At 67.1% G+C, this 56,116-nt stretch carries 50 protein-coding genes (1 of these 50 cut by a window edge); 25 read left to right on the top strand and 25 right to left on the bottom strand.

From position 1 onward, the window contains the following. The 3 genes in view from QPK32_RS18945 to mpl are tightly spaced (each overlapping or abutting the next) and all read right to left on the bottom strand, a layout consistent with a single transcriptional unit that may run on beyond the window. On the bottom strand, window positions 1-160 hold the 5' portion of the coding sequence (locus QPK32_RS18945; RefSeq protein WP_290414354.1) for a chorismate lyase. Its footprint begins 431 nt before the window's first position; the window shows 160 of its 591 coding nt (coding positions 1-160); its start codon is at window positions 158-160; its stop codon lies off the left edge, out of view. Then, entirely contained in the window at window positions 157-798 is a 642-nt protein-coding gene (locus QPK32_RS18940; protein WP_290414353.1) for a YqiA/YcfP family alpha/beta fold hydrolase, read from the bottom strand. The genes QPK32_RS18945 and QPK32_RS18940 overlap by 4 nt, the downstream gene beginning before the upstream one ends. Further along, a complete protein-coding gene (mpl, locus tag QPK32_RS18935; protein ID WP_374046769.1) occupies window positions 795-2,135 on the bottom strand; it encodes a UDP-N-acetylmuramate:L-alanyl-gamma-D-glutamyl-meso-diaminopimelate ligase in 1,341 nt (446 codons plus the stop codon). The genes QPK32_RS18940 and mpl overlap by 4 nt, the downstream gene beginning before the upstream one ends. Before the next feature lie 134 nt (window positions 2,136-2,269). Between mpl and QPK32_RS18930 the strand changes: the two genes are divergently transcribed. The 8 genes from QPK32_RS18930 (at window position 2,270) to QPK32_RS18895 (ending at window position 9,669) form a co-directional block, all read left to right on the top strand. Continuing rightward, window positions 2,270-2,893, top strand: a complete 624-nt coding sequence (locus QPK32_RS18930; protein ID WP_290414351.1) for a hypothetical protein — start codon at window positions 2,270-2,272, stop codon at window positions 2,891-2,893. Between the two features lie 4 nt (window positions 2,894-2,897). After that, entirely contained in the window at window positions 2,898-3,452 is a 555-nt protein-coding gene (locus QPK32_RS18925; protein ID WP_290414350.1) for a TlpA disulfide reductase family protein, read from the top strand. A 108-nt stretch (window positions 3,453-3,560) separates the two neighbouring features. Then, window positions 3,561-3,998 carry a type II 3-dehydroquinate dehydratase gene (gene aroQ / locus QPK32_RS18920; RefSeq protein WP_290414349.1) on the top strand — a complete coding sequence of 146 codons (438 nt, stop codon included), beginning with the start codon at window positions 3,561-3,563 and terminating at the stop codon, window positions 3,996-3,998. Window positions 3,999-4,082: 84 nt separating this feature from the next. Beyond that, window positions 4,083-4,553: an acetyl-CoA carboxylase biotin carboxyl carrier protein gene (gene accB, locus QPK32_RS18915; protein ID WP_290414348.1), complete on the top strand. Its 471-nt coding sequence runs from the start codon at window positions 4,083-4,085 to the stop codon at window positions 4,551-4,553. 133 nt (window positions 4,554-4,686) lie between these two features. After that, window positions 4,687-6,102, top strand: a complete 1,416-nt coding sequence (accC, locus tag QPK32_RS18910) for an acetyl-CoA carboxylase biotin carboxylase subunit (protein ID WP_290414347.1) — start codon at window positions 4,687-4,689, stop codon at window positions 6,100-6,102. Further along, window positions 6,099-7,061 (top strand): 50S ribosomal protein L11 methyltransferase, encoded by a 963-nt coding sequence (gene prmA / locus QPK32_RS18905; RefSeq protein WP_290414346.1) that lies wholly within the window; start codon window positions 6,099-6,101, stop codon window positions 7,059-7,061. The genes accC and prmA overlap by 4 nt, the downstream gene beginning before the upstream one ends. A gap of 3 nt (window positions 7,062-7,064) precedes the next feature. Continuing rightward, window positions 7,065-8,720 carry a DUF3426 domain-containing protein gene (locus QPK32_RS18900; RefSeq protein WP_290414345.1) on the top strand — a complete coding sequence of 552 codons (1,656 nt, stop codon included), beginning with the start codon at window positions 7,065-7,067 and terminating at the stop codon, window positions 8,718-8,720. 10 nt (window positions 8,721-8,730) lie between these two features. Next, the gene (locus QPK32_RS18895) at window positions 8,731-9,669 is read left to right on the top strand and encodes a carbohydrate kinase family protein (RefSeq protein ID WP_290414344.1); all 939 of its coding nucleotides are present in this window, start codon (window positions 8,731-8,733) and stop codon (window positions 9,667-9,669) included. An 81-nt stretch (window positions 9,670-9,750) separates the two neighbouring features. Here the strand turns inward: QPK32_RS18895 and QPK32_RS18890 are convergent, their stop codons facing one another. Together QPK32_RS18890 and QPK32_RS18885 are read right to left on the bottom strand one after the other, a co-directional pair. After that, complete coding sequence (locus tag QPK32_RS18890) at window positions 9,751-10,281, bottom strand: YggT family protein (RefSeq protein ID WP_290414343.1); 531 nt, start codon at window positions 10,279-10,281, stop codon at window positions 9,751-9,753. A 111-nt stretch (window positions 10,282-10,392) separates the two neighbouring features. Continuing rightward, window positions 10,393-10,548: a hypothetical protein gene (locus tag QPK32_RS18885; RefSeq protein ID WP_290414342.1), complete on the bottom strand. Its 156-nt coding sequence runs from the start codon at window positions 10,546-10,548 to the stop codon at window positions 10,393-10,395. On the opposite strand from QPK32_RS18885, the gene QPK32_RS18880 reads away from it, so the two are divergent. Then, a complete protein-coding gene (locus tag QPK32_RS18880) occupies window positions 10,532-10,966 on the top strand; it encodes a hypothetical protein (RefSeq protein WP_290414341.1) in 435 nt (144 codons plus the stop codon). The two genes, QPK32_RS18885 and QPK32_RS18880, sit on opposite strands and share 17 nt — an antisense overlap. A gap of 104 nt (window positions 10,967-11,070) precedes the next feature. On the opposite strand, the gene QPK32_RS18875 is transcribed toward QPK32_RS18880, so the two are convergent. The 13 genes from QPK32_RS18875 to QPK32_RS18815 all read right to left on the bottom strand — a co-directional run bounded on the left by QPK32_RS18875 (window position 11,071) and on the right by QPK32_RS18815 (window position 30,614). Beyond that, on the bottom strand, window positions 11,071-12,246 hold the full coding sequence (locus tag QPK32_RS18875) for a hypothetical protein (protein WP_290414340.1): 1,176 nt from the start codon (window positions 12,244-12,246) through the stop codon (window positions 11,071-11,073). A gap of 690 nt (window positions 12,247-12,936) precedes the next feature. Beyond that, window positions 12,937-14,637: a glycosyltransferase family 4 protein gene (locus QPK32_RS18870; RefSeq protein ID WP_290414339.1), complete on the bottom strand. Its 1,701-nt coding sequence runs from the start codon at window positions 14,635-14,637 to the stop codon at window positions 12,937-12,939. A gap of 223 nt (window positions 14,638-14,860) precedes the next feature. Then, the gene (locus QPK32_RS18865; protein ID WP_290414338.1) at window positions 14,861-15,559 is read right to left on the bottom strand and encodes a polyphenol oxidase family protein; all 699 of its coding nucleotides are present in this window, start codon (window positions 15,557-15,559) and stop codon (window positions 14,861-14,863) included. A 298-nt stretch (window positions 15,560-15,857) separates the two neighbouring features. Continuing rightward, a complete protein-coding gene (locus QPK32_RS18860; RefSeq protein WP_290414337.1) occupies window positions 15,858-16,955 on the bottom strand; it encodes a ribonucleotide-diphosphate reductase subunit beta in 1,098 nt (365 codons plus the stop codon). A 127-nt stretch (window positions 16,956-17,082) separates the two neighbouring features. Continuing rightward, window positions 17,083-20,013 (bottom strand): ribonucleoside-diphosphate reductase subunit alpha, encoded by a 2,931-nt coding sequence (locus tag QPK32_RS18855; RefSeq protein ID WP_290414336.1) that lies wholly within the window; start codon window positions 20,011-20,013, stop codon window positions 17,083-17,085. A 464-nt stretch (window positions 20,014-20,477) separates the two neighbouring features. Next, window positions 20,478-21,944, bottom strand: coding sequence for a sigma-54 dependent transcriptional regulator (locus QPK32_RS18850; protein ID WP_290414335.1), 1,467 nt, complete (start codon window positions 21,942-21,944; stop codon window positions 20,478-20,480). Between the two features lie 53 nt (window positions 21,945-21,997). Then, complete coding sequence (locus QPK32_RS18845; protein WP_290414334.1) at window positions 21,998-23,695, bottom strand: PAS domain-containing sensor histidine kinase; 1,698 nt, start codon at window positions 23,693-23,695, stop codon at window positions 21,998-22,000. Between the two features lie 61 nt (window positions 23,696-23,756). Then, on the bottom strand, window positions 23,757-24,056 hold the full coding sequence (locus tag QPK32_RS18840) for a PP0621 family protein (RefSeq protein WP_290414333.1): 300 nt from the start codon (window positions 24,054-24,056) through the stop codon (window positions 23,757-23,759). Then, the gene (locus QPK32_RS18835; protein WP_290414332.1) at window positions 24,053-24,856 is read right to left on the bottom strand and encodes an inner membrane protein YpjD; all 804 of its coding nucleotides are present in this window, start codon (window positions 24,854-24,856) and stop codon (window positions 24,053-24,055) included. The genes QPK32_RS18840 and QPK32_RS18835 overlap by 4 nt, the downstream gene beginning before the upstream one ends. Window positions 24,857-24,937: 81 nt before the next feature. Continuing rightward, the gene (locus QPK32_RS18830) at window positions 24,938-27,949 is read right to left on the bottom strand and encodes a sensor histidine kinase (RefSeq protein ID WP_290414331.1); all 3,012 of its coding nucleotides are present in this window, start codon (window positions 27,947-27,949) and stop codon (window positions 24,938-24,940) included. Window positions 27,950-28,011: 62 nt separating this feature from the next. After that, complete coding sequence (locus tag QPK32_RS18825; protein ID WP_290414330.1) at window positions 28,012-28,806, bottom strand: ABC transporter ATP-binding protein; 795 nt, start codon at window positions 28,804-28,806, stop codon at window positions 28,012-28,014. Continuing rightward, a complete protein-coding gene (locus tag QPK32_RS18820) occupies window positions 28,807-29,640 on the bottom strand; it encodes an ABC transporter permease (RefSeq protein WP_290414329.1) in 834 nt (277 codons plus the stop codon). A gap of 8 nt (window positions 29,641-29,648) precedes the next feature. Further along, window positions 29,649-30,614 carry an ABC transporter substrate-binding protein gene (locus QPK32_RS18815; protein ID WP_290414328.1) on the bottom strand — a complete coding sequence of 322 codons (966 nt, stop codon included), beginning with the start codon at window positions 30,612-30,614 and terminating at the stop codon, window positions 29,649-29,651. A gap of 214 nt (window positions 30,615-30,828) precedes the next feature. Here QPK32_RS18815 and QPK32_RS18810 point away from each other — a divergent pair, with 214 nt between their 5' ends. The 4 genes from QPK32_RS18810 to QPK32_RS18795 all read left to right on the top strand — a co-directional run bounded on the left by QPK32_RS18810 (window position 30,829) and on the right by QPK32_RS18795 (window position 35,671). Next, window positions 30,829-32,088 carry a hypothetical protein gene (locus QPK32_RS18810; protein ID WP_290414327.1) on the top strand — a complete coding sequence of 420 codons (1,260 nt, stop codon included), beginning with the start codon at window positions 30,829-30,831 and terminating at the stop codon, window positions 32,086-32,088. A 119-nt stretch (window positions 32,089-32,207) separates the two neighbouring features. After that, window positions 32,208-33,527 (top strand): hypothetical protein, encoded by a 1,320-nt coding sequence (locus QPK32_RS18805; RefSeq protein WP_290414326.1) that lies wholly within the window; start codon window positions 32,208-32,210, stop codon window positions 33,525-33,527. Between the two features lie 119 nt (window positions 33,528-33,646). Continuing rightward, window positions 33,647-35,011, top strand: coding sequence for a signal recognition particle protein (ffh, locus tag QPK32_RS18800; protein ID WP_290414325.1), 1,365 nt, complete (start codon window positions 33,647-33,649; stop codon window positions 35,009-35,011). Between the two features lie 252 nt (window positions 35,012-35,263). Then, window positions 35,264-35,671: an SWIB/MDM2 domain-containing protein gene (locus QPK32_RS18795; RefSeq protein WP_290414324.1), complete on the top strand. Its 408-nt coding sequence runs from the start codon at window positions 35,264-35,266 to the stop codon at window positions 35,669-35,671. A gap of 188 nt (window positions 35,672-35,859) precedes the next feature. On the opposite strand, the gene QPK32_RS18790 is transcribed toward QPK32_RS18795, so the two are convergent. Together QPK32_RS18790 and QPK32_RS18785 are read right to left on the bottom strand one after the other, a co-directional pair. Next, entirely contained in the window at window positions 35,860-36,522 is a 663-nt protein-coding gene (locus QPK32_RS18790; protein ID WP_290414323.1) for a lytic transglycosylase domain-containing protein, read from the bottom strand. Continuing rightward, window positions 36,522-38,255 carry a proline--tRNA ligase gene (locus tag QPK32_RS18785; RefSeq protein ID WP_290414322.1) on the bottom strand — a complete coding sequence of 578 codons (1,734 nt, stop codon included), beginning with the start codon at window positions 38,253-38,255 and terminating at the stop codon, window positions 36,522-36,524. Before QPK32_RS18785 ends, QPK32_RS18790 begins: the two co-directional genes overlap by 1 nt. 212 nt (window positions 38,256-38,467) lie before the next feature. Between QPK32_RS18785 and QPK32_RS18780 the strand changes: the two genes are divergently transcribed. The 5 genes from QPK32_RS18780 to QPK32_RS18760 all read left to right on the top strand — a co-directional run bounded on the left by QPK32_RS18780 (window position 38,468) and on the right by QPK32_RS18760 (window position 42,879). Then, window positions 38,468-39,151 (top strand): RNA pyrophosphohydrolase, encoded by a 684-nt coding sequence (locus QPK32_RS18780; protein ID WP_290414321.1) that lies wholly within the window; start codon window positions 38,468-38,470, stop codon window positions 39,149-39,151. Window positions 39,152-39,295: 144 nt separating this feature from the next. After that, a complete protein-coding gene (locus QPK32_RS18775) occupies window positions 39,296-40,885 on the top strand; it encodes a retroviral-like aspartic protease family protein (RefSeq protein ID WP_290414320.1) in 1,590 nt (529 codons plus the stop codon). Beyond that, entirely contained in the window at window positions 40,882-41,370 is a 489-nt protein-coding gene (locus tag QPK32_RS18770; RefSeq protein WP_290414319.1) for a hypothetical protein, read from the top strand. Before QPK32_RS18775 ends, QPK32_RS18770 begins: the two co-directional genes overlap by 4 nt. A 26-nt stretch (window positions 41,371-41,396) precedes the next feature. Beyond that, the gene (locus QPK32_RS18765) at window positions 41,397-42,362 is read left to right on the top strand and encodes a retroviral-like aspartic protease family protein (RefSeq protein ID WP_290414318.1); all 966 of its coding nucleotides are present in this window, start codon (window positions 41,397-41,399) and stop codon (window positions 42,360-42,362) included. 91 nt (window positions 42,363-42,453) lie between these two features. After that, window positions 42,454-42,879, top strand: coding sequence for a DUF1841 family protein (locus QPK32_RS18760; protein WP_290414317.1), 426 nt, complete (start codon window positions 42,454-42,456; stop codon window positions 42,877-42,879). Between the two features lie 21 nt (window positions 42,880-42,900). Here QPK32_RS18760 and QPK32_RS18755 read toward each other — a convergent pair whose 3' ends face one another. Next, entirely contained in the window at window positions 42,901-43,248 is a 348-nt protein-coding gene (locus QPK32_RS18755; protein ID WP_290414316.1) for a cytochrome c, read from the bottom strand. A gap of 18 nt (window positions 43,249-43,266) precedes the next feature. Then, entirely contained in the window at window positions 43,267-43,599 is a 333-nt protein-coding gene (locus QPK32_RS18750) for a c-type cytochrome (RefSeq protein WP_290414315.1), read from the bottom strand. A 175-nt stretch (window positions 43,600-43,774) separates the two neighbouring features. Here QPK32_RS18750 and QPK32_RS18745 point away from each other — a divergent pair, with 175 nt between their 5' ends. From QPK32_RS18745 to QPK32_RS18735, 3 genes are read left to right on the top strand one after another with little or no spacing between them, the layout of a single operon-like run. Next, a complete protein-coding gene (locus QPK32_RS18745) occupies window positions 43,775-44,629 on the top strand; it encodes a MoxR family ATPase (RefSeq protein ID WP_290414314.1) in 855 nt (284 codons plus the stop codon). Next, window positions 44,626-45,222, top strand: coding sequence for a GNAT family N-acetyltransferase (locus QPK32_RS18740; RefSeq protein ID WP_290414313.1), 597 nt, complete (start codon window positions 44,626-44,628; stop codon window positions 45,220-45,222). Before QPK32_RS18745 ends, QPK32_RS18740 begins: the two co-directional genes overlap by 4 nt. A 1-nt stretch (window position 45,223) precedes the next feature. Beyond that, window positions 45,224-46,393 carry a VWA domain-containing protein gene (locus QPK32_RS18735; protein ID WP_290414312.1) on the top strand — a complete coding sequence of 390 codons (1,170 nt, stop codon included), beginning with the start codon at window positions 45,224-45,226 and terminating at the stop codon, window positions 46,391-46,393. A 109-nt stretch (window positions 46,394-46,502) separates the two neighbouring features. Here the strand turns inward: QPK32_RS18735 and QPK32_RS18730 are convergent, their stop codons facing one another. Next, window positions 46,503-47,108, bottom strand: a complete 606-nt coding sequence (locus QPK32_RS18730) for a CPBP family intramembrane glutamic endopeptidase (protein ID WP_290414311.1) — start codon at window positions 47,106-47,108, stop codon at window positions 46,503-46,505. Window positions 47,109-47,281: 173 nt separating this feature from the next. Between QPK32_RS18730 and QPK32_RS18725 the strand changes: the two genes are divergently transcribed. Both QPK32_RS18725 and QPK32_RS18720 read left to right on the top strand, forming a co-directional pair. After that, the gene (locus tag QPK32_RS18725; RefSeq protein WP_290414310.1) at window positions 47,282-48,481 is read left to right on the top strand and encodes a cation:proton antiporter; all 1,200 of its coding nucleotides are present in this window, start codon (window positions 47,282-47,284) and stop codon (window positions 48,479-48,481) included. Then, on the top strand, window positions 48,471-49,610 hold the full coding sequence (locus tag QPK32_RS18720; protein WP_290414309.1) for a YbdK family carboxylate-amine ligase: 1,140 nt from the start codon (window positions 48,471-48,473) through the stop codon (window positions 49,608-49,610). The genes QPK32_RS18725 and QPK32_RS18720 overlap by 11 nt, the downstream gene beginning before the upstream one ends. 6 nt (window positions 49,611-49,616) lie before the next feature. Here QPK32_RS18720 and QPK32_RS18715 read toward each other — a convergent pair whose 3' ends face one another. Continuing rightward, window positions 49,617-49,979 carry a hypothetical protein gene (locus QPK32_RS18715; RefSeq protein ID WP_290414308.1) on the bottom strand — a complete coding sequence of 121 codons (363 nt, stop codon included), beginning with the start codon at window positions 49,977-49,979 and terminating at the stop codon, window positions 49,617-49,619. A gap of 248 nt (window positions 49,980-50,227) precedes the next feature. Next, on the bottom strand, window positions 50,228-51,217 hold the full coding sequence (locus QPK32_RS18710) for a gamma-glutamyl-gamma-aminobutyrate hydrolase family protein (protein ID WP_290414307.1): 990 nt from the start codon (window positions 51,215-51,217) through the stop codon (window positions 50,228-50,230). A 347-nt stretch (window positions 51,218-51,564) separates the two neighbouring features. On the opposite strand from QPK32_RS18710, the gene QPK32_RS18705 reads away from it, so the two are divergent. Then, entirely contained in the window at window positions 51,565-53,565 is a 2,001-nt protein-coding gene (locus QPK32_RS18705; RefSeq protein WP_290414306.1) for a DNA topoisomerase IV subunit B, read from the top strand. Window positions 53,566-53,692: 127 nt separating this feature from the next. Further along, complete coding sequence (parC, locus tag QPK32_RS18700; protein WP_290414305.1) at window positions 53,693-56,032, top strand: DNA topoisomerase IV subunit A; 2,340 nt, start codon at window positions 53,693-53,695, stop codon at window positions 56,030-56,032. Window positions 56,033-56,116 lie beyond the last annotated feature (84 nt).

Below are 56,116 nucleotides of genomic sequence, written 5' to 3'. Positions count from 1 at the left end.
CGGCCTGGCGCAGCTTCTGCACGCGGAAACTGTCGCTGCTCGCCACCAGGCGCGCCGTCAGCGAACCTTCCGTCGTCAGCCAGTCGCGCATCGGCGCCGGCGCATGCACGCCGTCCGGATGCGCGAGCCAGCGGGCCCGGCGCAGCGATGCCGGCCTCAACTTGCCTGTTCCGATCCGGCCGTGCCTTCGTTCCGTTCCTTCTGTTCGATACCGCAGAATGCCAGCACTTCGTCGACATGGCGCTCGAATTCGGAAATCGCATGGTCGCCGCCGTCGATGACGTGCTGATGGGCGCCCGCGTAGTGCGCGACCATGTCGCGGTAATCGAGCACCTCGTCACCGGTAGCGGCCAACAGGAAATAGCGCTGAGGATCGGTAATGTGCGCGATTTTCAGCGCCGCCAGTTCTTCGATGTATTCCTGCTTGAACTCGAACGGCTCGTCCGAATGCCAGGCCGTCGTCGTGCCCACGTGCTGTTCCAGCCGCGACAGCGGGTCGACGGCCGGGTTCAGCAGCGCCGCGCGGCAATGAAACCGTTCGGCCAGCCAGGTCGCATAGAAGCCGCCCAGCGAGGAGCCGATGATCGCCAGGTTGTCCCGGTGGCGTTCGACCAGGCCCAGCACGAGGTCCATCGCCGCCTTCGGCGACGCCGGCAATTGCGGACAGGTCAGGTCGTGGGCGCGGCCGGCGCGTTCCATGCGCTGCTGCACGACGCGCGCCTTGTAGGAACGCGGCGACGAGCGGAAGCCGTGCAGATACAGGACATGCCCGTCCGGGATGTGCGGATTCGAATTCATGCCTTCGCAGCCAGCGCGTCCAGCAGCTTCTGGTGCACGCCGCCGAAGCCGCCATTGCTCATCACGAGGATGTGGTCGCCCGGCTGGGCCGCCTGGACGACGGCCTGCACCAGGTAGTCGAGCTGGTCGAAGCTGTGGGCGATGGCGCCCAGCGGCTTGAGGGCGTCGCCCAGCGACCAGCCCAGCGCCTGCTGGCTGCCGAAGCCGAACACGAGGTCGGCATCCTTCAGGCTGCCCGGCAGCGCATCCTTCATCGCGCCCAGCTTCATGGTGTTCGAGCGCGGTTCCAGCACGGCCAGGATGCGGCCCGTGGTACCGATCTTCTGGCGCAATCCGCCGACCGTGGTGGCGATCGCCGTCGGATGATGGGCGAAGTCGTCGTAGACGGTGACGTTGTCGACCGTACCGCGCACTTCCATGCGCCGCTTGACGCTCTGGAAGCGCGCCAGCGAGTCGATCGCCTGCGCGGGCGGCACGCCCACGTGGCGGGCGGCGGCGATGGCGGCCAGCGCATTGCTGCGGTTGTGCTTGCCGGTCAGGTCCCAGTGCACGGTGCCCTGCTTGTCGCCCTTGAACAGCACCTCGAAGCTGGCGCCGCCCGGATGCTCGACCAGGCTCCAGTCGGTGCCGTCGGACGCGCCGAAGGTTTCCTTGTCGCTCCAGCAGCCGCGCTTGAGCACGCGGCCCAGCGAGGCTTCGTCGCCGTTCACGACCAGGCGGCCCACGCCCGGCACGGTGCGCACCAGGTGGTGGAATTGGGTCTCGATGGCGCCGATATCGGGGAAGATGTCGGCGTGATCGTATTCCAGGTTGTTCAGTACGGCGGTCTTGGCGTGGTAGTGCACGAACTTCGAACGCTTGTCGAAGAAGGCCGTGTCGTACTCGTCGGCCTCGATGACGAAGAAGTCGCTGTCCTTGTCGCCCTGCAGCCTGGCCGAGACGCCGAAGTTCATCGGCACGCCGCCGATCAGGAAGCCGGGCGCGTAACCCGCGTCTTCCAGGATCCAGGCCAGCATCGACGTGGTCGTCGTCTTGCCGTGCGTGCCGGCCACGGCCAATACCCATTTGTCGCGCAGGATATGATCGCCGATCCATTGTGGGCCCGACACGTAGCGCAGGCCGCGGTTCAGGATCTCCTCGACCAGCGGATTACCGCGCGTCATCACATTGCCGATCACGTACAAATCGGGATTCAGGCTCACCTGTTCCGGCCCATAGCCCTGGATCAGCTCGATGCCCTGGGCTTCGAGCTGGGTGCTCATCGGGGGATAGACGTTGGCGTCGCAACCGGTGACACGGTGGCCGGCCTCCTTCGCCAGGACAGCGAGTCCGCCCATGAAGGTGCCGCAGATGCCGAGGATATGGATGTGCATTGTTCTGGAATCGCTCAGTGAGTAGCGCTGTAAAGCAAATGAATACGCGATTCTACCCGACGCGATGCCATTTTCCGTTCAAGAGTATGATCTCGGACATGATGCCTAATCCAAATGATGACCTCCAGACTTTGCGCTCACGCATAGCCGCAACGGCGGCCCGCATGATCGCCCAGGATGGGGCCGACTATCACACCGCCAAGGCCAAGGCGGCGCGCCAGGTGCTCGGCGTGGATCGGCCTTCCCCGAATTGTCTACCAGACAACATCCAGGTCGAGGACGAGGTGCGCCGCTACCAGGCGCTGTTCGACAATCCGGCCCGCACCGCGCGCCTGCGGCGCCTGCGCCAGGCCGCGCTCGAGGTCATGGAACAGCTGGCCGAGTTCCGGCCTTACCTGACGGGAGCGGTACTGAACGGCACGGCCGGCGAGCACGACGACATCCACCTGCAACTGTTCGCGGACAGCGCCAAGGAAGTCGAGATCTACCTGCTCAACCGCAACGTCGACCTCGACATCTCGGAAGTCCCCCACTTCAAGGGCGGACGCCACGATCCGGTGGAGGTGGTCAGCTTTACCTGGCAGAAGGAAACCGTGCACGCCGAGCTGTACGAGATGAACGACTTGCGCGGCGCCCTGAAGCCGCGCGCCGACGGACGCGCGCAACGGGTCGATGCGGCCGGCTTGCGCACCCTGATGAACAACGAAGAAAAACAGGCTTGAACCCATGAACAAGAAAAAACTGGCGGGCTACGCGATCCTCGCCGCCGCCTTCACCGTGCTGGGCGCCATCGCCGGCGTCAAGCAGGACGCCAAGGGGCCGGTGACGACCACCTATGCGCCGACCGACGGCCGCGCCCACACGGCGGTGACGAACCTGTATGCGCAATCGCTGAACGACCTGTCCGGCAAGCCGCAGGCCTTGTCCCAGTGGAAGGGCAAGCCGCTGCTGGTGAACTTCTGGGCCTCGTGGTGCGCGCCGTGCGTGTCCGAGATGCCGGAACTGTCCGAGCTGGCCGCCAAGGATGGCGGCAAGCGCTTCAACGTCATCGGCATCGGCATCGATTCGCCGACGAACCTCGCCGAATTCGCGAAGAAGATCAAGATTTCCTATCCGCTGTACGTGGGCGGCATGGGCGCCACCGACCTGGCGCGCGGCCTGGGCAACGCCAACGGCGGCCTGCCTTATACGGTGCTGATCGGCGCGGATGGGCAGGTGAAGAAGACCTACCTGGGCAGGTTGAAATTCGATCAACTGCGCGCCGACCTCGCCAAGCTGTGAGGTTGACGAACGGTCGTTCACTTCCCTTTACACTGCTTTTTATCGCTTGCCAACCCGTAATGTTGGCGGCAAAATGCCTGTCTTTCGGGCAAAACAGACGGTTACAACATGGCGAACAAGCTCCTGCTGCTCAACGGCCCCAACCTGAATTTATTGGGGACGCGCGAGCCTGCAGTGTATGGCTCGACGACGCTGGCCGACATCGAGCAGGCAGCCCAGGCCCAGGCCGCCGCCGCAGGCGCCAGCCTCGCCTGCTTCCAGAGCAACCATGAAGGCGCCTTGATCGACCGTATCCACGCAGCAAAGACGGAGGGTGTGGATGCGATCGTGATCAACCCGGGTGGGCTGGCCCATACGAGCGTGTCGCTGCGCGATGCGTTCTCGAGCGTGGACATTCCGTTCGTGGAAGTCCACATCTCTAATATACATAAGCGTGAGGAGTTCCGGCACCACTCGTTTTTGTCCGACAAGGCGCAAGGCGTGATCTGCGGACTGGGAGCTGATGGATATCGCTTTGCCATCGACTTTGCGCTGAAACAGCGTTAATCTACGTCAACTTCACGCATCCTTGCGGATTGTGCATCACCTCACGCCGCATACTCACAAACAAATAATTCCAAGGGGTTTCACATGGATCTAAGAAAACTCAAGACATTGATCGACCTCGTCGCCGAATCGGACATCGCTGAACTCGAAGTCACCGAAGGCGAAAGCAAGGTACGTATCGTCAAGTCCTCGGCAATCCCGCAAAACCAGGTGATGATGGTGCCGCAGCAAGGCGTGCAGCAATTCTCGGCACCGGCCGTGACCGCCGCCGCGCCGGCACCGGCCGCAGCCGCCGCCCCGGCGGCACCGGCCGAACCGACCGGCCACGTCGTCAAGTCGCCGATGGTCGGCACCTTCTACCGCTCGTCGGCCCCGGGCGCCCCGGCCTTCATCGAAGTCGGCTCCACCGTCAAGGAAGGCGACACCCTGTGCATCATCGAAGCGATGAAGCTCCTGAACGAAATCGATGCCGACATCTCCGGCACCGTCACCAAGATCCTGGTGGAAAACGGCCAGCCTGTCGAATTCGGCCAGCCGCTGTTCGTGATCGGTTAATTCACTCCTCGCTACGGACAGAAGTCCGGAGACTTCCGGATGGATGTCTCCGGACTTCTGTCCTTCGGCTCCACCGATCCATGTCGTTCCCCGGCCGACCCGGCCGGGCACTCACAGAAACACCGAACTTACCATGTTTGAAAAAATCCTCATCGCCAACCGTGGTGAAATCGCGTTGCGTATCCAGCGCGCATGCCGCGAAATGGGCATCAAGACGGTCGTCGTGCACTCCGAAGCCGACAAGGACGCCAAGTACGTGAAACTGGCCGACGAATCCGTCTGCATCGGCCCGGCGCAATCGGCGCAAAGCTACCTGAGCATGCCGGCGATCATCAGCGCCGCCGAAGTGACCGACGCCGAAGCGATCCACCCGGGCTACGGCTTCCTGTCGGAAAACGCCGACTTCGCCGAGCGTGTCGAGAAATCGGGATTCGTGTTCATCGGCCCGCGCCCGGATTCGATCCGCATGATGGGCGACAAGGTCTCGGCCAAGCAGGCCATGATCCGTGCCGGCGTGCCCTGCGTGCCGGGTTCGGACGGCGCCCTGTCCGACGATCCGAAGGAAATCATCCAGACCGCCCGCAAGATCGGCTATCCGGTCATCATCAAGGCGGCCGGCGGCGGCGGCGGTCGCGGCATGCGCGTCGTGCACACCGAGGCCGCGCTGCTCAACGCCGTGGCCATGACCAAGACGGAAGCCGGCACCGCGTTCGGCAATCCGGAAGTCTATATGGAGAAGTACCTGGAGAATCCGCGCCACGTGGAAATCCAGGTGCTGGCCGACGAGCACAAGCAGGCCGTCTGGCTGGGCGAGCGCGACTGCTCGATGCAGCGCCGCCACCAGAAAGTGATCGAGGAAGCGCCGGCGCCGGGCATCCCGCGCAAGCTGATCGAGAAGATCGGCGACCGCTGCGCCGAAGCCTGCCGCAAGATCGGCTACCGCGGCGCCGGCACCTTCGAATTCCTGTACGAGAACGGCGAGTTCTACTTCATCGAGATGAACACCCGCGTGCAGGTCGAACACCCGGTCACCGAAATGATCACCGGCATCGACATCGTGCAGGAACAGATCCGCATCGCCTGCGGCGAGAAGCTGCGCTTCCGCCAGCGCGACATCATGCTGTCGGGCCACGCGATCGAGTGCCGCATCAACGCCGAGGATCCGTTCAAGTTCACCCCGTCGCCGGGCCGCATCACCGGCTGGCACCCGCCGGGCGGCCCCGGCATCCGCGTCGATTCGCACGCCTACGCCGGCTACTACGTGCCGCCGCACTACGACTCGATGGTCGGCAAGGTCATCGCCTACGGCGCCACCCGCGAGCAGGCGATCCGCCGCATGCAGATCGCGTTGTCGGAAATGGTGGTCGAGGGTATCCTCACCAATATCCCGCTGCACCGCGAACTGATGGTCGACGCCCGCTTCATCGAAGGCGGCACCAACATCCACTACCTGGAGCAGAAGCTGGCCCACAAGCCGGACCTGCCGAAGGACGGCGCGCTGGGCGCCAAATCCGACACCAAGTCGGCAGACGCAAAGGCAGATCAATGAGCTGGACCGAAGTCGTCATCGAGATCGCACGCGAGCACGCCGAGGCGCTGTCGGACGCCCTGATGGAAGCGGGCGCGCTGTCGGTCTCGGTGGAAGACGCGGACGAAGGCACGGCCGACGAGAAGCCCCTGTTCGGCGAGCCGGGCATGGTGCCCGAGCAGGCCGCCTGGGACCATAGCCGCGTCGTCGCCCTGACCGACGAAGGCGACGACCAGGCCGCCATCGTGGCCCAGGCCGCCGCCATCGCCGGCCTCGCGCAGACCCCGAAGTTCGCCACCCGCGCCGTCGCGGATGCCGACTGGGTGCGCCTGACGCAATCGCAGTTCGAGCCCATCCACATCGGCAAGAACATCTGGGTCGTGCCGAGCTGGCACGAGGCGCCGGATCCGGACGCCCTGATCCTCGAAGTCGATCCCGGCCTGGCCTTCGGCACCGGCAGCCACCCGACCACGCGCCTGTGCATGGAATGGCTGGAAGCCCATCCGAAGCCGGGCAAGACGGTGCTGGACTACGGCTGCGGCTCGGGCATCCTGGCCATGGTCGCCAAGAAGCTGGACGCCGGCAGCGTCGTCGGCGTGGACATCGACGAGCAGGCGATCGAATCGGCCAAGCTGAACGCCGAGCGCAACGGTTGCGAGATCGACTTCTACGTGCCGGACGACTTCGTCGCCTCGCCGCACGGCGGCGTGCAGTTCGACACGGTGGTGGCCAACATCCTGTCCAGCCCCCTGAAGCTGATGGCGCCGATGCTCTCGGGCCGCGTGGCCGAAGGCGGCTCCCTGATCCTGTCGGGCGTGCTGGCGCGCCAGGCCGAGGAAGTGGCGGCCGCCTACGCGCCGTTCATCAAGCTGGGCGTCTGGGCCGAACACGACGGCTGGGTTGCCCTGCACGGCCAGCGCGGCGCCGCCAGCGCCCCGCCGGCACGCGACGGCAACGGTAGCAACAGCGGCAGCAAATAAGGCATGGCGCTCGCCACCCGGTGCCCCCATTGCCACACCACGTTCCGGGTCGCCTCGGACCAGTTGAAGCTCCGCGGCGGCATCGTCCGCTGCGGCGCCTGCCAGCGCATCTTCGACGGCAGCGCCCACCTGGTCGACCTGCAGGCGCAGGCCCCCGCGCCGGCGCCTGCAGCTCCCCCGCCCGCAGCTCCCCCGCCCGCTGAAGACCCCGTCCATACGGTCGACCTCAGCCACACCTTCGATCCGCTCGGCATCCTGCCCGAGCCGGAACCATCGCCCGCACCTCCCGCTCCGTCCGAGCACGAGACCGCACCCGACAGCCATCCCGTCAGCTCCCAGCCGATGCAGGCCCCGGCCGCGCCGTTCGCGCCCGGCCGGCCGCAGGTATGGCGCACCGCGTCCCGCCCGCAGACTGAGGACGAGCGCGAGGACGAGCGCGAGAACGAGCCCGACCCTGCCGCCGCCGCGGTCGCCGAAGCGCCGCCGCCGACCGCATCGCTGGCGCCGGAACAGACTCCCCCTGCCGCCGTTGCCGCCGGCACCGACGCCGACGCCGCTGCGCCGACGTATGCGCCGGCCGACCGCGTCGAGCCGCACCTGGAACCGCTCTACGAGCCGCTGCAGGACGTGGTGACGCAGCCCGCGGCGGCACCCGATTCGGCAATTGAGCCGGCACTTGAGCCGGAATCCGCGCAAGTGCCCGAACAAGGGCTGGAGGACGAGCCGCAAGCCCCGCCGGCACCGGCCCCGGGATCCGCGCCGGTGCACGGCTACGCGCCCATGAACCGCATCGAACCGAGCTTTGGGCTGCCGGTGGACGAAGAGATCGTCGCGCAGGCGCTGCCGGACGACGACGAGCACGCGCCGGAAGCGGACGCCGAAGCGGAGCCGGAAGCTGAGCCGGAAGCGGGCGCCAAACCCGCATCCGCGCCGCTGCCGCCCCCGCTCCCCGGCATCCCCCCGGCCGCCCTGCCGCTGCGCGCCTCGGCCGTCGACGACGCGCCCGCCGCCGCCGTCGCCACGCCGGCCGCGCCGCGCTCGGCCCGCGGCAAGGCCGTGGAAGCGCGCACGCGCCGCTCCAGGCTGACGCCCACGAAGATCGAGCCGCCGCGCCTGCGCGTGCCGCACGACGACGTGGACGAACCCGAATTCGTCAAGCGCAGCCGGCGCCAGGAACGCACCGGCAAGCTGCGCCGCATGCTGCTGGGCGCGGGCAGCGCCGTGCTGCTGCTCGCGCTGCTGGCCCAGGCCGTGACGACCTGGCGCAACGTGCTGGCGGCGCGCAGCCCCGCGCTCAAGCCGGCGCTGGAAACGGCCTGCGCGCTGCTCGGCTGCCGTGTCGCGCTGCCGGCCCAGGTCGACAACCTGGCCATCGAGACGGGGGAACTGGCCACGCTGGGCCCGGGCACCTATTCGCTCCACACCCTGCTGCGCAACCAGGGCAACCTGGTGCAGGCCTGGCCCAGCATCGAGCTGGAACTGACCGACGACGACAACAAGCCCGTGCTGCGCCGCGTGTTCGCCCCGGCCGACTATCTACCGCGCGGCACGGCCGCGGAGGCAGGCTTCGCCGCGCGTTCGGAACAGCCGGTGCGCCTGCATTTCGCCCTGAGCGACGTGACGCCATCCGATTACCACCTCTTCGTTTTCTATCCCTGAGGCTTCAACCATGAACAAGACTTCGCTGATCTGCGGCTCGATCGCCTTCGACAAGATCATGCAATACCACGGCCGCTTCGGCGAAACCCTGCTGGCCGACCAGCTGCACCGCGTGAACGTATCGTTCCTGGTGCCGACGCTGCGCACCGAATATGGCGGCTGCGCCGTCAACATCGCCTACAACCTCGAGATGCTGGGCGGCGATCCGCTGATCATGGGCACCATCGGCCAGGACGGCGGCGACTACCTCGAGCGCATGGAAAAGCAGGGCCTGGCCACCAATGCCATCCGCACCATCGACAGCGCCTACACGGCCCAGTGCTTCGTCACGGCCGACCTGGACAACAACCAGATCAACGCCTTCCACCCGGGCGCGATGCAGCATTCGCACGAGAACAGCCTGGCCGACTACCTGCCGCTGCGCGTCGCGATCATCTCGCCGGACGGCCGCGACGGCATGATCAAGCACGCGCGCGACTGCGCCGAGCGCGGCGTGCCCTTCATCTTCGACCCGGGCCAGCAGCTGCCGATGTTCAACGGCGAAGAACTGCTGACCTTCATCGAGCAAGCCACCTACCTGGCCTGCAACGACTACGAATTCGAGATGGTGATGGACCGCACCGGCCTGTCGCTGCAGGACATCGCGGCGCGCCTGGACGCGCTGATCGTCACGCGCGGCGAGCACGGCTCGGACATCTACGCCAAGGGCGAGCACCACAAGATCCCGGCGGTGCAGGCCGAGCAGGTCGTCGACCCGACCGGCTGCGGCGACGCCTACCGCGCCGGCCTGCTGTACGGCATCGCGAACGACCTGGACTGGCCGACCACGGGCCGCCTGGCCAGCGTCATCGGCGCCATCAAGATCGCCCACCAGGGCGCGCAGAACCACGTCTTCACGGCGCAGGAGATCGTGCAGCGCTTCGAGGCGGCGTTCGGCTACAAGTTCTGACCGGGGTACAAAAAAAAGGCCCGCATGCAATGTGCGGGCCGGTCCACGCCTGGGGTGGGCACCAGGTGCCCCCCGACGGCATCAGTGGAACGCGAACAGCTGGCGCAGCACGTACTGCGCGATCTGCAGCAGGATGAAGGCCACCAGCACCGTGATGTCCAGGCCGCCCAGCGGCGGGATCACGCGGCGCAGGGGACGCAGCAGCGGCTCGTTGAGGGCGCGCACGAACGGCGCCAGCGGCGCGTGCGGATTGATCCAGCTGAAGATGACCTCGACGATCAGCAGGCCCATGAAGCCGTACAGGATCCAGTTCAGGAAGCGGAAGACCGCGAACAGCACGACGCCCTGCCCGCTCGCGCCGCCCAGCAGCAGGACCGAGCTGGCCACCAGCACCACCAGGAAAGCGCCGATCAGGCTGGCCCAGTCGTAACCGCCCATGCCCGGCACGATGCGGCGCAGCGGGCGCACCAGCCAGTCGGACAAGGTGAAGGTGAATTGCGCGATCGATGCGGGCGGGCGCACGCGGATCACCTGCATCCAGAAGCGCAGCAGCAAGACGCCGCCCAGCACACTGGCCACGGTATCGACGATCAACTGAAGAATGGGCAGCACAAGGACTCCTTAAAAAAAAACCGCCGTGCGGCGCCTCGAGACAGGCCCCACACAGCGGTATTTTGCCTCACCCAGAAGAAACGTGAGGCAAAAAACGCAGCGAAATACGGCTTACGGACGGCTGCTGGTCGGGAACGGCCATGCGGCCGGCGCGATCACGGACTTGGCGGCCGGCGTGGCGGCCGGCTGGGCGGCGCTGTCCTTGCCGTCCGCCTTGCTGTCGGCTTTCGCGTCGGCCTTGGTGTCCGGCTTGGCGTCCGACTTCACTTCCGGCTTGGTCTCGGCTTTCGCGTCGGCCTTCGGCGCGGCGGCTTTCTTGGCAGCCGGCTTGGCGGCGGTCTTGGCGGCCGGGGTAGCAGCCTTGGCGGCTACGGTCTTGGTGGCCGGGGCCTTGGCGGCAGCGGTCTTGGTCGCGGCCGGCTTGGCTGCGGTCGACTTGCTTGCAGCGGTCTTGGTCGCGGTCGACTTGGCGGCGGTCTTGGCCGGGGCCTTGGCGGCGGTCTTGGTCGCGGTGGACTTCTTGGCGGCCGGCTTGGCGGCGGTCTTGGTCGCTGCAGTCTTGGTCGCTGTCGACTTGGCGGCGGTCTTGGCCGGCGCCTTGGCAGCGGTCTTGGTCGCGGTGGTCTACGTGGCGGCCGGCGTGGCGGCGGTCTTGGTCGCGGTGGACTTCTTGGCGGCCGGCTAGGCGGAGGACTTGGTCGCTGCAGTCTTGGTCGCGGTCGACTTGGCGGCGGTCTTGGCCGGGGCCTTGGCGGCGGTCTTGGGCGCGGTGGACTTCTTGGCGGCCGGCTAGGCGGAGGACTTGGTCGCTGCAGTCTTGGTCGCGGTCGACTTGGCGGCGGTCTTGGCCGGCGCCTTGGCAGCGGTCTTGGTCGCAGTGGTCTTCTTCGCTGCGGTCGACTTGGCGGCGGTCGACTTGGTCGCGGCTTTCTTCGCTACCGGCTTGGCGGCCGACTTGCTTGCGGTCGACTTGGTGGTCGACTTGGCGGCGGTCTTGGTCGCTGTGGTCTTCTTCGCTGCGGTCGATTTTGCTGCGGTCGACTTTGTCGCGGCTTTCGTCGCTACCGGCTTGGCGGCCGACTTGCTTGCGGTCGACTTGGTGGCGGTCGACTTCTTGGCTGCCGGCTTGGCGGCGGCCTTGCTTGCGGTCGACTTGGTCGCGGTCGATTTCTTGGCTGCCGGCTTGGCGGCCGACTTGCTTGCGGTCGACTTGGTGGTCGACTTGGCGGCGGTCTTGGTCGCGGTGGTCTTCTTCGCTGCGGTCGATTTTGCTGCGGTCGACTTGGTCGCGGCTTTCTTCGCTACCCGCTTGGCGGCCGACTTGCTTGCGGTCGACTTGGCGGGCGACTTGGCGGCGGTCTTGGTCGCGGTGGTCTTCTTCGCCGCGGTCGATTTCGCTGCGGTCGATTTTGCTGCGGTCGTCGTGGTCGCGGCTTTCTTCGCTACCGGCTTGGCGGCCGACTTGCTGGCGGTCGACTTGGTGGTCGACTTGGCGGCGGTCGACTTCTTGGCTGCCGGCTTGGCGGCGGTCTTGGTCGCGGTGGTCTTCTTCGCCGCGGTCGATTTCGCTGCGGTCGATTTTGCTGCGGTCGACTTGGTCGCGGCTTTCTTCGCTACCGGCTTGGCGGCCGACTTGCTTGCGGTCGACTTGGCTGCGGTCGATTTGCTTGCAGTCGATTTGGCGGCGGTCTTGGTGGCGGCCGATTTGGTCGTGGCGGCTTTCTTCGCTACCGGCTTGGCGGCGGTTTTGGTCGCGGTCGACTTGGCGGCGGTCTTGGTGGCGGCGGCTTTCTTTGCTGCCGGCTTGGCTGCAGGTTTTGCTGCCGGTTTTGCCGCGGCCTTGGCGGCCGGCTTGGCGGCTACCGCTTTTTTCGCGACGGGTTTTTCAGCGGCTGCTTTTGCTGCCGGTTTGGCGGCTGCTTTTGCGGCCGGCTTTGCTGCTGGTTTCTTTGCGGCTGTTGCCATTTTAAATTCTCCTTCTCTGCGATGAGAAAATACGCTACAAGGTTTGAACCCGTCCAACCCGGTCTGCTTGGTCGGGCGAATTATTCATCGGCGCAAACGCGGTGTTTGCGTCAATGAATCCGGCACCAGCTGAACTGCTGCAACTCCTCAAGTCTGCAGCACTTCAGCCATCGTCGTCGCCGATGACCGAACGACTGGAGTTCGGTGGTTCGCTGCACTGTTCACATCGCTGCATCCGGTGAGATGCGAAAAGAAAAAGCCGCCATGCCCGACATTTATTCAGGCAATGCGGCTTGTTCTTTTCGCGAAGCTCACATGCATACTCAATGAATCAGCGCCCCATTTTTGATCGGATTTGCTTCCCGTTCGGACCGTGAATCCGGCTGAAAAACATTGCAGGATTCGCACTCTTCACGTTTTGACAAATTCAATCACGTAAAGTACACGAAAACCTTGTCAGTGCGCAACCCGCACACGGTATTTTTCGTGCCCTTTTCGCGAGGGATAACCAACGGCTTCTCGACTTCGTACGATCGCCGCGATCGCGATTGATTCTTTATGCGTTCGGCTCGGTCTCCAAAAACAAGCGCGCACATCGATGCGCATTCCACACTACGTCCATTTCGCGTCCGGTAAAAATCCTTTTATCGGCGCCGTGTTTATCTGCATTTCTTCGAATACGGCCTTTATTTAAAGGCTTTCTTCGTTTTCCGCTCCCGCCGCGCGGATCCGCAGCAAGTCCATTTTCGCGAGCCACGCCAGGCCGCGCAGCAACGCCGGGCGGTCGCAAGGACCGAGCGCGTCGAGCAGTTCGTCGACCTGCATCGGACGCGATCCGATCGAACCGAAGATCTGCCCGAATTCTTCCAGCGTCGGCAAGGACGCAACAGTAAAGCGGTTCAATGCGAGCTCGCGGTACTGGCGCACCAGCGCCAGCGATGCGTCGTTCGCCAGTTCGACCAGCGACAAGGGCGTGATCTGCATGCTCGGATACGTCGCGAACAAGGCGAACGGATCGAGCCGGTCCGGCACCAGTGCGGGCAGCGGCGGCGCGAGGACGGCATCGGCGCGGCGGCGCTCATCGAGCTCGCTCCACAGCATGCGGTAGCGCGCGAGCACGACGCCCCAGTCGAACTCCCGCTGCGCGCGCAGGCGCGCATTGGCGCCGAGTTCGCGGCGCAGGTTCGCATCCGCGATCAGGCGCGCGTAGGCCTGCTCCAGCAACGCGCCGTCGAGCGCCACCGCCTGGCTGGTATGACCGCAATACATGTCGTAGCTGTCCACGCCATCGTCGTAACGCTGCGCGAGATCAAGTCCCGCGCCTGCTCCCGGCATCAATGTCGGAATGCGATAGCCGTCCACGCCGTCGCGCACCGTGTCGCGGTAACCGTTCCAGTCGCTGACGACGCACGGCAGGCCGGCCGCCATCGCTTCGATCGGGGCCAGGCCGAAGGTCTCCTGCACGTTGTCGGCGAGCGCGGTGAACACGTCGGCGGCAGCCCAGGCGTCGCGTTGCTGCTCGGGCACGCGGCCGTCCAGCACCGTCAGCCGCACCGACGGGCACAGCGCCGCGGCGCCCTCGCGGAAGGCTCTCTCGATCCCTTCGTTGGCGAACCAGCCGCACAGGACCAGGTGCACCTGGCGCCTGCCAGTGGCGGTTTGCGCGAGGGCCGCCCGCTCGAGGGCCGCGAACATCTGTTGCGGATGCGCCTTGGCGTGGAAGGACAGGCGGCCGAGGAACAGGAAGGCGACGTCGTCGGCACCGATGCCCAGGCGCCGGCGCACGTCCGCGCGCCGCTCTTCGTCCGGCGCGAAATCGCGGCAATGCACGCCGAGCGGGATCAGCGGCAGTTGCGGCAGCTCGAAACGCTGGGCGCCGAGGCGCGCGCGCAGGTAGTCGGCCTGGCGCTCCAGGACTTCGCGCACGCTGTCGCGCACGACGCGCGACGTGCACACCAGCGCGTCCCAGCTGCGCAGCGGCGCCACCAGCAGGCCCGCGATCGCCGTCATCACGGCGTGGCTGGCCGTGGTGTGCGTGACGCCGCACAGGCTGTAGCTGCGCTCGCCCACGCCGAGGCGGCGCCAGGCCAGGCGGTCGAGCGCGGGCGCCGGCTGGTACAGCGTGCCGAACGGCGCGATGTCCTGCGGACGGCCCTGGGCGATGTGCACGACCTCGGCGCGGCAACCGTGGCTGCGCAGCATGCGCTCGCATTCCTGCGCGTGGGCGCCGCCCGCGGCAAAGCAGCCGATCGCCTGCACGTCCGCCGCCTCGGCGATCGCGCGCATCAGGCCGGCGCCCGCGGCCTGTCGTCCCAGCAGGCGCGGACCGTCGACCGCGTAACCATCGGGGACGAAGTGCAGCGCGAAGCGATCGGCCATCGCCCAGCTCATACGGATTCCTTCGGAGCCGGCGGATGCCGGTGGATGAAGAGGACTCGGGTCATGGCGCGCATCGCTCGTGTCACGGCGAATGGATCGTGTTCGGAATGAGCGCATGATAGCCCCACTATCATGCGCGTGGCGCGAGGCACGCGCGAAATCGTGCGATCGCTTGCGCGGCGTCGCCATCGAAGCGCCTCGAATGTGCGGTCGCCGCGTCGTTTCGCCCGTGGATTCAGGCTGTCTCGATCGCGATCGCGATCGCCGACCAATGCACGTCGACGACGGGCGTGCGCGTCTCGCGGTCGCGGCGGTAGCTGTGGAAGGTGAAGCGTCCATCGGCGCGCGTGTGGCACATCGTGCATTCGGTCCGGCCTGCCACCGCGTGCACGCCGACGCGGCGCAACTGGTGCAGGACGATGGCCGGCAGGTCGAGATGGCGCAGGCCGTCCGCCAGGCGCGGCGCGACGAGATGCGGATCGAGCCCCCAGCGCCCGACGAAGCCGTCGATCACCTCCTGCCCCACCTCGTAGCAGCAGGGGTGCGCGGCCGGCCCGATCGCCGCGACCCACTCGGCGGGGTCGCCGCCGCGTGCGCGCACCAGGTCGGCGAAAGCCTCCACGATGCCGCCATGGGCGCCGCGCCATCCGGCATGCAGCGCCGCCACTTCGCGCCCGTCGCGGCGCGCCAGCAGGATGGGCACGCAGTCGGCGGTGGCGATCGCCAGCAGCAGGCCGGGCCGGTCGGTGAGCATGCCGTCGGCTTCGCCGCAGTCTTCGCCCGCCCGCGTCGCGACGGCGATGCGGGTACCGTGGCGTTCGTGCTGGACGGGCCGGCGCGGCCAGTACTCCGGCCACAGCGCGGCCATGTCGTCATGGCGGGTGCCGAAGCCGTGCACGACGGCGGGAAGCTGGAGAAGCGGGCTGGCGAGCATGACGAGGGACGTTCGGAAGATGCGGGCGAGGATAGCATGCCGGTCATATCGGGAACGTGACAAGGGCGCGCAGGCTGGCGGACGGATGCTGTCCGTCCGCGTGCGCTCTATATGAGTATCCCTGCCCGGCCCCGATGCCGATGCCGATGAAGGCGCCAGGGAGGATCCCGGGCGGGTTCCGGAGCAGCGTAAACGCCGTCGCCCCTGTGCAGGCGGGAGCCCAATATTGCAAGCGCTTCGTTAACGCCGGCAAGATTTGGGCCCCTGCCTGCGCAGGGGCGACGAGGTAGTGCTTGAATCAGTCCCAGCTCAGCGCGCCGCCGGTCTGGTACTCGGTGACGCGGGTCTCGAAGAAGTTGCGTTCCTTCTTCAGGTCGATCATCTCGCTCATCCACGGGAACGGGTTTTCCTCGTTCGGGAACAGCGCGTCCAGGCCGATCTGCACGGCGCGGCGGTTGGCGATGAAGCGCAGGTAGCCCTTGAACATGGCCGCGTTCAGGCCCAGCACGCCGCGCGGCATGGTGTCTTCGGCGTAGCGGTATTCCAGGTCGACGGCCTGCAGGAACAGGGCCTTCAGCTCTTCGCGGAACTCGGCCGTCCACAGCTGCGGGTTTTCCATCTTGATCGTGTTGATCAGGTCGATGCCGAAGTTGCAGTGCATCGATTCGTCGCGCAGGATGTACTGGTACTGCTCGGCGGCGCCCGTCATCTTGTTCTGGCGGCCCAGCGCCAGGATCTGGGTGAAGCCGACGTAGAAGAACAGGCCTTCCATCAGGCAGGCGAACACGATGATCGACTTCAGCAGCTTCTGGTCGTTTTCCAGCGTGCCGGTCTTGAATTCCGGATCGTTGATGACGTCGATGAACGGGATCAGGAACTGGTCCTTGTCGCGGATCGACGGGATCTCGTTGTAGGCGTTGAAGATTTCCTTCTCGTCCAGGCCCAGCGATTCCACGATGTACTGGTAGGCGTGGGTGTGGATCGCTTCCTCGAAGGCCTGGCGCAGCAGGTACTGGCGGCATTCCGGCGCCGTGATGTGGCGGTAGGTGCCCAGCACGATGTTGTTGGCGGCCAGCGAGTCGGCGGTCACGAAGAAGCCCAGGTTGCGCTTGACGATGCGGCGCTCGTCCTCGGTCAGGCCGTTCGGGTTCTTCCACAGCTCGATGTCGCGCTGCATGTTCACTTCCTGCGGCATCCAGTGGTTGGCGCAGCCGGCCAGGTATTTGTCCCAGGCCCATTTGTACTTGAACGGGACCAGCTGGTTGACGTCGGTCTGGCCGTTGATGATGCGCTTGTCGTCCGCGTTCACGCGCTTGGCGACGTCGGCGGCGGAGGCTTCGGCGGTGGCTGCGGGTGCCGGCGCGGCGGCCGGTTCATCGTCCCAGGAGAGAGCCATGATGTGTTCCTTGTTTATCTAGTTCGCTTCACCGTCGTTCCCGCGGAGGCGGGAACCCAAGTTCTGCGAGCGCCGTCGAAACGCGTGCAGCTTGGGTCCCCGCCTTCGCGGGGACGACGTGCTTAAATTATTGGCAGGCTTCGCACTCGTCGAAACCGGCGTCGCCAGGACGCAGGTAGCAGGCGGCGCCTTCCGCGATCTCCGCGGCCGGTGCTGCCGGGGCCGGGGCCGACATGGCCGCGCTGGCGGCAGCTGCCGCCGCCGAGGTCGAGCCAACCGCGGCGGCCAGGCCGCCGTCGACCGGCACGGCGTTCAGGGCGCCGGTACGGGTGGTCGACTTCTCCATGTGCGTCGCCGCGATGGTGCGCAAATAGTAGGTCGTCTTCAGGCCGCGCAGCCAGGCCAGTTTATAGGTCTCGTCCAGCTTCTTGCCCGAGGCGCCGGCCATGTAGATGTTCAGCGACTGGGCCTGGTCGATCCACTTCTGGCGGCGCGATGCGGCTTCCACCAGCCACTTCGGCTCGACTTCGAAGGCCGTCGCGTAGATGTCGCGCAGGTCCTGCGGGACACGGTCGATGCGCGACAGCGAGCCGTCGAAGTATTTCAGGTCGTTGATCATGACCTCGTCCCACAGGCCGCGCGCCTTCAGGTCGCGCACCAGGTACGAGTTGATCTCGGTAAATTCACCCGACAGGTTCGACTTCACGTACAGGTTCTGGAACGTCGGTTCGATGCAGGCCGACACGCCGATGATGTTCGAGATGGTCGCGGTCGGGGCGATCGCCACGCAGTTCGAGTTGCGCATGCCGAACTGCTTGATGCGGTTGCGCACGACGGACCAGTCCATGGTTTCCGACAGGTCCTGCTCGAGGTAGCCGCCGCGTTCCTCGGCCAGCAGCTTGATCGAGTCCTGCGGCAGGATGCCGCGGTCCCACAGCGAACCTTCGTAGGAACCGTAGCGGCCGCGTTCCTCGGCCAGCTCGGTCGAGGCCAGGTAGGCGTAGTAGCAGACGGCTTCCATCGAGCGGTCGGCGAATTCCACGGCCTTGTCCGACGCGAACGGCACGCGCATCATGTGCAGGCAGTCCTGGAAGCCCATGATGCCCAGGCCGACCGGGCGGTGGCGCAGGTTCGAGTTCTTGGCCTTGTCGACGGCGTAGTAGTTGATGTCGATGACGTTGTCGAGCATGCGCATCGCGGTGCGGATGGTCTTCTGCAGCTTGACGATGTCCAGGCCGTCGCCCTTCATGTGGGCCGGCATGTTGACCGAACCCAGGTTGCAGACGGCGATCTCTTCGTCGTTCGTGTTCAGCGTGATCTCGGTGCACAGGTTCGACGAGTGCACGACGCCCACGTGCTGCTGCGGCGAGCGGATGTTGCACGGATCCTTGAAGGTGATCCACGGATGGCCGGTCTCGAACAGCATCGACAGCATCTTGCGCCACAGGTCCAGCGCCGGGATCTTCTTGTACACGGTCATTTCGCCGCGCGCCGCACGGGCTTCGTAGCCCAGGTAGGCTTCCTCGAAGGCGCGGCCGACCTTGTCGTGCAGGTCCGGCACTTCGGACGGCGAGAACAGGCTCCAGTCGCCCTTTTCCATCACGCGTTTCATGAACAGGTCGGGAATCCAGTTCGCCGTGTTCATGTCGTGGGTGCGGCGGCGGTCGTCGCCCGTGTTCTTGCGCAGGTCGAGGAATTCCTCGATGTCCAGGTGCCAGGTTTCCAGGTAGGCGCAGACGGCGCCCTTGCGCTTGCCGCCCTGGTTCACGGCGACGGCGGTGTCGTTGGCGACCTTCAGGAACGGCACGACGCCCTGCGACTTGCCGTTGGTGCCCTTGATGCGCGAACCCAGCGCGCGGACCGGGGTCCAGTCGTTGCCCAGGCCGCCGGCGAATTTCGACAGCAGCGCGTTTTCCTTGATGGCGTCGTAGATGCCTTCCAGGTCGTCGGCGACGGTGGTCAGGTAGCAGGACGACAGTTGCGAGCGGCGGGTACCCGAGTTGAACAGGGTCGGGGTCGAGCTCATGAAGTCGAAGCTCGACAGCAGGTTGTAGAACTCGATCGCGCGCGCTTCGCGGTTTTCCTCGCGCAGCGCCAGGCCCATCGCGACGCGCATGTAGAACGCCTGCGGCATCTCGATGCGGGTGTCGCGGATGTGCAGGAAGTAGCGGTCGTACAGGGTCTGCAGGCCGATGTAGCCGAACTGCAGGTCGCGGTCGGCGACGATGGCCTTGGCCAGCTTCTGCAGGTCGAACTTGCCCAGCTCCTCGTCGAGCAGCTCGGCGTCGATGCCCTTGGCGATGTACTGCGGGAAGTAGGTGATGTATTCCGCGGCGGCGCCGGCTTGCGGGGTTTCCTTGCCGAAGACTTCCTTGCGGATCGTGTGCAGCAGGATGCGCGCGGTGACCTGGCTGTAGGCCGGATCCTTTTCCATCAGCGCGCGCGCGGCCAGGATCGCGGACTTGTGCAGTTCCTCGACCGGCACGCCGTCGTACAGGTTCTTGACGGTTTCGGCCAGGATGGCGTCGGCATCGACGTGCTTTTCCAGGCCGGCGCAGGCGGCGTTGATCAGCGCGGCGACTTCGTTCATGTCCAGCGGACGGCGCACGCCGCCGTCGACGACATTGAACTGCGGCGCGGCGACCTGGGTGCCGCCGGCGGCTTCCTTGGCGGCGCGGCGCTCGTCCATGCGCTTGGCGCGGTACAGCACGTATTCGCGCGCGACGTCATGCTCGCCCGAACGCATCAGGGACAGTTCCACCTGGTCCTGCACATCCTCGATGTGGAAGGTGCCGCCGTTCGGCTGGCGGCGCACCAGCGCCGCGACCACGTTGCTGGTCAGTTCGGCGACCAGTTCGCGGATGCGCGCCGACTCGCGGGCGCCTTCGCCGTTCACCGCCAGGAACGCCTTGGTCATCGCGACCTCGATCTTGGTCGGCGCGAACGGCACCACGGCGCCGTTGCGGCGGATGATGCGGTAGTCGCCGTTCGCGACCAGCGCGTTCGCCGATCCCGGTGCCGCGTTCGAGTTGATGGAAATGTCCGAAGATGTTTGCATTGAGCCTCCAGGATGGCGTTCGTCGGCCACCGACGTGTGCGGGACCGCGGTGCGGCCCCATCGAGAGTGACAAAAGGGTGCTGCCAACTGGTCAAAATTGGCAGCCTATTAACTTTCTGCGAATAATAAAGAGGGGAGCCATGTTCCGGAAACCACTGCCATGGGGCCCCTCTGTTACCGATTCGTTGGTGTTGCTTTACTGTTGAGTTCCTTGTGGCAGACCACTACATCTAGTGGCGGACTGCGTTATGAACCTAATTGTAGTCGATATTCGGCAGGATCAAAGGGCCTCAGCCGATGATTTTTTTTATGCGTCCAGCTTGACTTTTGTTAAAGCGAGCACAGCCCAGCCATCGCCCGATAGTGAGCACTAACATGCCGTTTCAGGGGCGCGACGGTGGTGCATGCCTGTCACGGGCGCGTCATAAAAATTGCGTAAGAGAAAGTATTTATGGGGTGGAAAATCACGGTTCCGGCGCGTGGATGCCCAGCTTCTGCATCTGGTAGCGCAGCTGGCGCACGCTGATGCCGAGCAGGCCGGCGGCCTGGGTGCGGTTGAACTGGGTCTGCGTCAGCGCGCGCAGGATGATGTCGCGCTCGACCTGGCTCAGGTAGTCCGGCAGGTTGCTGGGCAGCGCGCCGTCGTCCGCCGGCGACGCGGCGACAGGCGGGGATTCGGACGCCGGTTCGGGCGGCGGTTCGGGCGGCGCTGAGGCGGACGCGGACGCGGGTGCCGGCGCGGATGCGGCCCCCTCCCCCGTGCGCGCGCCCTTGAGCAGCAGATCGCCGGCCTGGATCACGCCGCCGTCGGCAAACGCGAGCGCGCGTTCCAGCACGTTTTCCAGTTCGCGCACGTTGCCGGGGAAGGAATAGGCGCGCAGCAGGTCCAGCACGCCCGGCCCCAGGCGCGCGTTGTCCGGCCCGGCCAGGCGCGCCAGGATCGCGTCGACCAGCAGCGGCAGGTCGTCGAGGCGCTCGCGCAGCGGCGGCAGCGTCAGCTCGATCACGTTCAGGCGGTAGAACAGGTCCTGGCGGAACTGGCCCGCTTCGACGCACCGGGCCAGGTCCTTGTGGGTGGCGCTGACGATGCGCACGTCGACCGGCTCCTCGGCGGTGGCGCCGATCTTGCGCACGCGCCGCTCCTGGATCGCGCGCAGCAGCTTGACCTGCATCGCCAGCGGCAGGTCGGCGACCTCGTCGAGCATCAGCGTGCCGCCGTCGGCGGCCTGGAAGAAGCCGTCGCGCTCGTCGGACGCGCCCGTGAACGCGCCCTTGCGGTAGCCGAAGAATTCGGCCTCCATCAGCGCTTCGGGGATCGCGCCGCAGTTCACGGCGACGAAGGGCCCGGCGGCGCGGGCGCTGCGGGCGTGGATCTCGCGCGCGGCCAGCTCCTTGCCGCTGCCGGACTCGCCGTTGATGGCGATCGGCGCCTGCGAGCGCGCCAGCCGGTCGATCTGGGCGCGCAGCGCCTGCATGGCCGGCGAGGTGCCGACCAGGCGCGAATTCCCTTCCTGCCTGGCCGGCGCGGCCGCGGGCGCAGCGGCCGCCGGGGTGGCCGGCAGGTCGGACAGCTTGAGCGCCGAGCGCACCATGGTGCGCAGGTCGTCCAGCACCACCGGTTTCGAGACGTAGTCGAAGGCGCCCGCCTTCAAGGCCACCACCGCGTTCTCGGCGCTGCCGTAGGCGGTGATCACGGCGATGGGCGTGTCGCGGTGGCTGGCGGCGACTTCGCGCACCAGTTCCAGCCCGAGGCCGTCGGGCAGGCGCATGTCGGTCAGCACCAGCGCGTAGCGGGCGCGGTCGAGGAACTGGCGCGCCTCGCGCACGGTGGCGGCGCTGTCCACGTCCAGGCCCATCTTGAGCAGGGTGATCTCGAGCAGCTCGCGCAGGTCGGCTTCGTCGTCGACCACGAGGATGCGGGGGGAACTCATGCGGTTGCTGGCCTTCTTCGTCTGTCTCTCTATATATAGTAGCGCTCGCGCGCTCAGCCCGACGCGCCGAACGTGATCACGAACCGGCCGCTGGTGCCGCCGTCGTCGTCGGCGCGCACTTCGTAGTCGAGCATCGCGCCGTTGTTCAGGCACAGCTCGCGCGCCAGGTACAGGCCCAGGCCCGTGCCCTTGCTCGACGTCGTGTAGAACGGCTCGAACAGGTGGGCGCGCACTTCCGGCGTGATGGCGCGGCCGTCGTCCTGCACGTGCAGCTCGACCCGCGCCGTGGCGTCGAGCACGGGGAACACGCGGATGCTGGCAGGCTTGCCGCTGGCGTAGCGCACCGCGTTGCCGAGCAGGTTCACCAGCACTTCGCGCAGGTGCAGGCCGTCGAAGCGCACGGCCAGGCCGCCGGCGTCGCCGATGGCTACTATATCACCGCGCATGCCGTGGGTTTCCGTGAATTCCGCCCGCAGCTCGGCCAGGAACGGGGCCAGCGCGACCGGCTCGCCGTTCGGCTGCACCTTGCGCGACAGCTTCAGGATGTCCTCGACCATGCGGTTCACGCGGCCCACGTTGTCGTTCACGATGCGCAGCAGGCGCTGCTCGGCGGGACCGTGCAGGTCCTCGGCCAGCAGCGAGGTCGCGTGGCCGATCGCCGACAGGGGATTGCGCACCTCGTGCGCGATGCTGGCCGTCAGGCGGCCCATCGAGGCCAGCTTCAGTTGCTGCGCCTGGTTTTCGATGGCGCTCACGTCCTGCATGAAGATCACGCTGCGCTCGTCCTCGCCATGCGGCGTCTCCACGCGCGCGAAACGCAGCTTCAAATGCACCGGCTGGTCCAGCCGGCCGCGCGCGGCGCCCTCGTCCTCGTGCCAGCGCTTGATCGTCACGTAGTCGGCCGGCCCATCGTGTGCTCCGTGGGCCGCCCCGGCGCCGCCGATCCAGGCGGCGAAGCTGTGCGCCACCGGCTCGAACGCGGGCACGTCGGCCAGGCGGAAGCCGGCGCCCGCGTCGGCGCTCTTCTCCCCGCCGGCGTCCTCGGCCAGGCGCGCTTCCAGGCCGAGCATATGGCGCGCCGCCGGGTTGGCGCCGAACACCTGGCCGTCGCGGTCCAGCACCAGGATGCCGTCGCCGACGTCCTCGACGACGATACGGTACACGGCTTGCTGGATGCGCAGGTCGGTGCCGCGCCGCGCCGCCAGTTCCTCCTGGGAGATCAGGCGTTCGGCCAGGCGGTTCACCACCAGCACCAGGGCGAAGAAGGCGGCGCCGGTGAGGCCGGCCTGCATCAGCGGCGGGTCCTCGAAGCGCACGACGATCTGCCACATGGTCTCGGCCAGCACGAACAGCGTCGCCAGCGCGGCCGAGAACAGCGCCAGCAGCAGCGGCGCCAGCATGGCGGCGCCGGCCAGCGGGAACAGGTACAGCAGCGCCAGGCCGCTGCGCACGCCGCCGCCGGCCAGGTACAGCAGCGAGATCGCGGCGAGGTCCGTCATGACCTGGCCGGCCAGCTGCAGCAGGAAGCGCCGGCGCCAGCGATAGCAGGCGGCGGCGAACCCCAGCGCCAGCGCCATGTAGGCGATGCAGATCTCGGTATAGGTGGCGCCCGGCAGGTGGCCGCGGCGCGCATCGATGCTCAGGTACAGCAGCAGCACCAGCGCGATCACGATGCGGCTGACGGTGAACGTCTGCAGCGAGCGCCAGAAGGTCGAGCGCGACGCGGCAGTCAGGGTAGGCCAGGACGCCATGCAGCGCTGAGGGATCAGGCGGGGATCATCGAGGAACTGAGCGCGGAACTGAGCGCGGAACTCAGCGCGGGGCCGGCTGGTGCGCGTGCGCCGTGCTGCAGAAGTCGCGTCCGCCCACCCGCACCGCTTCGGACGCCGGGAAATACATGCCGCACTGGGCGCAGCAGGCCATCGGTTCGGAGCGGTCCTCGACGCGCTGCCAGGCTCCCGCGCCGCCGGCGCTACCGGCACCGGCGGACTGCGCCGGTCCCCTGCCCTGGGGCGCCTGGCCCTGGGCGCGCGCCATCGCGGCGCGCAGTTTGCTGCGCACGGCCATCACCACCAGGATGACGAGCGCAATCCAGAAAAGCAGTCGCGTCATACGAACCCCCGGTGCAGAACGACTTCAAACACGAAACGGCTGCCGACATAGGCCAGCGCCAGCGTAGCGAATCCCGCCAGCGTGAAGCGCAGCGCGGTCTTGCCGCGCCAGCCGCGCCAGCGGCGTCCGGCCAGCAGCGCGGCGAACAACAGCCACGACAGCAGCGCGAACACATTCTTGTGGTCCCAGCGCAAGGCCTTGCCGAACAGCTGTTCGGAGAACACGAGGCCCGACAGCACGGTCAGGCTGAGCAGGACGAAGCCGATCCAGATCATGCGGAACAACAGCTTTTCCATGGTCAGCAGCGCCGGCAGCTGGTCGATCGCGGCGCCCAGCCAGCCTTTCCTGGCGCTTTTCGTATGCAGGCGCGCCTCCTGCAGCGCCATCAGCACGGCGTGGAAGGCGGCGATGGTCAGCGTGCTGTAGGCCATGACGGCCACGGCGACGTGCCAACCGAATGCCGGCGACTGCGCCTGCACGGGCATCAGGTTCCCGGGGAACAGGGACGGCAGGATGGCCGCGACGGCCGCGAACGGCATCACCATGCGGCGCATGCCATCCAGCGCGAAATTGCGGTTCTCGATCCAGTAGGCGGCCACCGAGATCCACAGCGCCGCCGACAGCATGAAGGCGAAGCCGACGCGCAGCGTGCCGTTGGCGAGCATGTCCGGCCACAGCGCGGCCCCATGCAGCACCCAGGCCGCGGCCGTCGTGCCGGAAATGAGCGCGCCCCGCTTCGACGGCAGCAGGGCGCATACCGCGTACAGGATCGCCGCGGCAATGAAGAAGGTGGTTTGCATACCGGCGAGTCTACACCATCCCGGTCTACCGGGGTTGGCTTGCCAGAAGGTCAAGCCATGCAGGACGGCCCTTCTTACCGCTCAGTTCGGGGCCTGCGCGGCGAGCATCCGCCGTGGCGCCGGGGCCGCGTCCCCGCCCAGCGCCAGCACCACCTCGACGCCGCCGCCGGGACGGTTATGCAGCGCCAGTGTCGCGCCGATGGCCGCAGCCCGTTCGCGCATGCCGGCCAGCCCCCAGTGCCCCGGCAGGCCGGAGGCGATCAGTTCCTCGGCCATGCCGACGCCGTCGTCGGCCACGCGCACCACCAGGCCAGGTCCGCTCCAGTCCAGCGTGACCTCGATCCGCCGCGCACGGGCATGGCGCAAGGCATTGGCGACCGCCTCGCAGGCGATGCGATGGACCTCGGCCTGCGTGTCCGGATCGAGCGTGCGCGGCTGGCCCGTTTCGCGCCACGCCACGTCGACGTCGTCGCCGGTACGCAATAGCGCGACACTGGCGGCCAGCGCCGACGCCAGGTCCGGGGCGCCGGTCCCGGAACGCAGGCCGAGCACCTGGCTGCGCCCTTCCTCGGTGACCTTGCGCGCGACGTCCAGCAGATCCTCGATCTGGGTGCGTTCGCCGGATCCCGGCAGCAGGCGGGCGGCGAAGGCGTCCAGACGCAGGATGAGCGCATGCAATCCTTGCAGGAAGGTGTCGTGCAGGGTGCGCGCGATGCGCTCGCGTTCCGCGATGCGCTCCTCGGTGCGCGCCTGCCAGGTCCGCTTGAGCTGCGCCAGGCGCAGCGCGTACAGCAGCCAGGCCGCGGCGCCGGCCAGCAGGACGCACAGGACGAGGAACCAGCGGGTCTGGACGAAGGTCGGCGCGATCCGGAAAGGCGGCGTGGTTGCGGCCGGCCCCGCCACGCCGTCCTCGTTGGTGGCCTGGACCTCGAAGCGGTAGGTGCCGGGCCCCAGGTTGGTGTAATACGCGGAACGCTGGCCCCCCGCTTCCTGCCAGGCGGCGTCGACGCCGTCCAGGCGGTAGCGGAAGCGCACCCGCTCCGGCATCGTCATGCTGGGCGCCGCGAAGTCGAAGCGCAAGCGGGTGGTGCCGGCGCGCAGCGTACCGGCCGCGCCGCCCTCGTAGCGCTGCTCGTTGGCGACCAGCGCCTGCACGCGGGCCTGCGGCGCCGTCGTGTTGCGGCGCAGGCGCGTGCGGTCGTACACGGCAACGCCGTCCAGGCCGGCCACCCATAACCTGCCGTCGGGCGCCAGGCGCAGTGTCGGCGACGGCGAGCTGCCGTAGCCGCTGCCGGGAAAGCCATGCAGTTCGTCCCAGAGTTCGCCGCGCAGCGGCTGGCCGCGATCCGCCATGCTGCGCCGCCACGCCGCGGCGGGCACGCGGAACAGGCCGCGCGCCGTGCCCAGCCAGCGGTTACCGTCCGGCGTCGCCACCAGGCCGGACACGTTGGCCAGGTCGACGCCCTCCGCGCGCAAGGGACGGAAGCGGCCATGCTGCAGGACGGCCATGCCGCCCTCGCCGCTGATGACCGGATCGGCCTGCGCGTCGACGAAGGTGACCGCGCCCAGCGCGATGCCGTCGCCGGGGCCGTATTCCGTATGCCGGTCGCCGTCGACCAGCACCACCCCATTGTTGCGCGTGCCGAACCACGTGCGGCCGGCGCCGTCGACGAAGGCATAGATGACGCCGGCCAGCCAGGGATGCGCCGACGGCGGCTCCCAGGCGCCGCCGCGCAGGCGGAACAGGCCGCGGCCGTTGCCCAGGTACAGCCAGATGCCTTCGCGGTCTTCCGCCAGCAGCAGCACCGCATCGCGCGCGACGGCGCGCCGGCCGCGCGGCGGCATCGCATGGCGCGCGACGATGCGGTCGCCCAGGCGGCGCTCGATCGTGTTCCTGCCGGCGACGAGGACCGTGCCGTCGCGGCCCATGGCGACGATCCCGCTGCGCTGGTCGCTCCGCTGCGCCGCGACGTCGTCTCCCTGCGCGCGCCACAGGCGGCCATGCAAGCCTGCGTCGCTGGTCGCGATCCAGACCGCGCCCGTCCGGTCCAGGGCCAGTCCCGGCCAGTTCGAGTCCGGCAGGACCAGCGGCACCAGGCGCGTGTCGCGCAAGCGTTCCAGTCCGGCCGCGGTACTGGTCCACAGGTTCCCCTCGCGGTCTTCCATCATGGCATTGATGCTGGCCGAGCCGATTTTGCCGTCGCGGACATCCGGCCTGCCGCTGTCCAGGTCGGGAAACACGTCGCGGCCCGCGATGCGCGCCGGGCGCCGCATGCACAAGGCCTTCGGACAGCCCCCGGTCCAGTAATTGCCGTCGCGGTCGAACAGGGTCACCATGGTGCTGTTTCGCACCGGCGATGGCGGCGGCGCTCGCCAGCCGCCCGGCGGCGCCGGCAGCAGCCGCACCGTCACGCCGTCGGCCACCCAGACCCGGCCGTCCGGCGCATCCACGATCGTCGCGCCGGCCGCGAGCTCGACGACCGGCGCGAAACGGCCGGCACCGCGGTCCAGCAGGTAGACATGGCGGTCATCCGCCGCCCACACCCGTCCATAGGGGTCGCGGTGGACATCACCGCACCAGCCGTCCGGGAAGCCGCGATCCGCACCGAAGCGCTCCCAGCCGCCGGCACGATAGCGCCACAGTCCCGTGGTCGATGCGACCCAGGTATCGGCGCCGTCGGGGGCGAAGGCGCTCACCGAACCGATCGGCTTTCCCGGCACCCCGGCCAGGTGGCGCAGGTGGCCGTCGCGCAGGACGCTGACGCCGCCGTACAGGTAGCTGATCCACAGTTCGCCGTTCGGATGCGCCCGCAATGCGCCGATGTATTGCCCCAGCAGGCGTTCGCCCGGTCTCGGCCGGAACAGCTCGAACTTCATGCCGTCGTAGCGATACAGCCCCGAGGGCGTGCCGAACCACATCCAGCCGTCGGCTTGCTGCGCGATCGACATGGCATGGCGCGGCGCACCGGCGCGCACGCCGAAGGTGTCGAGACGATAGGAGGCAAGCGGCGTGCGCGGATCGAGCGCGTGTGCCGGCGCGCCGTGCAGGAAAACGGCGAGTGCAAGGGCGAGGGAGCGCGACGGGAGCGTCATCGCGCCAGCGTATCCAAAAAGGAATGGCCGCGCAATACGCGGCGGCCGCGGACGCCGGAATGCTAGTCGACGGCGGCGGCGCGCATCTCGGCGTGGTGGTGGCGCTGCTGCTCTTCCATGACCAGCATGCCCAGCTCGCGCTTGAGGGCATTGAATTCCGGCGCGGCCGGGTCGCGCAGGCGCGGCAGCTCGACGATGAGGTCGCTCTTGATCGTGCCGGGCCGGTAGGTCATCACGACGATGCGGTCGGCCAGGTAGATCGCTTCCTCGATGCTGTGGGTGACGAAGACGATCGTCTTGTCGAGCTCCGCCCAGATGCGCAGCAATTCGTCCTGCAGGTTGCGCCGCGTGAGCGCGTCGAGGGCGCCGAACGGTTCGTCCATCAGGAGGATCGGCGAATCGAGCGCCAGCACCCGCGCGATCGCCACGCGCTGGCGCATGCCGCCGGACAGGTCCCTCGGATAGCGGCCGGCGAAGTCCGCCAGCGCCAGCATCTCGAGCAGCGCGGCCACGCGCGCGGCGATCTCGGGACGGCGCTGGCCCTTGATCTGCAGGCCGAACCCGATGTTCTGCTCCACCGTCATCCAGGGGAACAGCGCATATTCCTGGAACACCATGCCGCGCTGCGGCCCCGGTCCCATGACGGGCATGCCGTCGGAGACGATGGTGCCGGAGGTCGGCGGGGCGAAGCCGGCGATGGCATTGAGCAGGGTCGACTTGCCGCAGCCGGAAGGCCCGAGCAGGCAGACGAACTGGCCGTGCGGGATGGCGAGGCTGATGTCCTGCAGCACCGGCGTGCTGCGGCGGTCGCCGGCGAAGGCCTTGGTGACGCGGTCGATGACGATGGATGCGTGCATTCAGTGCTCCAGGCCGCGGTGCCAGCGCAGCAGATGGTTGTTCAGGCGGTTCATGCCGGCGTCGATCGCCAGCCCCAGCAGGCCGATGGTGGCCATGCCGGCGATGATCTTGTCGGACCAGAAGTACTCGCGCGCCTCGATGATGCGGAAACCGAGGCCGTTGTTCACGGCGATCATCTCGGACACGATGACGACGATGAAGGCGGTGCCGATGCCGATCCGCATGCCGGTCAGGATGTAGGGCACGGCCGCCGGCAGGATCACGCGCACGAACATGGTCGGGCCGTCGGCGCCGAGGTTGCGCGCGGCGCGCAGGTAGATGCCGTCGACCTGGCGCACGCCGGCCACGGTATTCATCAGGACGGGGAAGAAGGCGCCCAGCGCGATCAGGAACACGGCCGGCGCATTGCCCAGGCCGAACCACAGGATCGCCAGCGGGATGTAGGCGATGGGCGGGATCGGCCGCAGCAGCTGTACGAGGGGATTCAGCCAGGCGTACACGACGCGGCTCGTGCCCATCGCCAGGCCCAGCGGCAGCGCCAGCGCGGTGCCGACCGCGAAACCGGCCCCCACCCGGTACAGGCTGCCGAGCGCGTCGTGCAGCAGTTCGCCGGACACCAGCCAGGCCAGCCACCCGCCCGCGCCGCTTTCCCGGAAGCCGGCGTAGTCCTGCAGCGGCAGCAGGTAGTCGAGCCACTTGTGCCAGACCTGCAGCGGCGCCGGCAGCACGTTGCGGTCGGCCCAGCCCAGCGCCGCCACGGTCTGCCAGGCCAGTAGTGCCACGAGCGGCACCACCAGGCCCACTGCGAGTTCCTTGGCCTTGTACTTGCTCATGCTCTCTCCTAGCGGATGTTCAGGCCGGCCTTGGCCGCGTCCAGCAGGTCCGTCTTGACCCACTCCTTCGCCAGCGGCGGCCGGGCCATGCGGCCGACGCCGGTCCTGGCCATGATGTCGGTGGTGACCTGGATGTGTTCGGGGGTGATGTCGTAGCTGTACGGCGAATTCTCGACGGCGTCGCGGAAGTCCTCGGCGCTGATCTGGCCCTTGAACACGGTGTTGCGCACGTATTTCTCGGCGAGCTGGCGGTCGCCGATGAAGGCGCTGGTGGCCTGCACGAAGCAGCGCATGAATTTTTCCGCGACCGGACGGCGGTTCTTGTAGAAGCTTTCCGTCATCACCAGCGTGCGTACCGGTTCGCCGATCGGGGTGTCGTAGGGCTTGATGACCTCGACGCCGAAGCCCTTGTTGATCGCCTGCGAGGATTGCGGCTCCGACTGCATCATGGCGTCGACGTGCCTGCCCATCAGCGCCTGGTTCAGGTCCGGATAGGCGAGATAGATGATCTGCACGTCCTTGCCCGGCCCCGGCGCCGACGACAGGCCTGCCTTCTGCAGCTCCGCCATCAGGAGCACTTCCTGGATCGAGCCGCGCGTCACTCCGACCCGCTTGCCTTTCAGGTCTGCCACGGCGCGGATGGTCTGGTCCGGCCGGCGCACCAGGCGCGCGCCGCCACGCGCGAAGCCGGCCACCACATAGACGGGCACGCCGCCGGCGCGCCCCGCGATGGCGGCCTCCGACGCCGTGCCGCCGACGTCGAGCTCTCCGGCGATCATCGCCTGCATCACGTCCAGGCCCTTGGCGAACACCCGCTCCTCGACCCGGATCCCGCAGCGCGGCGCGATCTCCTTGATGTACGAGACGGCGCCGAAGTGGGCCAGCTTGAGGTTGCCGAGCCTGACCACTTCCTCGGCGTGCGCCGCGCCGCCCAGCGCCAGCCCGATGGCCAGCGCGATCGATGTCCATGTCATCCCATCCTCGCTCATGAAGGCGGGCAATATTGCCCATCAGCACCAAGGTTGGACGATGCGGTACTCGCACGGACTCGTCGTTGATAAAAGACAAACCTTTCCGGGAAAACCCAAGAATGTCACGTCCCTTCAAGAGAAACGTTACATTTCATGACTTTTCGCAAGGAATATTTCTGGATAATCGGCAGGTCAATTTTCCATACCGATGACCATCATGCGCCTTACTTCTTCCCTGATCCTGTGCGCCACCCTGGCCGCCTGCGGCGGCGGCAACGACTCCGGTGCGCCGGCGCCCGCCGCCCCCGTGTCGCCCGCTCCGTCCGCGTCGCCGGCCCAGCCGGCGCCCACGCCCACGCCCACGCTGACGCTGTCCAGCCCGACCCTGCGCACCATCGCCGGCGGCAGTGCCATTCCCCTGAGCGCCACGCTGTCGAGCGGCGGCGCCGTGCGCTGGCGGCTGGCCGAGGGCGCGCCGGGCACGCTCGACGCCGACAGTGGCGCCACGGTCCGCTATGTGCCGCCCGCCGGCGCGCTGACGGCGCCGGCGACGGTCACCGTCACGGCCAGCGGCGACGGTGCCAGCGCCACGCTGACGCTGGCCGTGACGCCGGAGCCGGGCGCGGCCGGGCTCTACAAGGTGTCGTGGCGCCCGCCCGAGACGGAAAACGAGCCGACGCTGCTACGCCCGGTGGACCTGGCCGCGGACCTTGCCGGGAATGCCTACGTGCTGCTGCAGAACGACGCCAGCCCCAGCCGGCGCGGGCCGCCGCAGCTGGTAAAGATCGCCCCCGACGGCACCCTCGCGACGCTGATCGGCGCCAATACCTGGTTCGGCCAGCCGGACACCGCCGGCAACGCCCAGCGCCTCTACTGGACGTCGGGCTTCACGGTGGACCGCGCGGGCAACCTCTACTTCGCCACCTCGGTGTTCGGCTCCGGCATCGCGGCAGGACAGCAGTCCAGCAACGGTCCGCTGATCCTGAAGATCACGCCGGCCGGCGCCGTGTCCGTACTGGCGGGCTACCAGGGCGCGCAGGTCGGGGCGATGGTCGACGGCCCCGCCGGGAAGGCGCAGTTCCTCTACCCGCGCATTGCCGGCATCGACATCGACGGCAACCTCTACCTGCTCGACGGCGACGCCTTCCCGCTCGACGCCCCCGTCACGCCGCGCAAGGTGACGCCGGACGGGGTCGTGACCACGCTGGCGGCCCTGCCCGCCGGCCTGAAGGCGGACATGAAGGGCAATACCTACCGCTACGACAGCGCCGCGAAGAAGCTGATGCGCATCGCGCCCGACGGCAGCGCCAGCGTGGAGACGAGCGCGCCGTACTGCAGCAGCTTCGTGCCCGAACCGCCGCGCGCCTGCATCGACGACCTGGGCGTGTATGCCATCACCCCGGCCGGCGGCACGAGCTTCCTCATGCTGGAGGTGACGGGGCTGCACGCCGTCCGGCGCCTGGTCCTGCCGCATTGAGCGTGGCGCCAGCCGGGGCGGCACACTGTGTCGGGCGCTGGTGCCGGGCGTTACATTTGATGACTTTCGAACGTTGCATAACAGGGATAATCCTGACAACACCACTTCGACGTCACATCATGCGCCTCTGTTCTACCCTGTTCCTGTGCGTATCCCTGGCTGCCTGCGGCGGCGGCGGCAACGGCCCGGCCGCCGAGGCACCGGTCGCCGGCGCGCCGGCGACTCCCGTGCAACCCGCACCCGCGCCCGAACCCGCACCGGCGCTCGCTCCGACGCCGGCGCCGACGCCGGAACCGGTCCCCGCGCCTGCCGCCACGCTGCCCCTGTCCAGCGCGACCCTGCGCACGATCGCCGGCGGCACCCCGGTGGCGCTGAGCGCCGCGTCGCCCACGGGCGGCACCGTGCGCTGGCAACTGTCGGATGGCGCGCCCGGCCTGCTCAGCGCAAGCCTCGGCGCCACCGTGCGCTACCTGCCGCCGGCATCGCTCGCCGCCGCGACCACCGTCACCCTCACGGCCAGCGACGGCGACGCCAGCGCCGCCATGACGCTGGCCGTCACGCCCGATCCGGGCGCGCCCGGCATCACGCTGGTGGCGGGCAGCGGCAAGAACCTGACGGCGGACGGCGTCGGCGCCGCCGCGTCGTTCCGCAATCCCAGCATGCTGGCGGCGGACGGCGCGGGAAATCTGTATGTCATGGAGTACTACTACATTCCTGGCTTCGCCTGGCCATCGCCGCGCTTGCGCAAGATCGCGCCCGACGGCACCGTCACGACGCTCGTCGACAGTGTCGACGGCACCGCCACCTGGTTCGGCCGGCCGGACACGGCTGGAAATGGCCAGCGCCTCGACCAGGCGAGCGGCTTCGCTGCGGACCGCGCGGGCAACCTGTACGTCTCCAAAACAGGCGGCATCGGCCACAGTGGCGAGGTGTACGGCCTGATGTCGGCCATCTTGAAGATCTCGCCGTCCGGCACGCTGTCGCTGCTGGCCGGCACCGAAGACCGCGACAACACCGGGGCGGTTACCGACGGCACCGGCGCCAACGCGCGCTTCCTGCACCCGGTCATTGCCGGCATCGACTACGACGGCAACCTGTATGTCCGCGACACGGACCAGGTCTATCCGTCCACATCGACCCTGGAGCGCCGGCTCGTGCCGCGCAAGGTGACGCCCGCCGGCGTCGTCACGACGCTGTCCGCCCTCCCGGCAAGCCTGAACGCGGACATGAACGGCAACACCTACGGCTACGACAATACGACGAAGACGGTGGTGCGCACGACGCCCGACGGCGTGAAGAGCGTCGAGGTGGATGCCCCCTTCTGCGATGACGAGATCAGCAGCACCGCCTACTGTGTCAGAGCAATCGTGCCGACCGGCGGCGCTTCGTATGCAATGATCAGCGGAGCGCGCGTCGTGCGCCTGGTCGTGCGCCATTGATGCGCCCCGCGCCGGTCCGGCGCCGCCGCACTGAGGTAAAATGACGCATTCCGCGCGCAGCCCGGGCGCCGCCGGCCCCGGGCTGCCGTCATTGCACCCACTTTCCCCAAGACGCAGACATGCTAGACAATCTGACTCAACGCCTCGCCAAGGTCGTCAAGACCATGCGCGGCGAGGCCCGCCTGACCGAGGCCAACACCGCCGACATGCTGCGCGAAGTGCGCCTGGCCCTGCTCGAGGCCGACGTGGCCCTGCCGGCCGTGCGCGAATTCATCGCCAAGGTGAAGGAAAAAGCGCTGGGCGAGGAAGTCATCGGTTCGCTCTCCCCCGGCCAGGCCCTGGTCGGCGTCGTGCAGAAGGAGCTGGCGGCGCTGATGGGCGCCGACCTCGGCCCGGAAGCCAGCCAGCTCTCGTTCGCCCAGCAGCCGCCGGCGATCATCCTGATGGCGGGCCTGCAGGGTGTCGGTAAAACGACCACCACCGGCAAGCTGGCCAAGTACCTGAAGGAACAGAAGAAGAAAGTGCTGACCGTGTCGGCCGACGTGTATCGCCCCGCCGCGATCGCGCAGCTGGAGTCCGTCACCAAGCAGGTCGGCGCCGACTTCTTCCCGTCCACCGCCAACGACAAGCCGGTCGACATCGCCCTGGCGGCGCTGGACTGGGCCAAGAAGCACTACCACGACGTCCTGATCATCGACACCGCCGGCCGCCTGGCCATCGACGAGGCGATGATGCAGGAAATCGCCGCCGTCCACGCGGCCGTCAAACCGATCGAGACCCTGTTCGTCGTCGACGCCATGGTCGGCCAGGATGCGATCAACACGGCCAAGGCCTTCAACGACGCGCTGCCGCTTACCGGCGTGATCCTGACCAAGCTCGATGGCGATTCGCGCGGCGGCGCGGCGCTGTCCGTGCGCCACGTGACGGGCAAGCCGATCAAGTTCGCCGGCGTCTCGGAAAAGCTGGACGGCCTGGAAGCCTTCGATCCGGCCCGCATGGCCAACCGCGTGCTGGGCATGGGCGACATCCTGGCGCTGGTCGAGGAAGCGCGCAAGGGCGTGGACATGCAGGCCGCGGCCGACATGGCCAACAAGATCAAATCGGGCGGCAAGTTCGACATGAACGACTTCAAGGCCCAGCTCACGCAGATGAAGAAGATGGGCGGCATGGCCGGCCTGCTCGACAAGCTGCCGGCGCAGTTCCAGCAGGCCGCCGCCGGCGCCAACATGGACCAGGCCGAGAAGCAGGTGCGCCGCATGTGCGGCATCATCGACTCGATGACGCCGCAGGAACGCGCCAAGCCGGAACTGATCAAGGCCAACCGCAAGCGCCGCATCGCGGCCGGCGCCGGCGTGCAGGTGCAGGAAGTGAACCGCATGCTGAACCAGTACGAGCAGATGAACACCATGATGAAGAAGCTCAAGGGCGGCGGCCTGATGAAGATGATGCGCGGGATGAAGGGCATGATGCCGGGCCTGCGCTGACCCGCTGCCCCGCCCCGCACGCCGCGCGAGCCCTGCTCCCGCGGCTTTTTTTTGCCTGTTTTCCCATCCCGCCCCCGCGCAAAAGGCTTGTTTTCCCCCGTTAGGAGGCCCGGCTAACACAATCGGCGGATTCAGGGCATATCAGAGTGAAAAAGTTTCGAAAAAGACTTGCACGAACACTAAATCCCTACCAATATTAGCTGTGCGATTCATAGCGCAATTTTCCATGTGTTCCGTTTAGGAGGCTCGAATATGGCAACAGCAAAAAAAACCACCGCAGCGCCGGCAAAGAAGGCCGCCGCAGCCAAGCCGGCCGCCGCGGCGAAGCCGGCAGCTAAAAAGGCAGCAGCTCCTGCCAAAGCAGCAGCACCGAAAGCAGCACCCGCGGCAAAGAAACCGGCCGCAGCCCGCAAGCCCAACGCCGCGTTCATGAAAGAGATGACCCCGTCGGCAACGCTGGCCGAAGTCGTCGGCGCAAAACCGCTGCCGCGCACCGAAGTGACCAAGAAAGTCTGGGAATACATCAAGAAGCAGAACCTGCAGGACGCCGCCAACAAGCGCATGATCAATGCCGACGACAAGCTCAAAGCCGTCTTCGGTGGCAAGGCCCAGGTATCGATGTTCGAGATGACCAAACTGATCTCCGATCACCTCAAATAATAAGCAAAAAGACCGGCTGCCCCGCTGGCCAAATACGACAAAGCCCCGCCAAGACGGGGCTTTTGTTTTTTGCGCGTGTAACGGCGGCATCGTTAGGGTGGGCGGCTATGCCGTCCACGCGTCCAGCCGGCCCTGATGTATCGATGTGCATGCGGTAGTGGAACGTGTGGACGGCCAAGCCGTCTACCCTACCGGGCGGCGACGGCGCCGCTGCTACCTTCGAGCGCCTTGAATTCCCAGTTCTTCCACGCCGCCAGCACCGCGTTCGGATACTGCGGCTTGCCGCGGCTGCCGTTGTAGCGGCCCAGCGCCAGGTACAGGTTGCCGCCTTCCATGTCGATGTACATGCGCAGGATCGAGCAGCCGTAGCGCAGGTTGGTCTGCATGTCGAACAGCGCGCGGCGGTTGGAGTCGCCGATCACGCCGGTCCAGAACGGCATCACCTGCATGTAGCCGCGCGCGCCGGCGATCGACACGGCGTACTTGCGGTAGGCCGATTCGACCTGGATCAGGCCCAGCACCAGGCCCGGATCGAGGCCGGCGCGGGTCGCCTCGTACCATGCGGCCTCGAGGAACTCGGTGCGCGTCTGCTCGTCCGGCAGGCGGCGCTGGAGGCGCGCGGACATCGTGTCGAACCACTGCCGGTAGCGGGCCCGCGCGGCGTCGTCGCGGAATACGGGTTTCGGCGGCCGGCCGTCGCGGATCGCGTGCTCCAGCGCGAGGCGGACCGAATCGGCCAGCGCCTCTTCCTTCTGGTTGCCCGCATGGGCGGCGCCGCTGCCCATCAGGCAGGCGGCGACCAGCACGGGACCGAGCCGGGCGAACGTCCGGCGGATCGACTGCGTGAACATTATTTGTCCAGCTTGCCCTTGACGAACGACACCATGTCGGCGGCGGGAACGGCGGTGGCCTCGGCATCGCGGCGGCCCTGGTATTCCAGGTTGCCTTCCTTGAGGCCGCGCTCGCCGATCACGACGCGGTGCGGCACGCCCACCAGTTCCCAGTCGGCGAACATGGCGCCCGGACGCAGGCCGCGGTCGTCGACGATGACGTCGACGCCGGCCGCCTGCAGTTCGGCGTACAGGCGGTCGGTCTCGTTCTTGACCAGTTCGCTGCGGTCGTAGCCCATCGGGCACAGCACCAGTTCGAACGGCGCGATCGCGTCCGGCCAGACGATGCCCTTGTCGTCGAAGTTCTGCTCGATGGCGGCGCCCAGGATGCGGGTCACGCCGATGCCGTAGCAGCCCATCTGCATCGGGGCCGGCTGGCCCTTCTCGTCCAGGTAGACGGCGTTCATCGCTTGCGAGTAGGCGGTGCCGAGCTGGAACACGTGGCCCACTTCGATGCCGCGCTCGATCGCCAGCACGCCCTTGCCGTCCGGCGAAGCATCGCCTTCGACGACGTTGCGCAGGTCGGCGACGAGCGGTTCGGCCACGTCGCGGCCCCAGTTGGCGCCCGTGAAGTGGTATTCGGCCTCGTTGGCGCCGCACACGAAATCGGCCATGTTGGCGACGGTGCGGTCGGCCACGATCTTGACCGGCTGCTTCGTGTTGATCGGGCCCAGGTAGCCCGGCACGCTGCCGTAGGCTTCCAGGATCTCGGCTTCGCTGGCGAAGCGGAACGCGCCCAGGCCCGGGATCTTCGAGACCTTGACTTCGTTCAGCTCGTGGTCGCCGCGCAGCAGCAGCAGCCAGTTTTCCTTGACCTGCTTGCCGTCGACTTCCTTGTCGGCCGTGAGCGCGATCGACTTGACGGTCTTGTCCAGGCCGATGCCCAGCAGCTTGGCCACGGCCTCGCACTTGGTGGTGTTCGGGGTCGAGACCTTGGCCAGTTCCTGGCTCGCGGCCGCACGCGTGCCGCCCAGTGCCGGCGCTTCGGCCGCTTCCATGTTCGCCGCGTAGTCCGAGGTCGGGCAGTACACCAGCGCGTCCTCGCCGGTGCTGGCGATCACGTGGAACTCGTGCGAGCCGGTGCCGCCGATCGCGCCGTTGTCGGCGGCCACTGCGCGGAACTTCAGGCCGAAGCGGTTGAAGATGCTGACGTAGGCATCGAACATGGTCTTGTACGACGCCTGCATGCCTTCGACGTCGCGGTCGAACGAATAGGCATCCTTCATCGTGAATTCGCGGCCGCGCATCAGGCCGAAGCGCGGACGGCGCTCGTCGCGGAACTTGGTCTGGATGTGGTAGAAGTTCACGGGCAGCTGGCGGTAGGACTTGATCTCGCTGCGCACGACGTCGGTGACGACTTCTTCCGAGGTCGGCTGCAGCGCGAAGTCGCGGCCGTGGCGGTCCTTGAGGCGCAGCAGTTCGGGCCCCATCTTGTCCCAGCGGCCCGTTTCCTGCCACAGTTCGGCCGGCTGCACCATCGGCATCAGCAGCTCGATCGCGCCCGCCTTGTTCATTTCTTCGCGGATGATGCCTTCGACCTTACGGATGACGCGCAGGCCCAGTGGCATATACGTATAGATGCCGGAACCGAGGCGCTTGATCATCCCGGCGCGCATCATCAGCTTGTGGCTGACGATCTCGGCGTCGGAAGGGGCTTCTTTGAGCGTTGAAATAAAAAATCGCGAGGCACGCATATCGATGAATTCTTTTTAAAAAGAGAGGGTTATAATCGACCTAATTTTAAAGGATTAGCCGGCCGATGCATCCAATCTTTATACAAATGGGTCCGAAACAAGTGGTGCACGTCGTTGTTCCCGTACGATCAGACGGCTGAAGCGCCCTAGTTTGCTTGGATACGTAGGTAAAAAATTAAGGGCAAGACCGGCAGAAAGTTTCGAGGTGAATCATGCTCGATCGTGAAGGGTTCCGCCCCAACGTCGGCATCATCCTGCTGAACGCCAACAACGAAGTTTGGTGGGGCAAGCGGGTGCGCGAGCACTCATGGCAATTTCCGCAAGGGGGTATCAAGTACGGCGAGACGCCGGAGCAGGCGATGTACCGCGAGCTGGAGGAAGAAATCGGCCTGCGCCAGGAGCACGTCAAGATCGTGGGCCGCACCCGCGACTGGCTGCGCTACGAAGTGCCGGACCACTTCATCAAGCGCGAGGTGCGCGGCCACTACCGCGGCCAGAAGCAGATCTGGTTCCTGCTTCGCATGGTGGCACGCGATAACGACGTCAACCTGCGCCTGACCGACCACCCCGAGTTCGACGCCTGGCGCTGGCACGACTACTGGGTGCCGCTGGACGTGGTCATCGAGTTCAAGCGCGAGGTCTACCAGCGCGCGCTGCAGGAGCTGTCGCGCTTCCTGACCTGGCCCGCCAACGGCCAGGACCGCCGCCACGGCTCGCGCTACCTGCGCCAGCCGCACGAGCGGCGCGGCCAGGGTGGCAATGGCGGGAACGGCAACAATGCCAGGACGGCAGCCAATGCCAGCAGCAAGGCGGTGGCGGCGGCCAGCAAGGCCATCGCGGACGCGGCCGGCAGCTCCAAGCTCGTCGTGGCGCGTCAGGGTATCGACAAGCAGTAGCGCGAAAGCAACACTGCAAGAGGCAAGGCCACTGCGGCAGCGGTGGTGCTTGCCTTTTTTATTTTCAAAATGTCAACATTGCGGCGTGTTGCGCTGTGACATTTGATGAGTTTCTCGCGCCGGGCAATCAGTAGAATCGCCCGGATGACTCCCGCTTCCACACGCCTGTTCGCCTGCCTGCACGCCGCCCTTGCGCTGCTGGCCCTCCCCGCCCACGGCGCCGATGCGCCACGCTGCACCTACTACGAAATCGCCACGCTGCCGATCCGCTATGCCGGCCCGAGCCTGACGCCCGCCGTCGACGGCAGCATCGACGAGATGCCGGCCACGATGCTGGTCGATACGGGCGCCTTCGACACCATCCTGACCATGACGGGCGTCGTCAAGCGCAACCTGCCCTTGCACATGACGGGCCGCTACGTGAACGGCATCAGCGGCTTTTCGCGGCTGTACGTCACGCGGATCAAGGAATTCGGCATTGGACCGACGCGCACCACGCGCCGGCTCGACCTGCCCGTCGTGTACGAGACCGCGTTCACGCCGGCCTTCGACGCGATCCTCGGCTCGCCCTTCCTGCTGCAGCGCGACCTCGAATTCGACCTGGGCGCCAAGAAAATCCGCTTCTTCCAGCCCGAGAACTGCAAGGACGTGCCCCTGCGGATCTGGCAGGAGCAGGCCGTGTCGGTACCTTTCGAGCGCAGCTGGGACAGCAGCCCGAACCCGCACTTCACCGCCATCGTCAACGGCAAGGAAGTCGATGCGATGATCGACACGGGCGCCCACCGCAGTTTCCTGCAGCGCGGCGCCGCGAAGAAGGTCGGCATCGACGTGACGGCGCCGGGCGTGACGCGCATGGGCGACGCCGGCGGCATCGGCGCGGACCGGGCGCCGCACTGGATCGCGCCCGTCAAGAGCATCCAGATCGGCGACGAGACCATCAAGGACGCCGAGATCGGCGTCATCGAAACGCAGGGGAGCAACGGCGCCGACCTGTACCTGGGCCAGGACTTCCTGCGCAGCCACCGCGTGCTGTTCGCCATGAGCCAGCGCAAGCTGTACTTCACGTATACGGGCGGCGAGGTGTTCACGCGCGGCACCGGCCTGGAGCCGTGGATGCGCACGGAAGCCGACGGCGGCAATGCCGACGCCCAGTACGTGCTGTCGACGATGTATGCGGCCGGCCGCGGCGGCGTGACGCGCGATCCGCTGGTGGCGCAGGTCTGGCTCGACATGGCCGTCACGTCCGGCCAGCCGCACGCCAACCTGATCGCGGGACGGCGCGCGCTGCTGGCCGGCCACGCGGACCAGGCGATTCCCTTGCTGCGCAAGGCGCTCGACCAGTTGCCGGCCGAACGCTACGGCGCCCTGTGGCTGTACACGGCGCGCGTCAAGAACGGCGAGGCGGAACTGGCGCGCAGCGAGCTGGCCGACAGCATGGACAAGCAGCACGACGAAGCCTGGCCGGAACCCGTTGGCCGCTTCTACCTCGGCAAGATCGACGCCGCGCGCCTGCTCGACGAGGCCGGCCGCGACAAGGACAGCGCTGCGCGCCGCCGCTGCCAGGCCGAAGGCTATATGGCCGAATGGTACCGGGCCCAGGGCGATACGGCGAAGGCCGACGCGCTGGCCGCGGAAGCCCGCACGCGCTGCGCTCCGGCGGCGCCGGCTGCAAAGACCGCTGCACAGGCCGCCCCGCCGGCCGCGAAGACGCCGGCGGACGACGACGCGCCATGAAGCTGATCGCGACGCGCGGCGCCCGCACCGACAAGGTCGACCAGTTGCGCTGCCTGCGCGATGACGGCAGCGCCACCGCGACCCCGATGCCGCGCCAGGGCATCCTGCCGCACGACCTGGTCCACTACGTGGTCGAGTCGACGCTCGGCTGGCGCGCCGCCTTCTACGGCATCGTGGCGGGCGGCGCCGACATCGGCTGGACGATGGAGCGCACCCACGATGCGTTCCGCCGCGACGTGGCCGACCAGGCCATCCATGCGGAAGCGGTGGTCGAAAGCCTGCAAGCGCAGCTGTGGAGCGGCGCCTTCGACGAGGCCATGTTCTCCGACGGCGTGCGTGCGGCCTGCGCGGCGCGCGGGCGTGGCATGCCGCCGCTGCCCGATGGCGCCGGCCAGGCGCTGTTCGCCGCCGTGCTGGCGCTGGACGCGCGCTGGCAGCAGGTGCCGTGGCACGGCACGCTGGAGCTGGACCTGCCGGACTGGTAACCCTTTTTTTCCATCATCCCATCGCCATGCCAACGATCTCGCGCACCCTCGTCACGCTCGCCCTCCTCCTGCCGCTCCTGTCGCATGCCGGCGGCGATGCCGGGACCTGTCACTACGTTCCGGTGGCGAAGCTGGACATCGATTTTTCCGAGCGGACGCTCCGGCCCATCGTCGGCGGCAGCGTGAACGGCATGCCGGTGCGGATGCTGGTCGATACCGGCGCCTACGAGACCAAGCTGCTCAAGGCCAGCGCCGAGCGCCTCGGCCTGACGCCGCGCTCCACGGGCCGCTATTCGGAGGGGGTCGGCGGCTCGGCCATCAACTACGTCGCCAACGTCGACGACTTCTCGCTGGGCGGCATCCATACCGGCCGGACCCGCATGCCCGTGCTCGGCGCCCGCGACGGCGGGGACCGGGACCTCATCGTCGGCGCCAACTACCTGCTGCAGACGGACATGGAGCTGGCCCTGGCGGAGCGCTACCTGCGCTTCTTCCGCGCCAGCGGCTGCGACGACACCTACCTGGCCTACTGGTCGTCCGATGCGATGGAAATTCCCTTCGCCGGCCGGGTCGGGCGCACCAACCAGCCGCTGGTGAACATCGAACTGAACGGCGTGAGGCTGAAGGCGCTGCTCGATACGGGCGCCACGCAGACGGTGGTCACCCGCCGCGGCGCTGAGCTGGCCGGCGTGCGCGTCGACGGGCCGGGCGCCGTCAAGGCTTCCCGGGTGGGCGGCATCGGCGATGCGCTGCTGGACAGCTGGAGTGCCGACTTCAAGCGTTTCCGCATCGGCGACGAAACCGTCAACAATCCGCGGCTGCGCATCGTCGACGACTTCCCGCAGGGCCGCACGACGGAATTCGACGTCGTGCTCGGCGTCGACTTCCTGCGCGCGCACCGCATCCTGTTCGCGATGAGCCAGGACCGCCTGTACATGAGCTACCTGGGCGGCGAACTGTTCGGCGCCCACCAGCGCGCCCCGGCACCCTGAATCGGCACCCGGGGAGCGCGCCGGGCCGCCAGCAGGCCCGGCGCCGGCGCGCTACAATGACGCCCTTCCCTCGCGACCGAATGCCCCCGCCATGTTCACCCCATCTTCCCACGACGTCCGCCACTTCTTCTGCGAAGCCCTGCGCAAGCGCCGCGCCGGCGAGATCCTGACCCCGATGGATGCGCTCGCGGCCGACTGGATCGACGAACATCCCGAATACCATGACGAACTGAACGATGCAGAGGAGGCCGTGGCGCGCGACTATTCCGTCGAGGGCGGCAAGCCGAACCCGTTCCTGCACTTGTCGATGCACCTGTCGATCACGGAGCAGGTCTCGATCGACCAGCCGCGCGGCATCCGCGCCGCCGTCGAAGCCTTGTCGGCACGCATCGGCGCCCACGAGGCGCACCACCAGGTGATGGAATGCCTGGGCGAGATGATCTGGTCGGCGCAGCGCCACGGCACCCAGCCGGACACGGACGCCTACGTCGAGTGCGTCCGCAAGAAGGTCAAGTAAGCAAGATCAACGCATCCGGCGTCAGCGCCGGACCACCAGCGGTCCCGGAAGGCTGTGCAGGTAGGCGGCGATGTCGGCCATGTCCTGGTCCGACAGCGGCTGGGCCATGCCGGCCATGATCGCGTTGTTGCGGCCGTTGATCGCCTTGCCGCCGCGCTTGTACGTCACCAGCGCATGGGCCAGGTAGTCGGCGTGCTGGCCGGCCAGCTTCGGGTAGCTGGGGTCGATCGGGGTCTTGTAGTCGGCGCCGTGGCAGGACGCGCAATTGTATTTCTTGGCCAGTGCGGCGCCGTTGGCGACGTCGCCGGAAGCGGCCAGGGCATCCAGGGACAGCGCGCCGGCGGCCAGCGCCAGGATCAATCGTTTCATGGTCTCCTCCGCGTCTTCTTATTTGGGGCTGGCGGCCGTCTGCTGCGCGTAGTACGCGGCGATGTCGGCGATGTCCTGGTCCGACAGGCTGGCGGCGATGCCCTGCATGGACGGATGCCGGCGGTCGCCTTTTTTATAGGCATTGAGCGCGGCTTCGATGTACTTGGCGGACTGGCCGCCGATCATGGGGACCTGGTAGACCTCGGGGAAGGTGGCCTTGTAGCCGGGGATGCCGTGGCAGCCGATGCACTGCTCGATCTTGTTCGGCGCCGCCTTCGGGTTGGCGACGATGTCCGCCGCGCCCGCTGGCAGGGCAATGGCCAGCACGAGTACTGCTAACGATATTTTCATGGTTGGCAATCGTGAGGTTGTTCGAATACCGCAAAACACAAAAAACTTAGCATTTGTACTACGACTGGCCGATTCTATATGAGAAATAGAGCTCAGTCTACAAACCATGGCCCCCTGCTTTCGGCTGTCGTTCTGGCATATACTCGATGACATTTTCATACCGGACAACGCGCCCATGAATGCCCCACGACGCTTCGAAGGCAGCGACAACTATGTCGCCACCGATGACCTGAAACTGGCGGTCAACGCCGCCCTCACCCTCGCCAGGCCGTTGCTGATCAAGGGCGAGCCCGGCACCGGCAAGACCATGCTGGCCGAAGAGGTCGCCGCCGCGCTCGACATGCCGCTGCTGCAATGGCACGTCAAGTCGACCACCAAGGCCCAGCAGGGCCTGTACGAATACGACGCCGTCTCGCGCCTGCGCGATTCGCAACTCGGCGACGAGCGCGTGCGCGACATCCACAACTACATCGTCAAAGGCGTGCTGTGGCAGGCGTTCACGGCGCCCGAGCCCGTCGTCCTGCTGATCGACGAGATCGACAAGGCCGACATCGAATTCCCCAACGACCTGCTGCGCGAACTCGATCGCATGGAGTTCTACGTCTACGAGACGCGCGAGCTGGTCGTGGCCAAGCACCGCCCGCTGGTCATCATCACGTCCAACAACGAGAAGGACTTGCCCGACGCCTTCCTGCGCCGCTGCTTCTTCCACTACATCCAGTTCCCGGACAAGGAGACGATGGCCGACATCGTGCGCGTCCACTTCCCGCACCTGAAGCAGGACCTGCTCGCCAGCGCCCTGCAGAGCTTCTACGAGCTGCGCGACGTGCCGGGGCTGAAGAAGAAGCCGTCGACCTCGGAATTCCTCGACTGGCTGAAACTCCTGCTGGCCGAGGACATCCCGCCCGAAGCCCTGCGCAGCCAGGATGCGAAGACCATCGTGCCGCCGCTGCACGGCGCCCTGCTGAAGAACGAGCAGGACGTCGGCCTGTTCGAACGCCTGGTGGCGATGGCGAGGCACAACCGATGATACGGGTCGAGCCGGTCACGCTGGAGTTCAACGGCATCCGCCTGGAACCGCTGGCGCCGCACCACGCGGACGGCCTGCGCGCCGCCGCCTGCGACGGCCAGCTGTGGAAGCTGCGCGTGACCTCGGTGCCCGAGCCGGACGACGTCGCCGCCTATATCGGCCGCGCGCTCGAGATGCCGGACCGCCTGGCCTTCGCCGTCGTCGACGTGTCCAGCGATGCCGTCATCGGCACCACCAGCTACCACGACATCCTGCCCCAGGTGGACCGCGTCGAGATCGGCTGGACCTGGTATGCCAAAAGCCGCCAGCGCAGCCACGTCAACACGAGCTGCAAGCTCCTGCTGCTGTCGCATGCGTTCGACACGCTGGGCTGCGGCGTGGTCGGCCTGCGCACGGACATCTTCAACCACGCCTCGCAGGCGGCGATCGAGCGCCTGGGCGCGAAGAAGGACGGCGTCATCCGCCACAACGCGCTGCGCCGCGACGGCACGGTGCGCGACACCGTCATGTACAGCATCCTGCGCGGCGAGTGGCCCGCGATCAAGGCGCAGCTGCACTACCGGCTGAGCCTTCACGCGGCAGAGCGGGACTGACATGCTGATCGACTTCTTCTTCGCCCTGCGCACGGCGAAAGTGCCCGTCACCATCCGCGAATTCCTGACGTTGCTGGAAGCGCTGGAAAAGCAGGTGATCGCGCCCTCGCTCGACGCGTTCTACTATCTCGCGCGCCTGACGCTGGTGAAGGACGAAGCCCATTTCGACAAGTTCGACCGTGCCTTCGGCGCCTACTTCAAGGGCATCGAGGCCGTGTTCGACGACAAGGCGGCGATTCCGCTGGACTGGCTGGTCAAGCGCCTGGAACGCGAGCTGACGCCGGAGCAAAAGGCGGCCCTGCAGAAGTTCGGCTACGACAAGCTGATGGACCGCCTGCGCCAGCTGCTGCAAGAGCAGAAGGAGCGCCACGAAGGCGGCAATAAATGGATCGGCACGGGCGGCACCTCGCCGTTCGGCCACGGCGGCACGAATCCCGAGGGCATCCGCATCGGCGGACAGGGAGGAAACCGCTCGGCGGTAAAAGTGTGGGACCAGCGCAGCTACCGCGACTACGACGGCGACCGCGAGCTGGGCATCCGCAACGTCAAGGTCGCGCTACGCCGCCTGCGCCGCTTCGCCCGCCACGGCGCCGCCGACGAACTGGCGCTGGACGACACGATCCGCTCCACCGCCAACAATGCCGGCTGGCTCGACATCCGCATGCAGCCGGAGCGCAAGAACCGCATCAAGGTGCTGATGCTGCTGGACGTGGGCGGCAGCATGGACGACCACGTCGAACGCACGGAGGAACTGTTCTCGGCCGCGAAGAGCGAGTTCAAGCACATGGACTTCTTCTACTTCCACAACTGCGTCTACGACTACCTGTGGAAGAACAACCGCCGCCGCCACGCCGAGCGCTTCCCGACCTGGGACGTGCTGCGCACCTATCCGCCCGACACGCGCCTGATCTTCGTCGGCGACGCCACCATGAGCCCCTACGAGATCGTGGCCCCGCACGGCTCGGTCGAGTACGACAACGCCGAGCCGGGCGGCGAATGGCTGGCGCGCTTCTGCGCGGCGTTCCCGAAATGCGCGTGGCTCAATCCGGAGCCGGAACACCTGTGGCAGTACCGCCAGTCGATCGCCATCGTGCGCCAGATCGTGGGCGAGCGCATGTTTCCGGTGACGATGGATGGGCTCGAAAGGGCGATGCGTTTATTGAGCAAATGAATACACCGTCGCCCCTGCGAAGGCAGGTGCCCAATTTCTGCTGGCGTTTTCACACCGCCGGCAAAATTGGGTCCCTGCCTTCGCAGGGACGACGGTCTTGACGCTCGACTCACTTACCCCGCGCCGCGATCACCCCGCGCACGACGACGAGGCCGACCACGTCGATCCACAAGTGCACCAGCACCGCCGCCAGCAAGCCCACATGATCGAACACGAGGCCCAGCAGCACGCTGCAGCCGAAGATGCCGGCCACCTGCGACAGCGTGGCGCCGTCCAGCTTGCGGAAGCGGTAGACGGGAATGTGGGTGACGAGGAACAGCAGCGACACGATCCACACGCCCAGCCAGGGCTGCAGCGCCGCGCGGAACAGCATTTCCTCGCCGACGGCGGCGGCGATGCTGATCCATAAAGGATTCAAGCCGCGCAGGTCCAGGCGGGAATAGCTCTCGACCGTGCGCGCCGTCGAGGCCGACTTCGCCGTCAGGCGATACAGCAGGTAGGAGGCGACGGCGGCGACCAGCGCCAGCCCCTGCCCCACGAGGACCTGCCACAGCAGCGGCATCCTGCCGGCGATGGCGGCGCGCGGATCGGCCTGCATCATGATGATCGGCGCCGCGACCAGGCACAATCCAAGGCAGGTCAGCAGCTGTGCGCCCAGGCGGATCTGCGGATGCGTGCCGGCGGCGGCGGGAGGGGTCGATGCGGGTGTGCTCATGTCGATGGGTTGGCATTTCTGAATTGAAATTTATACCATGCCAGCGCCGAGAATGGCAGTACTTCCTGGACAGCACTTCCTCTCTTCCTACACGCAATCGTGCGATAAATATCCTCTTGTAGGATTTGCACGACTGCACCGCGGCGTCCCCTGCGTGTCTTATTGGAGATCCCATGACGGAATACCTGGCCATCCTGAGCAGCCTCGCCTGGCCCTTCTCGATCACGGTGGCCTGGCTGGTCGGCGAATTCGGACAACGCTGGACCGGCCTGCCGCGCATCAGCTTCTATGGCCTGGCGGGCTTCCTGCTGGCCGCGCCCCAGATCGGCGTGCTGCCGCGGCCCGATGCGGGCGCCGCGCTGCTGCTCGCCGACGTCGCCTTCGGCCTCGTCCTGTTCGAGCTCGGCTACCGCATCAACCTGCGCTGGCTGCGCACCAATCCGTGGATCGGCGCGGCCGGGCTCACGGAATCGCTGCTGACCTTCGGCGCCGTGCTGTTCGTCGCGCGCGCGTTCGGCGCCCCCGACATCAATGCGCTGATGCTGGCCTCGCTGTCGATGGCGACCTCGCCCGCCACGCTGGTGCGCGTGATCAACGAGCAGCGCAGCTCGGGCCAGGTGACGGAGCGGGCGCTGCACCTGTGCGCGCTCAATTGCGTGCTGGCCGTGTTCGCCTTCAACGCCAGCGTCGGCCTGTGGATCTTCCGCACCTTCGAGGACGTCGGCGACGCATTGTGGAACAGCCTCGTCGTGCTGGCGGTGTCCGCGTTCACGGGCGCCGTGTTCGGCCTGGTCGTGCCGGCCCTGCTGCGCGCGCTCGGCAAGATGGCCCAGGATGGCACGGCCGCGTTCGCGCTGGCCGTCATCCTGCTGGTGTCGATCACGTTCACGCTGGGGCTGTCCCCCGTGGTCGCGGCGCTCGCCTTCGGCCTGACGGCACGCCACCGCCGCGTCGCCTTCAGCCAGACGCAGCGCAACTTCGGGGCGCTGGGCGAGCTGCTGACCGTCGTGCTGTTCGTGTTCGCCGCCTCCACCCTCGACTGGCAGAAGGTCTGGGCCGGCGGCGCGCTGGCCATCGCGCTGGTGGCCGCACGCCTGGCGGCCAAGACGCTGGGCGTGATGGCGTTCGCCCACCTGTCCGGCATCTCGTGGCGCAAGGGCGCGCTGACGGGCGTGTCGCTGGTGCCCCTGTCGGTGTTCGTGATCCTCCTGATCGAGCATGCGCGCCTGGCCGGCGTGCAGGTGGTCGAGGAATTGCGCGCCGTCGCCGCCGTCACCATGCTGCTCGAGGTGTTCGGCCCCATCCTCCTGCAACGCGCGCTCGTGTGGGCGCGCGAAGCGCCCGCCAATCCGGAGCAGGAACATGCCGCTTGACGCCTTCCGCACCTCGCAGCCGCTGACCTTCGGGGTCGAGCTGGAACTGCAACTGGTCGGCCTGTCCGACTTCGACCTGACGCCGGCCAGCGTCGATTTGCTGCACCTGCTGCGGCGCAAGCCCTTCCCCGGCAACGTCACGCCCGAGATCACGGAGAGCATGATCGAGATTAATTCGAGCGTGCACACGGCCTACCGGCCCCTGCTGGCCGAACTGCTCGACATCCGCGACACGCTGGTGGCGGCCAGCGACGTGCTCAATATCGGCATCGCCGGCGGCGGCACGCATCCGTTCCAGCACTGGTCCGAGCAGCGCATCTCGTCCAAGCAGCGCTACCAGGAACTATCGGCGCTGTACGGCTACCTGGCCAAGCAGTTCACCGTGTTCGGCCAGCACGTGCACATCGGCTGCGCCGACGGCGACGACGCGCTGTACCTGCTGCACGCGCTGTCGCGCTACATCCCGCACTTCATCGCGCTGTCGGCCTCGTCGCCGTTCGTGCAGGGCCACGACAGCGGCTTCGATTCGGCGCGCCTGAATTCCGTGTTCGCCTTCCCGATGAGCGGACGGGCGCCGTTCACGCTGCGCTGGGACGAGTTCGCGAACGTCTACTTCGCCAAGATGGAGCGCACCAACATCATCCACAGCATGAAGGATTTCTACTGGGACCTGCGCCCCAAGCCGGAATTCGGCACCATCGAACTGCGCGTGTGCGACACGCCGCTGACGGTGGAACGGGCGGCGGCGCTGGCCGCCTACCTGCAGGCGCTGTGCCGCCACCTGCTGGCACGCAAGGGCGACGTGGCCGAGGCGCCCGTCGAGGACGACTACCTCGTCTACAACTACAACCGCTTCCAGGCCAGCCGCTTCGGCCTGGACGGCGTCGTGACCCACCCCAAGACCTACGAGGCGATCCTGCTGCGCGACGACATCCTCGCCACGCTCGACCTGATGGAGCCGCACGCCCAGGCGCTGGGCAGCATCGACGCGCTGCTGCACCTGGCGTCGGCCGCCTCGGACGGCAACGACGCGGCGTTCCTGCGCGGCCAGTACGAGCGCCAGGGCAGCAGCGAAGGCATGGTCAACGCGGCGATCCGGCGCTTCCGCGGGGAGCGGCGCAAGGTCTGAATGAACTCAGGTCGCCAGTGCCGCCGGCTCCGTCTTGCGCGGCACGGGCCGCAGGATCCGCGCCAGCAGCGGGCGCCTGGGCACGGGCGCCGGCATGCCGCTGTCGACCAGGGCCGCCCACTTGGCGCTGAGCTGCTCGCAGGTGGCGCGCAGCACGGGGTCGGCGTCCGGCAGGCGCGCCAGCGCGTTCAGGTGGCGCTCGATGACGGACGCCAGCTTCACGCAAGGACCGTCGCCGCGGGCGCGTCCGCCGGCGCTGTTGACCGTATAGTGCGACATCAGGTGCAGCAGCGACGCCACCATCAGCATGTGCTGCGAGCCGCCCGCCGCCGGCGCGCGTAGTTGTTCGTCGAGGAAATCGTCGTCCATGGCACCTCCAAGTTCGTCCAGTGAGAATGATTCTCATTTAGATTATGAGACGGGTCGAACCGGAAGGCAAGCGGAATTCGGCAATGTTTTACCAGGATTCGTCGTCCCGGCGCAGGCGGGAACCCATACTGACTTTTCGAAGCTGGACCATCAATCATGGCGCAGCACTGTCGACAGACGGGTTCCTGAAGCTCGGCATGGGTCCCCGCCTGCGCGGGGGCGACGGATGCAAGCCGTACCGTTTGAACCTACAGCCGCGTCTCGCGCGCCGCGCGCAGGAATTCGTCGAGGATCGGCGTGCAGTCGAGCAGGTCGCCGCCGGTGGCACGGTGGAATTCCGGATGCCACTGCAGGCCCATCACGAACGGCGCGCGCTGGTAGCGGATCGCCTCGACGACGCCGTCCGGCTCCGACATGGCTTCGACATGGATGTCACGGCCGAGTTCCTTGACCGCCTGGTGGTGGATCGAATTCACGATGGCGCGGGGCGACTGCGGGAACATCTTGCCCAGGGTCGAGCCTTGCGGGAACACGATCGCATGGCGATGCGCGTCATAGATGTCGTGCACGTGCGGCTGCGAATCCGGCAGGTTGGTGGCGACGTCCTGGTACAGCGTGCCGCCGAAGGCGACGTTGATCAGCTGGCAGCCGCGGCAGATGCCCAGCACCGGCTTGCCGGCCTCGACGAACTCGTGCAGCAGCTCGAGCTCGTAGACGTCGCGCGCGCGGTCGCCGCTCCATTCGGGACGGGTCGGCGTTTCCGAATACGTCATCGGCGAGACGTCGGCGCCGCCCTGCAGCACGAGGCCGTCGAGGTGGCGCGCGTAGTGGCGCATCGTGATATTGCTCGGGTGAAGCAGGCCGTTGGTATTGACCGTCGGGACCATGAAGACGAGCACGTCGCGCGACATGACCCATTGCGCGATCGATTCTTCCAGGTATTGCAGGTTCTTGCTGCGCAGGCCGGTCGAGCCGGCTTCCGGGTGAAAAATGCGTGCCGAGACGCCGATGCGCAGCGTGCGCCGCATGAAGTCGCGGTGGAAGCGGTCGGTCAGCGCGCGCCAGCGCGAGCGCAGCACGCGTCCGGCCAGGTTCAGCGGGGTGTCGCCGCTGCGCAGGTAGCGCGAAGCATTGCCGCCGGCGCGGCGGTCGGGTATGCGCGGCGAACCCGACGGTCCTTCGAACGGAGGGCCCGCTTCGGTACCGGCCGGTTCGCGCTTATCATTGTCCTCTGTCATGATACGAATATATCTCCGGCATCGCCGCGCACGATTCGGATTTGTAAAAAATGTCGTTTTGGCACGATGAACGTGTGGCAAGTGTCGCTTTCCGGCTTGCGGCAGGCTGCCCCGCCCTCATATGCCGCATGATGCCAAGATGTTGAACATTAGCAATCTTCGCATCATTTCCCTTGCAATGTTGGGCCCAGCGAGCAAAAATACTGTATTTCCATACAGTTGTTCGCGCCCGGCTGCCGTGCCGGGGCGACCCTGGCGTCGCCTCGCGCCGTATTTGCAATCGCTTATTTGCCGCGCGACAAGATAGAATGCGCAGGCATTCGAATCGAATTACCTACAACACCAGCATGGCCACCAAGAAAAACGCAACCGACTACAGCGAATCATCCATCCGCGTCCTGAAAGGATTGGAACCCGTCAAGCAGCGTCCGGGCATGTACACCCGCACCGAGAATCCGCTGCACATCATCCAGGAAGTGATCGACAACGCCTCGGACGAGGCGCTGGGCGGCCATTGCAAGAACATCGCGGTGACGATGAACGGCGACGGTTCGATCACGGTCGAGGACGACGGCCGCGGCATCCCGGTGGGCATCCACCCGGAAGAAGGCGTGTCCACGGTCGAGATCGTGTTCACCCGCCTGCACGCCGGCGGCAAGTTCGACAAGGGTTCGGGCGGCGCCTACGCCTTCTCGGGCGGCCTGCACGGCGTGGGCGTGTCGGTCACCAATGCGCTGTCGAAGCGCCTGGAAATCACCGTCTGGCGCAAGGACGAGCAGGGCAACGGCGTCCACAACCTGGTCTTCGCCGACGGCGACGTGATCGAACCGCTGACCTCCGCACCGGCGGAACGCGGCGGCAAGAAGAATGGTACCCGCGTCACCGCCTGGCCGGACGGCAAGTACTTCGATTCCCCGAACATCCCGATGGCCGAGCTGCAGCGCCTGCTGCGCTCGAAGGCCGTGCTGCTGCCGGGCGTCACCGTCACCCTGACCAACGGCAAGACCGGCGACGTCCAGACCTGGCGCTATGACGAAGGCCTGCGCGGCTACCTGACCGAGGCGCTGGCGCAGACGAGCAATAACGGCCAGACCCTGATTCCCCTGTTCGAAGGCGCGCAGTACGCCGCGGCCGGCGACGAGGGCTTTGCCGAAGGCGAAGGCGCGGCCTGGGTCGTGGCCTGGACGGAAGAAGGCGCCGTCGTGCGCGAATCCTACGTCAACCTGATCCCGACCCCGAGCGGCGGCACCCACGAATCGGGCCTGCGCGACGGCCTGTTCGGCGCCGTCAAGAACTTCGTCGAGATGCACTCGCTGCTCCCCAAGGGCGTCAAGCTGCTGCCCGAGGACGTGTTCGCGCGCGTCTCGTTCGTGCTGTCGGCCAAGGTGCTGGACCCGCAGTTCCAGGGCCAGACCAAGGAGCGCCTGAACTCGCGCGATGCCGTGAAACTGGTGTCGACCTTCACCAAGCCGCCGCTCGAACTGTGGCTGAACCAGCACGTCGACTACGGCCGCAAGCTGGCCGAGCTCGTCATCAAGCAGGCGCAATCCCGCCTGCGCTCGCTGCAGAAGGTGGAGAAGAAGAAATCCTCGGGCGTAGCCGTGCTGCCGGGTAAATTGACCGATTGCGAATCGTCGGACATCACCCGCAACGAACTGTTCCTGGTGGAGGGCGATTCGGCGGGCGGTTCCGCCAAGATGGGCCGAGACAAGGAATTCCAGGCGATCCTGCCGCTGCGCGGCAAGGTGCTGAACACCTGGGAAACCGACCGCGACCGCCTGTTCGCCAACAACGAGATCCACGACATCGCCGTGGCGATCGGCGTCGACCCGCACGGCCAGGACGACAACCCGGACCTCTCCAATCTGCGCTACGGCAAGATCTGCATCCTGTCCGATGCGGACGTGGACGGCTCGCACATCCAGGTCCTGCTGCTGACCCTGTTCTTCAAGCACTTCCCTGCCCTGTTCAAGAACGGCCACATCTGCGTGGCGCGTCCGCCGCTGTACCGCGTCGACGTGCCTGCGCGCGGCAAGAAGCCGATCCAGAAGCTGTACGCGCTGGACGACGGCGAACTGATCGCCATCGAGGACAAGCTCAAGAAGGAAGGCCTGAAGGAAGGCAGCTGGAGCATCTCGCGCTTCAAGGGCCTGGGCGAGATGAACGCCGAGCAGCTGTGGGAAACCACGATGAACCCGGACACCCGCCGCCTGCTGCCGGTCGCCTTCGGCGACTACGGCCTGGCCGAATCGTCGGCGCGCTTCAACATGCTGATGGGCAAGGGCGAAGCGGCGGCACGCCGCGCGTGGCTGGAAGAGCACGGGAACGAGACGGAAGCGGATATCTAAGGAAATTGGGTCCCTGCCTTCGCAGGGACGACGGTCTTACGGCCAACTCATCAAGCACGTCGCCCCTGCGCAGGCAGGGGCCTAATGTCGTGTGAGCAGCCAAGGCACCCAGGAACGAACGAATAACATGACCCAAGCAAGCCTTTTCGAACAACAAAATCCCCCCTCAGGCGGCGATGGCGACGGCGGCGACATGCTGACCCTGTCCACCTTCGCCGAGCGCGCCTACCTGGACTACGCCGTCTCGGTCGTGAAGGGCCGCGCGCTGCCGGACGTCTCGGACGGCCAGAAGCCGGTGCAGCGCCGCATCCTGTACTCGATGAACGAACTGGGCCTGGGCCCGACCGCGAAGCCGCGCAAGTCCGCGACCGTGGTCGGCGACGTGCTCGGTAAACTCCACCCGCACGGCGACCAGTCGGTGTACGACGCGCTGGTGCGCATGGCCCAGGACTTCTCGCTGCGCTATCCGCTGATCGACGGCCAGGGCAACTTCGGCTCGCGCGACGGCGACGGCGCGGCGGCCATGCGTTACACGGAAGCGCGCCTGACACCCGTGTCGCGCCTGCTGCTGGACGAGATCGACATGGGCACCGTCGACTTCCAGCCGAACTACGACGGTTCCAGCGAAGAGCCGCGCATGCTGCCGGCGCGCCTGCCGATGCTGCTGCTGAACGGCGCTTCCGGCATCGCGGTCGGCATGGCCACCGAGATCCCGTCGCACAACCTGCGCGAAGTGGCCCAGGCGGCCGTCGCGATGATCCGCAATCCGAAGATCACCCACGCCGAGCTGATGACCCTGATCACGGGTCCGGACTATCCGGGCGGCGCGCAGATCATCACCCCGGCCTCGAACATCGCCGACATCTACGAATCGGGCCGCGGCTCGCTGAAGGTGCGCGCGCGCTGGACCATCGAGGAACTGGCGCGCGGCCAGTGGCAGCTGGTCGTGACCGAGCTGCCGCCGGGCACCTCGAGCCAGCGCGTGCAGGAAGAGATCGAGGAGATCACCAATCCGAAGATCAAGGTCGGCAAGAAGACCCTGCTGCCCGAGCAGCTGTCGCTGAAGCAGAACTTCCTGCTGGCGCTGGACACCATGCGCGACGAATCGGGCCGCGACGCGCCCGTGCGCCTCGTGTTCGAGCCGAAGTCGAAGAACCAGGACAAGACGGAATTCGCGCTGATGCTGCTGGCGCACACCTCGCTCGAAACCTCGGCGCCGATCAACCTGGTGATGATCGGCGGCGACGGCCGTCCGCGCCAGAAGGGGCTGTCCGAGATCCTGCAGGAATGGATCGACTTCCGCTTCGTCACCGTCCGCCGCCGCACCGAATTCAGGCTGGGCAAGGTCAACGACCGCATCCACATCCTGGAAGGCCGCGAGACCGTCCTGCTGAACATCGACGAAGTCATCGCCATCATCCGCAATTCGGACGATCCGAAGGCGGCGCTGATCGAGCGCTTCCGCCTGTCCGAGCGCCAGGCCGAGGACATCCTGGAAATCCGCCTGCGCCAGTTGGCGCGCCTGGAAGCGATCAAGATCCAGCAGGAGCTGTCCGAGCTGCGCAATGAAAAGGAAAAGCTCGAGGACATCCTCGAGAACCCGAATTCGATGAAGCGCCTGATCGTGCGCGAGATCGAGGCGGACGCCAAGCAGTACGGCGACGATCGCCGCACGCTGATCGAGGAAGCGCAGAAGGCCGTGGCCGAGCAGAAGGTCATCGACGAGCCGGTCACCGTCATCGTCTCGGAAAAAGGCTGGGTGCGCGCGCGCACCGGCATCGGCCACGACCCGGCCCAGTTCACCTTCAAGGCCGGCGACTCGCTGGGCCATGTCTTCGAGTGCCGGACCGTCGACACGCTGCTGTGCATCGGCGACAACGGCAAGGCCTATTCCGTCCCCGTCAACGCCCTGCCCGGCGCGCGCGGCGACGGCGTGCCCATCACGACGCTGGTCGACCTGTCGGGCGGCGGACGCATCCTGTACTACTACGCCGGCCCGGCCGACACGCGCCTGCTGCTGGCCACCACCGCCGGCTTCGGCTTCATCGCCAAGGCGGGCGACATGGCCACGCGCCTGAAGGGCGGCAAGTCCTTCATCACGCTGGACGACGGCGCCGTGCCGCTGGCCCCGCGCGTCGTCCCGGACAATGCCGGCGCGATCGCCTGCCTGTCCGAGAAGGGCCGCGTGCTGGTGTTCGGCATCGATGAAATGAAAGTGCTGACCAACGGCGGCCGTGGCGTCACGCTGATGGAGCTGGAGCCGAAGGAAACGCTGCTGGCGGCCCAGCCGATCAGCCCGAAGGGCGTGAACGTCATCGGCACCTGGGCCGGCGACAAGCCGCGTACCGTGGAGCTGTTCGCCTCCGGCCTGGAGCCGCACTTCGGCAAGCGCGCCAAGAAGGGCAAGCCGCTGTCGGCCAAGCTGAAGGCGAAGGATCTGGCGATGCGGCAGACCGACGCGGGCTGATCCGCGTGCATGGTGGGCACATGGTGCCCACCCTACGGTGCCGACGTAGATACCGTCTTGCCTGTCAAGCTGCGAAAGCGTAAT

Origin of the sequence: Massilia sp. YIM B02763 (assembly GCF_030412015.1) — a bacterium.
Lineage (GTDB): Bacteria > Pseudomonadota > Gammaproteobacteria > Burkholderiales > Burkholderiaceae_D > Telluria.
This window is presented reverse-complemented; position numbering and strand designations above follow the sequence as displayed.

What these genes read in the sequence shown, in the direction of transcription:
- ffh (WP_290414325.1), top strand. Translation starts at nt 33,647, where the DNA reads ATGCTAGACAATCTGACTCAACGCCTCGCCAAGGTCGTCAAGACCATG.
- QPK32_RS18825 (WP_290414330.1), bottom strand. Translation starts at nt 28,806, where the DNA reads ATGCACGCATCCATCGTCATCGACCGCGTCACCAAGGCCTTCGCCGGC.
- QPK32_RS18805 (WP_290414326.1), top strand. Translation starts at nt 32,208, where the DNA reads ATGCGCCTCTGTTCTACCCTGTTCCTGTGCGTATCCCTGGCTGCCTGC.
- QPK32_RS18725 (WP_290414310.1), top strand. Translation starts at nt 47,282, where the DNA reads ATGACGGAATACCTGGCCATCCTGAGCAGCCTCGCCTGGCCCTTCTCG.
- accB (WP_290414348.1), top strand. Translation starts at nt 4,083, where the DNA reads ATGGATCTAAGAAAACTCAAGACATTGATCGACCTCGTCGCCGAATCG.
- QPK32_RS18925 (WP_290414350.1), top strand. Translation starts at nt 2,898, where the DNA reads ATGAACAAGAAAAAACTGGCGGGCTACGCGATCCTCGCCGCCGCCTTC.
- accC (WP_290414347.1), top strand. Translation starts at nt 4,687, where the DNA reads ATGTTTGAAAAAATCCTCATCGCCAACCGTGGTGAAATCGCGTTGCGT.
- QPK32_RS18705 (WP_290414306.1), top strand. Translation starts at nt 51,565, where the DNA reads ATGGCCACCAAGAAAAACGCAACCGACTACAGCGAATCATCCATCCGC.
- QPK32_RS18720 (WP_290414309.1), top strand. Translation starts at nt 48,471, where the DNA reads ATGCCGCTTGACGCCTTCCGCACCTCGCAGCCGCTGACCTTCGGGGTC.
- QPK32_RS18865 (WP_290414338.1), bottom strand. Translation starts at nt 15,559, where the DNA reads ATGCTCGCCAGCCCGCTTCTCCAGCTTCCCGCCGTCGTGCACGGCTTC.
- prmA (WP_290414346.1), top strand. Translation starts at nt 6,099, where the DNA reads ATGAGCTGGACCGAAGTCGTCATCGAGATCGCACGCGAGCACGCCGAG.
- QPK32_RS18710 (WP_290414307.1), bottom strand. Translation starts at nt 51,217, where the DNA reads ATGACAGAGGACAATGATAAGCGCGAACCGGCCGGTACCGAAGCGGGC.
- aroQ (WP_290414349.1), top strand. Translation starts at nt 3,561, where the DNA reads ATGGCGAACAAGCTCCTGCTGCTCAACGGCCCCAACCTGAATTTATTG.
- QPK32_RS18770 (WP_290414319.1), top strand. Translation starts at nt 40,882, where the DNA reads ATGAAGCTGATCGCGACGCGCGGCGCCCGCACCGACAAGGTCGACCAG.
- QPK32_RS18785 (WP_290414322.1), bottom strand. Translation starts at nt 38,255, where the DNA reads ATGCGTGCCTCGCGATTTTTTATTTCAACGCTCAAAGAAGCCCCTTCC.
- QPK32_RS18875 (WP_290414340.1), bottom strand. Translation starts at nt 12,246, where the DNA reads ATGGCAACAGCCGCAAAGAAACCAGCAGCAAAGCCGGCCGCAAAAGCA.
- QPK32_RS18820 (WP_290414329.1), bottom strand. Translation starts at nt 29,640, where the DNA reads ATGAGCAAGTACAAGGCCAAGGAACTCGCAGTGGGCCTGGTGGTGCCG.
- QPK32_RS18895 (WP_290414344.1), top strand. Translation starts at nt 8,731, where the DNA reads ATGAACAAGACTTCGCTGATCTGCGGCTCGATCGCCTTCGACAAGATC.
- mpl (WP_374046769.1), bottom strand. Translation starts at nt 2,135, where the DNA reads ATGGGCGGACTCGCTGTCCTGGCGAAGGAGGCCGGCCACCGTGTCACC.
- parC (WP_290414305.1), top strand. Translation starts at nt 53,693, where the DNA reads ATGACCCAAGCAAGCCTTTTCGAACAACAAAATCCCCCCTCAGGCGGC.
- QPK32_RS18765 (WP_290414318.1), top strand. Translation starts at nt 41,397, where the DNA reads ATGCCAACGATCTCGCGCACCCTCGTCACGCTCGCCCTCCTCCTGCCG.
- QPK32_RS18830 (WP_290414331.1), bottom strand. Translation starts at nt 27,949, where the DNA reads ATGACGCTCCCGTCGCGCTCCCTCGCCCTTGCACTCGCCGTTTTCCTG.
- QPK32_RS18795 (WP_290414324.1), top strand. Translation starts at nt 35,264, where the DNA reads ATGGCAACAGCAAAAAAAACCACCGCAGCGCCGGCAAAGAAGGCCGCC.
- QPK32_RS18835 (WP_290414332.1), bottom strand. Translation starts at nt 24,856, where the DNA reads ATGCAAACCACCTTCTTCATTGCCGCGGCGATCCTGTACGCGGTATGC.
- QPK32_RS18750 (WP_290414315.1), bottom strand. Translation starts at nt 43,599, where the DNA reads ATGAAAATATCGTTAGCAGTACTCGTGCTGGCCATTGCCCTGCCAGCG.
- QPK32_RS18745 (WP_290414314.1), top strand. Translation starts at nt 43,775, where the DNA reads ATGAATGCCCCACGACGCTTCGAAGGCAGCGACAACTATGTCGCCACC.
- QPK32_RS18790 (WP_290414323.1), bottom strand. Translation starts at nt 36,522, where the DNA reads ATGTTCACGCAGTCGATCCGCCGGACGTTCGCCCGGCTCGGTCCCGTG.
- QPK32_RS18900 (WP_290414345.1), top strand. Translation starts at nt 7,065, where the DNA reads ATGGCGCTCGCCACCCGGTGCCCCCATTGCCACACCACGTTCCGGGTC.
- QPK32_RS18870 (WP_290414339.1), bottom strand. Translation starts at nt 14,637, where the DNA reads ATGAGCTGGGCGATGGCCGATCGCTTCGCGCTGCACTTCGTCCCCGAT.
- QPK32_RS18815 (WP_290414328.1), bottom strand. Translation starts at nt 30,614, where the DNA reads ATGACATGGACATCGATCGCGCTGGCCATCGGGCTGGCGCTGGGCGGC.
- QPK32_RS18780 (WP_290414321.1), top strand. Translation starts at nt 38,468, where the DNA reads ATGCTCGATCGTGAAGGGTTCCGCCCCAACGTCGGCATCATCCTGCTG.
- QPK32_RS18845 (WP_290414334.1), bottom strand. Translation starts at nt 23,695, where the DNA reads ATGGCGTCCTGGCCTACCCTGACTGCCGCGTCGCGCTCGACCTTCTGG.
- QPK32_RS18860 (WP_290414337.1), bottom strand. Translation starts at nt 16,955, where the DNA reads ATGGCTCTCTCCTGGGACGATGAACCGGCCGCCGCGCCGGCACCCGCA.
- QPK32_RS18850 (WP_290414335.1), bottom strand. Translation starts at nt 21,944, where the DNA reads ATGAGTTCCCCCCGCATCCTCGTGGTCGACGACGAAGCCGACCTGCGC.
- QPK32_RS18855 (WP_290414336.1), bottom strand. Translation starts at nt 20,013, where the DNA reads ATGCAAACATCTTCGGACATTTCCATCAACTCGAACGCGGCACCGGGA.
- QPK32_RS18730 (WP_290414311.1), bottom strand. Translation starts at nt 47,108, where the DNA reads ATGAGCACACCCGCATCGACCCCTCCCGCCGCCGCCGGCACGCATCCG.
- QPK32_RS18930 (WP_290414351.1), top strand. Translation starts at nt 2,270, where the DNA reads ATGATGCCTAATCCAAATGATGACCTCCAGACTTTGCGCTCACGCATA.
- QPK32_RS18740 (WP_290414313.1), top strand. Translation starts at nt 44,626, where the DNA reads ATGATACGGGTCGAGCCGGTCACGCTGGAGTTCAACGGCATCCGCCTG.
- QPK32_RS18940 (WP_290414353.1), bottom strand. Translation starts at nt 798, where the DNA reads ATGAATTCGAATCCGCACATCCCGGACGGGCATGTCCTGTATCTGCAC.
- QPK32_RS18810 (WP_290414327.1), top strand. Translation starts at nt 30,829, where the DNA reads ATGCGCCTTACTTCTTCCCTGATCCTGTGCGCCACCCTGGCCGCCTGC.
- QPK32_RS18760 (WP_290414317.1), top strand. Translation starts at nt 42,454, where the DNA reads ATGTTCACCCCATCTTCCCACGACGTCCGCCACTTCTTCTGCGAAGCC.
- QPK32_RS18840 (WP_290414333.1), bottom strand. Translation starts at nt 24,056, where the DNA reads ATGACGCGACTGCTTTTCTGGATTGCGCTCGTCATCCTGGTGGTGATG.
- QPK32_RS18775 (WP_290414320.1), top strand. Translation starts at nt 39,296, where the DNA reads ATGACTCCCGCTTCCACACGCCTGTTCGCCTGCCTGCACGCCGCCCTT.
- QPK32_RS18755 (WP_290414316.1), bottom strand. Translation starts at nt 43,248, where the DNA reads ATGAAACGATTGATCCTGGCGCTGGCCGCCGGCGCGCTGTCCCTGGAT.
- QPK32_RS18735 (WP_290414312.1), top strand. Translation starts at nt 45,224, where the DNA reads ATGCTGATCGACTTCTTCTTCGCCCTGCGCACGGCGAAAGTGCCCGTC.
- QPK32_RS18715 (WP_290414308.1), bottom strand. Translation starts at nt 49,979, where the DNA reads ATGGACGACGATTTCCTCGACGAACAACTACGCGCGCCGGCGGCGGGC.